Origin of the sequence: Pseudomonas sp. EA_35y_Pfl2_R111 (genome assembly GCF_963970955.1) — a bacterium.
In the GTDB taxonomy this organism is placed as follows: Bacteria; Pseudomonadota; Gammaproteobacteria; order Pseudomonadales; family Pseudomonadaceae; genus Aquipseudomonas.
In genome coordinates, this window is the sequence record NZ_CAXAOM010000002.1 from 572891 (window position 1) to 626738 (window position 53848).

A 53848-nucleotide genomic window follows, 5' to 3' on the forward strand; every position below is an offset into this window, starting at 1 on the left:
ATCGCTCTGGATGATCTCGGCGCCGGCTATTCGAGCCTGCGTTTGTGGTCAGAACTGCGCCCTGACTACGTAAAGATTGACCGCCATTTTATCGACGGCATTCATCAGGACGCGGTCAAACGCGAGTTCGTTGAATCAATTCTGAAAATGGCCAAAGCCTCCCGCGCCCAGGTGATCGCCGAAGGCATCGAGCTGCCCGAGGAACTCGCCGTGCTCGCCGAGATGGGCGTCGATCTGATTCAGGGCTATCTGCTCTGCCGCCCGCAGGAGCAACCGCCGCGGGACGCCGTCAACTTATTGCCCAGCACCGCAAGCAGCAGCCCCCTTAGCGAGGAGGCCAGCGACCTGCGCGGCCTACTCAACACACAACAAGCCGTAGCCCTGAGCATCCCAATCTGCGAAGTGCTGGAAATGTTTCGCGCCCAGGCCAATCTGAATTCGCTAGCGGTGCTCAACCAGGTGCAGCAACCCGTAGGCATCGTGCACCGTCACTCGTTGGCCGAAGCCTTGCTCAAGCCTTTCGCCAACGAGTTGTTCGCCCGCAAGCCGATCAGCCGCCTGATGAGCGATGACTACCTGGCGGTGGAATGCAGCCAGTCACTGCAGCAGGTCAGCCGCCTGCTCACCAGCCGCGCCCGCCAGCGCATCGAAGAAGATTTCATCATCATGGAGGACGGCTGCTACGTCGGGCTTGGTCGGGTAATCGACGTACTCAAACTGATTACCGAACTGAAAATCCAGCAGGCCCGCTACGCCAACCCGCTGACCCTGCTGCCGGGCAATGTGCCAATCCAGCAGTGCCTGACTCGCTTGCTGCAGCAAGCCCGCGAAGCCGTGGTGTGTTATGTGGATATCGACAACTTCAAGCCGTTCAACGACATCTACGGCTATGCCAAGGGCGATGAAGTGCTGCTCAGTCTGGCGCAGTGCCTGAATGAGCGGGTCGACCCGACGCGGGACTTTGTTGGCCATATTGGTGGCGATGACTTTCTGCTGGTGCTCGGCTCACAGGACTGGCGCGCGCGGCTCAATCGCTTGCTGGAGGATTTCCAGAGCCAGTGCCGACGCTTCTACCGTGAAGAAGACCTGCATGCGGGCTGCTTTGTCGCCCATGACCGCAACGGCAAACGCCAGGAATATGCGCTGCTGTCCTTGTCTCTAGGAGTGGTACATGTACACCCCGAGCAATGTGCGCAGCTGGATGCCGGCCAGCTGGCGGCGATGGCCTCAGAGGCCAAGCGTCACGCCAAGGCGGTGCCGGGTTACAGCCTGCATATCATCGACACTCAGGCAGATACAGCGGCCTGACAGCGGACGCCAGATTGTTAAATCAGAGGCCGCTGAGGCGGTTGGACAGCGCAGCAAAATGCTCAGCTAGCGCTGTATCAGCGGCAACATCCGCAGCGCCGCTGCGGTATAACTCAGCCAGGCGATAGGCAGCAGCCGGATGTCCGGCCTGCGCGGCCAGCGTCCACCACTCAATGGCCTTCGGCGCATCCGCCGCGTGCTGGGTATCACCGGATAAACTCAGAACGCCAAGCTGATAGGCCGCCTTGGCATCGCCGCCCTTGGCCGCTAAACCAAGCAAGCGTCGCCCTTCATTACGTGCTCCCAATCCCTGGCCGCGAAACAGCAAAATATGCCCGTAGAAGCTTTGCGCCGGGATATCACCCAAGTTGGCCATGCGCGCAAATTGCCCTTCCAGCCAACGCCAGGCTCGCGGCTGCTTGACCAGCCAATCCCAGTGGAACAGACGGCGCGCCAGCAAGTAGCCGATACGCGCACGCAGTGCGCTGAACATCAGGCCTCTTCCGAATAGCTGAACTCGAATACGCGAGCCACTTCGGCGGCATGCCAGGACGCAGCAGCGATACCATCAGAAGCGCCATTAAAACGCCCCAGCCGACTAACGCATTCAAAAAAGCCGGTACGCGGCAAGCGGCTGGCGCCCTGACTGATTACCAATGCGCTCCGCAACGGGCGCTCGGCACGCGCATCCAGGGCGGCCAGGTGTTCCAGCGCGGCTGCCAGGGTCTGCATGGCAGGGCTGGGCAAGGCCAGACGCTCGATTAAGGCGCGGTAGGTCAACAAATGACGCTTACGCTGGGCGTCCTCAAGCTCATCGAGCAACGCCTGCCAATGCTGTCGACTGATGCTTACGCTCAAGGCTGCACCTCCCACCCACCAACGCCCAGATGCCAGGCCAATGCACGCTGGATGGCCGCGTCCGGCTGGCGTTCGCCGCTCTCGATCATGCTCAGGTAATGGGGGCTTATGCCAACATTGCGCGCCAGTAGCTCGGCACTCATGCCTTTGGCTTCACGTACGGCCGTCAGCTGGCTCAGCGCCGGCTTGCTGGCAGCAACCGCCACGGCAGCAACCTCAGGTGTGCCTCCGGCGGCCTGTAGCAAGGCCTGATATTGCGCCCAGGGCAACACCGCATATTCCGGCTGGCCATCGCGCTCGATCACTTGCACATTCATCTGTAAATCTCCATGCAGAGCATTTCCATCACTCTCAGCAACTCCAGAACAGGCGGTTATCTTAACAGCCCGGCACGAGAAAGAGCGTGATCTATACTGCCCCCATGATTTCAGCAGCAGTTGAGGGCAGACTTTGCGCAGACTGATAACCATGCTGTTGATTGGATGCAGTGGCTGGGCCTGCGCTGACGAGTTGCGCTGGGGCTTCGCCAAGGCTGACGGCATGCCCTATGTCGATGTGCACGAGCAGCAGTTGCGCGGTGGCGTCATTTACAAACTGGGCCAATTAGCCAGCCAGCAGCTCGGCTTCAAAGCAGTATTTGTCGAAACCCCGAATAAGCGCATCGACGAATATATGCAGCGCGGGCGCATTCATGTGATCTGCAACAGCAACCCGCAATGGATTGATAAGCCCGAGCGCTATCACTGGTCCGCTCCCCTCTACAGTGAAGAAGATGTGCTGTTACTGCACCGTCAACATGCGCCAATCAACAGCTTGCATGAGCTTCGCGGCAAGACCCTCGGCACTCAACTGGGATATGTCTATAGCAGCGAGATAATGGCGGCATTCGCCAATAGGCAGATCATCCGCCAGGACCTGCGCGACCACAGCGCCGGGCTTAACCTGCTGCGCAAACAACGCCTGGACGCGATCATCGACATGCGCAGGCCACTGAACTTCCAGCTGGCCAAACGTGCGGATGCACCGCTGCAGATAAATCCCTGGGTGATCGAACGTTACGACATGCATTGCACTTACAGCCCGCAATTGCCAGTGAGCACTGAGCTATTGGACAAGACACTGCAGCAATTGCGCGACGAGGGTCTGATCGAGCAAATGCTCAGCGATACCTGAGTCGTCACCCCCGCTACTCTACGCGCCCCTGCAGCGGCGCTAGCGACTCATCCAACTCTGGCAACCGCTCAACGACCTGCAACATTTCTGGAGGCTGAGACGCGCGCCACTGCTTAAACGCCGCCAGCTCTTCCTGCCAAGTACGTAACACCCAGGCCAGCACAGCCAAATCATCAACCAGGCCAAGACCAAACAACCAGTCCGGTATCGCGTCCAGCGGTGTAACGAAGTACAGCAACGCCGCTACCACGGCCAGTAACGCTCGGGAATCGATGGTCCGATACTCACCGCGCCACCAGGCCAGGCAAAGGGCCTGTAACAGCTTTAGTTGACCGGCCAACTCGGCAAAGCCATTGCCAAGTTTTTCACGCTTTCGAGCGACAGATAAAAGCAACGCTGGTAACCGTCCGGCCTTGAGGAAACGCTTGGCCAAAAACTGGTAACGTGCAAAATTTTTCGGTGCTTTCATCGCTTTCTCCCGGCAACCCCGCGCACCCGCTGGGCTGGCTATGGTTATCCACTAAAGCTGTGGATAACCTTGTGAACAGTTTCTCGATAACCCTGGCAAACGCCCAGCCCATGCGGCCTCGCCACAGATCGGACATTTTTTGCCCACACAGCAAAAAACCATATAAATCAATAAGTTAAAAATGGCAAAGAGTTTCTGCAAGAGAGATACCCTAACCCGTCACGGCCAATCTGGGAAATGTGCATAACCGTAACACCCCACACCCTACACATACCGTTTAAGACCCTCCAGTCAAGAGAAAAGTGCAGATTGTGACCCGCAGAAACGACAACGCCCCGTCGAGACGGGGCGCTGCGGGAAACGCTAGAAGTTACTCTTGAGTGGCTGCGTCTTTGATCGCAATCAGCTCCAGATCAAACACCAGCACCGAGTTAGCTGGAATCGCCGGAGTCGGGCTCTGCTCGCCGTACGCCAGCTCACTTGGGATATAGAGTTTGTACTTCTCACCAACGTGCATCAGTTGCAGGCCTTCAACCCAACCAGGGATCACGCCGTTAACTGGCAGATCAATCGGGCTGCCACGCTCAACCGAGCTGTCGAACACGCTGCCATCGGTCAGCTTGCCTTCGTAATGAACAGTCACCACGTCGGTGGCTTTCGGCTGGGCGCCGTCAGACTTTTTCACGACTTCGTACTGCAGGCCAGATTCAGTGGTCACTACGCCATCACGCTTGGCGTTGTCTTCGAGGAATTTTTTGCCAGCCTTGGACGACTCTTCGTTCAGCGCAACCATGCGCTCTTCGGCACGCTTCTGCAGGAAAGCGAAGGCTTCGATTAGCTCGTCATCTTTAAGGCGCTGCTCTTTCTTGCCAATGGCGTCTTCGATGCCTTGGGCAACGGCGTTGGAATCCAAGTCATCCATGCCTTCCTGAGCCAGGCTTTTGCCCATGTTCAGGCCAATGCCGTAGGACGCTTTCTGTGCTGGGGTTTCCAGAGTGACTTTGTTGGTTTGCGAATCGCAACCTGCGAGAACCAAACCTACCAGGGCGACCGCCGCTGCTAAACGATGCTGTTTCATGCTTGTTCCTTGTCCGGTGCGCCCTAGGGCTAAAGGTATGAAAGCGCGAGCTTAGCAGGCTGTCGCGATCACTGGCTACCGTGTTAGGAGACAGAAAATGCGTATAAGTTCAGATGTTTAGCTGATTATTCAGAAAGGATTTTGCCAGGTGTTGCGATATGTCACAGAGGGGATGAAGCGAGTATAAAAATGGCGCAGCGGACGGGACTCGAACCCGCGACCCCCGGCGTGACAGGCCGGTATTCTAACCGACTGAACTACCGCTGCGCGTAACTTCAAAAAGCGAGTTGGTGGGTGATGACGGGATCGAACCGCCGACCCTCTGCTTGTAAGGCAGATGCTCTCCCAGCTGAGCTAATCACCCTTCACTCTCGAAGTGGGGCGCATTCTAGAGAGCGATCTTCACCTTGGCAAGCACTGTTTTGAAAATTTTTTATTGATGCAGCAAAGGCTTAGCGCAGACTTGGCCTCGGGCACCGCTCGGGGGAATAATGCGCCCCGAATGCAACGCACAGGTTGCTCAACGGGTCATACCGCTTCGGCCAACCTGAAACAGCACCCACATAGGGTACTGACGACTTGTGATACCTGCCGCTGCCGGCGGGTCCGTTAATGGAGATACACCCTCTTATGTGGTTCCGTAACCTGCTGGTTTATCGCCTCACCCAGGACATCCCGTTTGATGCCGAGGCACTCGAAACGGCCCTCTCAGCCAAACCGGCCCGCTCGTGCGCCAGCCAGGAACTCAGCACCTACGGTTTTATCGCGCCCTTCGGCAAAGGCGGCGATGCACCGCTGGTACACGTCAGCGGTGATTTCCTGCTGATCGCTGCACGCAAGGAGGAACGCATCCTGCCGGGCAGCGTGGTGCGCGATGCGCTGAAGGACAAAGTCGACGAGATCGAAGCCGAGCAGATGCGCAAGGTCTACAAGAAGGAGCGCGATCAGCTCAAGGACGACATCGTGCAGACCTTCCTACCACGCGCCTTTATCCGCAAATCCGCCACCTTCGCCGCCATCGCGCCGAAACAGGGCCTGATTCTCGTCGACTCGGCCAGCGCCAAGCGCGCCGAAGACCTGCTGTCGACCCTGCGCGAAGCCATCGGCTCGCTGCCGGTACGCCCATTGACCGTGAAGATCGCGCCAAGCGCCACCCTCACCGACTGGGTCAAGGTGCAGCAAGCCGCGCCAGATTTCCATGTTCTGGACGAATGCGAACTGCGCGACACCCATGAAGATGGCGGCGTGGTGCGCTGCAAACGCCAGGACCTGACCAGCGACGAAATCCAGCTGCACATGAACTCGGGCAAGCAGGTCACTCAACTGTCCCTGGCCTGGCAGGACAAGCTGTCCTTCATGCTCGACGACAAGCTGGTGGTCAAGCGCCTGCGCTTCGAAGACCTGCTGCAGGATCAGGCAGAGCAGGACGGCGGCGACGATGACCTCGGTCAGCAGGATGCCAGCTTCACCCTGATGATGCTGACCCTGGTGGACTTCCTCCCGGCGCTGTTCGAAGCCCTGGGCGGCGAAGAGATTCCGCAGGGGATCTAACAGGCCGTTGAGAACCGTTGGCGAGGCCGCCAGTGCAAGGCAAAAACAGGCGAAAAAGCGGAGTTTACGAGCTGTAAATGAGCATTTTGAGCCTGTTTTTAACGCCGCAATGGCAACGCAGGTAGTTTTTCAACAGCCTGATAAGCCACTGCACGGCCGCAGAGATAAAGACCACTGGTCCTCTGCGGCTTGCCCTACCCCTGCCAATGTGCAAAATATTGCACAGCTTGAGGACGACCTCACCACTCTGCGAGTGATCACCACGGGACGGCCCCTCTATCTGTTTTGGAGGTTTGTATGTCCTGGTTCATTCTGCTGCTGGCCGGCCTGTTCGAAGTAGGCTGGGCTGTTGGCCTGAAATACACCGACGGCTTTACCCGCCCTATTCCCACTTTACTGACTGTTGCGGCGATCATCGTCAGCCTGGCATTGCTAGGCCTGGCCATGAAGGAATTACCCCTGGGCACCGCCTATGCAATCTGGACCGGTGTTGGCGCGGTGGGTACGGTGATTGCCGGCATCATGCTGTTTGGCGAGGCCGTGACGCTGCTGCGTATAGCCAGCGTGGCGCTGATCGTCTGCGGCCTGATCGGGCTAAAACTCAGTCACTAAGCCGCTTAGGCCAAACAAAAAAGCCCGCCAATTGGCGGGCTTTTTCATCTCTGTGGTTTAACGCCGCTCACCTCGCAACTCAGCCACCTGAGCCTGCAGCAACTCGCGCTTGACCAGCTCCGGCGCAACCCGCGTACCGGCCACCAGGGTGATGCGCGACCACAGCCGCTTGAACAAGCCCTTGTGCGGATCACGGCTGAAAAAGCTGCCCCACAAGCCCTGCAGCGCCATGGGAATCACCGGCACCGGGTTAGCCTCGACAATACGCTCAATGCCATTCTTGAACTCATTCAGCTCGCCATCGGTGGTCAACTTGCCCTCAGGGAAGATGCACACCACTTCACCATTGCGCAGGTATTCGGCGATTTTCTTGAACGCGGCGTCGTAAATCAGCAGGTCTTCGCTGCGCCCGGCAATCGGCACAGTGCCGGCGGTGCGGAAAATAAAGTTGAGCACCGGCAGGTTGTAGATCTTGTAGTACATGACAAAACGCACCGGCCGGCGCACCGCACCACCGATCAGCAGCGCATCGACAAACGACACGTGGTTACACACCAGCACTGCAGCGCCCTCATCGGGAATCACATCCAGCCCCTTGTGCTCCACCCTGTACATCGAGTGGCTGAGCAGCCAGATCATAAAGCGCATGCTGAATTCGGGGACGATCTTGAAGATGTAGCTGTTAACCGCGATGTTCATCAGCGAAATGGTCAGGAACAGCTGCGGAATCGACAGCTCAGCAACGCTGAGAAACAAGATCGAGACAACCGCCGAGATCACCATAAACAACGCATTGAGGATGTTGTTGGCCGCGATCACCCGCGCCCGCTCATGCTCTGCGGTGCGCGACTGGATCAGCGCATACAACGGCACGATATAGAAGCCACCGAACAGGCCAATGCCAAGGATCGAACCAAGAATCCACCAGGCCTGCCCGTAGCTCAGTACTTCCAGCCAGGTGTGTGCGTCCGCAGCTTCGGGGAAGCCGCCGGAGAACCACCAGAGCAGAATGCCGAACAGGGTCAGGCCGATCGAGCCGAATGGCACCAGGCCGATCTCCACCTTGTGCCCGCTCATGCGTTCACAGAGCATCGAGCCCAGTGCGATGCCCACCGAGAACACGGTGAGGATCAGCGTGACCACGCTTTCATCGCCGTATAACCACTCTTTGGCGTAGGCCGGTATTTGCGTCAGGTACACCGCGCCGAGAAACCAGAACCAGGAGTTGCCCACCAGCGAGCGCGACACCGCCGGACGCTGGCCCAGGCCAAGCTTCATGATCAGCCAGGACTGACGCAGGATGTTCCAATCCAGCTTGAGCTGCGGCATCGCCGCTGATGCTGCAGGAATACCGCGACTGGCCAGATAACCGAGGACCGCCACCAGCACCACACAGGCCGCGACGATATGCGCGTAGCCGCTGCTGGCCATAATGATGCCCGCACCAATGGTCCCAGCGAGAATGGCCAGGAAAGTGCCCATTTCCACCAGCGCGTTGCCACCCACCAGCTCTTGTTCTTCGAGGTGCTGCGGCAAGATCGAATATTTCACCGGACCAAATAGCGCCGACTGGGTGCCCATGGCAAACAGCACCGCGAGCATTATTGGCAGGTTGCCGAGCAGCACACCGACGGCGCCGAGCAGCATGATCACAATCTCGGCGAGCTTGATCTTGCGGATCAGCGAGTCCTTGGCGAACTTCTCCCCGAACTGGCCGCCGAGGGCCGAGAACAGGAAGAACGGCAGGATAAACAGCAGTGCGCAGAGGTTGATCAGCAAGGCCTTGTCGGCCCCGGAGCTGATCTTGAACAGAATGGCGAGAATCAGTGATTGCTTGAAGATGTTGTCGTTGAAAGCACCCAACAGCTGGGTGATGAAAAACGGCAAAAAGCGCTTTTTACCCAGCAATGCGAATTGTGATTGTTCGGTCATCGTCCGTGTACCTGTCTGCAGTGGCCAAGCGGGTTGTCAGGCATTTGACTGCAAGAACACCTCACAAAGCCACAGCGAAACATACCTTTTGCTGCATTTTCTACAAATGCAGGGGGCAAATAACCCTGCTTACAGGGGCAACTGACCCAACAACCAACGCACTATAAAGAACACCAGCAGACCGCCGCCGATGGTAGCGAGCAGATGCCGAGTCAGCGCAGCGATGGCAATAGTCGCCAGCCCGGCCAACAGGTAGGCATTGTCCAGACTGAACGCCCACTGCTGACCATCGGGAATCAGCATGCCCGGCAGCACAATGGCGCTCAGCACGGCGGTCGGCACGTAATGCAGGCCCTGACGCACCAGCGGCGGGAAACGCAGATCGGGAAAGGCGAACAGACTGTAGCGAATCGCAAAGGTGATCAGCGCCATGCCGAAAATCAGTAGCCAGATATCCATTAGGCGCCCTCCCCGGCAGTGACCGGCGCTTTACCGCGCTCAAACCATACGCCAATCGAGATACCGCTGAGGGCAGCCGCCATCAGCCCCAGCTTGTAAGGCCAGGCGTGGCACAGCAACGCCACCGCACCGGCTACAAGGGCAGCAGCGATCTGCGGTTGGCTGCGCAGCGCCGGCACCACGATGCCGATAAAGGTCGCCAGCATGGCAAAGTCCAGGCCCCAGCCTGCGAGGTTTGGCACGCTCTGGCCAAACAAAGCGCCTACCAGCGAGCTGGACACCCAGGACAGGTACAGCGCCAACGCCACACCGGCGTGATACCACTGGCCATGCTCGGTCATACCGCGCGCCAGATAACGCCGCTGCACCACGGCAAAGGTTTCATCGGTCAAGCCAAACGCCAACGGCACCCGCCAACGCTGCGACAGCCTGCCGACATAAGGCTGCAGCGCAGCGCTATAGAGCACATGGCGCAGATTGACCACCAGCGTGGTAAGCAGAATCACCACCGCGCCGCTGCCCAAGGTCAGCAGGCTGATGGCAATAAACTGCGCCGAGCCTGCATATACCAGTAACGACATGCCTACCGCCTGTCCCAGGCTCAGCCCAGCCAGGCTAGCCAGCGCGCCATAGATCAGACCAAACGGCAGGATGCCGACAATCATCGGAATACTGTCGCGCACCCCATAGAGAAACTGCTGCAAACGGCTCATGCGCCCTCCTTTGCTGCATAGCCTGGCCCATCGCGGCCGCGCCGTCTTGAACAATCTTGCGCAGCGACGACACAGCAGACTGACCTGCCGCAATACAGCGCGGGGCTCACTGGCTAGACTGCCAGCATTGCCCGCTCAGGACGCGCCCATGCCGGAAGCCCTCGACACCCTGCTGAATTTCGCCAGCGCCCTGGCCGCCGGCCTGTTGATTGGCGCCGAACGCGGCTGGCAGGGACGCAATACCGAGGACACGCAGCTGGTCGCGGGGATTCGCACCTTTGCCCTGAGCAGCCTGCTCGGCGCCTTTGCCATGCTGCTCGGCGAGCACTTCGGCGTAGTCGCCTGGGCGGTGATCTTCAGCGGCTTTGCCTTGCTGGTGGTCGCCTCCTACTTCGGCGAACTGCAACGCCTGGGCGACTTGGGCCTGACCAGCGAAGTGGCGCTGTTGATCACCTTTCTGCTCGGCAGCCTGGCCATGGCCGGTTATGCCGGGCTGGCGGCGGCCGGCGCAGTGGCGGTGGCACTGCTGCTAAGCCTCAAACAATCCTTGCACGGCGCCCTGCAGCGGCTCAGCGAGGCGGAAGTGTCCGGCGCACTGAAGCTGCTGTTTATTTCCCTGGTGTTGCTACCAGCGCTGCCCAATCAGGGTTACGGCCCGTGGCAAGCCTTCAACCCCTACGCCATCTGGTGGATGGTGGTGCTGATCGCCAGCATCGGCTTTGCCGCCTATGTGGCGATTCGTCTAGTGGGCACGCGCCATGGCCTGCTGATCACCGCGCTGCTCGGCGGCGTGGTCTCGTCCACTGCGATGACCGTGACCCTGGCGCGCCTGGCTCAGGGGCGCAATCTGCAAGCAATCCTCGCCTGCGGCCTGCTCGCCACCTCGGCGCTGATGTTTCCACGCGTGCTGCTGGAAGTCGGCCTGGTCAACGCCAGCTTGCTGCCACAGCTCATCTGGCCTTTAGGTATTGCCACTCTGGTGTATGCCGGCGGCGCGCTGCTGTACTACCGCCGCGCCGGAACGGAGAGCGAAGAACAGGCTGAACCGCCGCTGAAAAACCCCTTCGAGCTGGGCCCAGCGCTGCGTTTTGCCGCGTTGCTGGCGTTGATTCTGTTGATGGTCGAAGGCGCGCAGCACTGGCTCGGCGATGTCGGCGTTTATCTGGTGGCGCTGCTCTCGGGGCTGGCCGATGTGGATGCCATCACCCTGTCGCTAGCCCGCAGCGCCAAGGGCGAATTGCATGCTCAGGTAGCGGTGCAGGGGATCTTTCTCGCCGCGCTAAGCAACAGCCTGGTCAAAGGCTTTCTGGTCGCCCTGATCGGTGGCCGCAAGCTGGCGCTGATGACCCTGCCGGTGATGGCCGGCGGTCTGCTGGCCGGCGCAGCGGCATTACTGCTGCTTGCATAGCCGCCCCTGAAAACGCCCCCAACCAAGGGCTGGACTTGCTTTGCCAAGCGGCTCATCTGCCCACGCATACCCGCGCATAGTCCTATTGCAGAGGGGTTCGAGCCTCCTCAGTAACACCGTAACAGGCCCTGCTGTTAGCCCAAAAGTTGGCTAGGCAGATACCTCCCGAGCGTCCAACACTGGCCGAGACATCAAATGATGTAACGGTCAGCCATGACAATCCGGAGACGCCGCATGCCCATCGACCTCGCCTTTATCACCCAGCGCTACTCACTAACTCTCGCTCTGCATCGGGCAATCGTATGAACGCGCCAGCAGTGCTGACATATAAAGAGCTGCAGGCCGAACAGCTGTGGGTTCAGGGCGATGAAGTGCAGCTGGCGGCCTATCGCTGGGGTAATCCGAACGGCCCGACTCTGCTGCTGGTGCACGGCTACCCGGACAACCACGAGGTTTGGCTACCACTGGTGCGCGAGCTGGCCGCCGACTACCAGATCATTGCCTATGATGTGCGCGGCTTTGGCGCATCGGATATTCCACGCAAGCGCCTGGACTATCAGCTGGCAAAGCTGGCCAATGATCTGGAAGCAGTAATCAAGGCCCTCAGCCCCGACCAGCCGGTGCATCTGGTGGCCCATGACTGGGGCTCGATTCAGGCCTGGGAAGCAGTCACCGAGCCGCGTATTCAGCCATTGCTAGCCTCCTACACCAGCATCTCCGGGCCTTGCCTGGACCATGTCGGCCATTGGATGCGCGACACGCTCAAGCAGAAGACTCCGCGCGCGCTGCTGCAGGTGCTCGGGCAATTGCTCAGTTCCTGGTATATCGCCCTGTTTCACACTCCGCTGCTGCCCGAGCTGACCTGGCGCCTGGGCCTGGACCGCGCCTGGCCCCAGCTGCTGCACAAGGTCGAAGGGCTGCGCAATGTGCCAATCAGCAGCAGCCAACGCTCCGACGGTGTGCACGGGGTCAAGCTGTACCGCGCCAACTTTATCCGCAGCCTGTTCACGCCGCGCCTGCGCCACACCCAGGTGCCGGTGCACCTAATCGTTCCGACCCGCGATCGTTTTGTGCGCCCGCAACTGTTCGACCAGCTGCAGCACTGGGCACCCACGCTGCAGCGGCGCGAGGCAAATGCCGGGCATTGGCAACTACTGACCGAGCCGCAGCAACTAGCAGCCTGGCTACGTGAGTTCACCGCTCAGGTACAAAGCAGCGCAGGCAGCAATACGCCCGCCAGCGTGAATCTGGCGAGTTGATAAGGAGAGTCGAGATGAGCGAACAGTACCGCCTGGAACAACGCAAAGTACGTTTCGACTTTGCCAATACGCCGCTGCACTGGGTGCCGAACGAGCCGGAAGCCTCGCATATCATGAACAGCCTGCATCTGATCCTGCCGGCCGGGGAGTTCTGGTTCTGCCGGGTCTACAACAAGGCCCTGCCGCTGGTCACCGATCCGCAGTTGCGCGAGGACGTACAAGGTTTCGTCAAACAGGAGGCGCAACACGCCCGCGCCCACGACAGCGCGCTAACACCCTACCTGCTGCGCCATGGCATCGACCCGACGCCGTTCACCGGACCGATCCACTGGCTATTCGAGCGTGTGCTGTGCGATTTCCCCCTGGGCAATAACGCCATCAGCCGCTTTCTGCAGCCCTGGTGGCTGCGTCAGCGAGTCGGGCTGATCGCCGCGGTGGAGCACTTTACCTGCGTACTGGGCGACTGGATCATCACCACCCGCAGCCTCGACCATGCCGACCCGGTAATGCTCGATCTGCTGCGCTGGCATGGCGCCGAGGAAGTCGAGCACCGCAGCGTGGCCCACGACCTGCACGTGCATATCGGCGGCAGCCTGCTGATGCGCTGGGTGTATATGCTGATTGCCACGCCAGCGCTGATCTTTCTGTTCAGCACCGGGATGAAAACCATGATGCGCCAGGACCCGGTCACCCGTTACCGCCCAGGCTTTCTGCGCCTGTGGTACCACCTGGGCAAGCGTGGCTTGCTGCCGCGCATGGGCAGTATCGGCAGCTCAGTATTGCGCTATTTCAACCCCAGCTATCACCCACGCACCGAAGGCGATATCCGCGTGGCGCTGGACTACCTGGCCAACTCACCGGCGGCGCAACGCGCGGCAGCAGAAAAAACCCAGGTCACGGCCTGATAGCTCGTCAACCACCAGTAGCGCGCCCTACTCGGCCGCCTCATCATCCAGCACCATCACCCCGGCCGCCTGTTCGAGCAACTCGGCAGGCAGGCTCTTGCTGGTGCGGGCGCCGAGTAGCTTGAGGTTTTCCACCCGGCTGATGATATTGCCGCGCCCGTCACAGAGCTTGTTGCGCGCGCCGGCGTAGGCCTTGTCCAGTTGCTGCAGGCGCGCGCCCATTTCATCCAGATCCTGAATAAAGGCGACGAACTTGTCGTACAGCGCGCCGGCGCGCTCGGCAATCTCGCGGGCGTTCTGGCTCTGCCGCTCCTGCCGCCACAGGCTGTCGATCACCCGCAGGGTGGCCAGCAAAGTGGTGGGGCTAACGATGACGATATGTTGATCGAAGGCCTCCTGAAACAGGCCTGGATCGGCCTGCAATGCTGCGGCGAAGGCTGCTTCGATCGGTACGAACAGCAGGACGAAATCCAGGCTGTGCAGGCCTTCCAGGCGCTGGTAGTCCTTGAGCGACAAGCCCTTCAAATGGCTGCGCAGCGACAGCACATGCTGCTTGAGCGACAGCTGCCGACTGGCGTCGTCTTCAGCGGCAATATATTGCTGGTAAGCGGTGAGGCTGACCTTGGCGTCCACCACCACCTGCTTGTCGCCGGGCAGCTGAATCAGCACATCCGGCTGGAAGCGTTCGCCATCGGCGCTCTTCAGGCTGACCTGGGTCTGGTATTCGCGGCCCTTCTCCAGGCCGGCATGTTCCAGCACCCGTTCCAGCACCAGCTCACCCCAGTTGCCCTGGGTTTTCTGGCCCTTGAGCGCGCGGGTCAGGTTGGTCGCTTCATCACCGAGACGTTGGTTAAGCTGCTGCAAACGCTCCAGTTCCTTGCCTAGGGAAAAGCGCTCGCGGGCTTCCTGCTGGTAGCTTTCTTCCACACGTTTTTCGAAGGACTGGATGCGTTCCTTGAGCGGATCGAGCAACTGGCCAAGCTGCTGCTGGCTAGTTTCAGCAAAGCGCTGCTCGCGCTCATCGAAGATCTTCCCGGCCAGCTCGGCAAATTGCGCGCGCAACTCATCGCGCGAGCCTTGCAGGTCGCTAAGGCGCTGCTGATGGCTGTCTTGTTGCTCTTTAAGTTCGGCGCTGAGAGCCGCGCGCTGGGCATCCAGGCGGCGGATTTCAGCTTCCTGCTGTTCACGCTGACTGGCCCAGGCCTGGGCGGCTTCTCGGGCGATCTGCCGTTCCTGTTGCAGCAAATCGGCCTCACGGCGCAGCGCCGCCAGTTCGGCTTGCTGATCGGCCTTGATCTCGCTGATCTCGGCGACTTCCTCGCGGCAATCATCCAGCTGCGCCGTCAGACCGGTCTGGGCCAGCTGCGCATTATTCAGACGCTCTTGTAGCAGGCTGAATTCCAGCTTCTGACTAGCCAGACGACGCTGCAGCGACCAGGCCATATAAAGAAGAGAGAGTGCTGCGGCGGCAAAGCCGAGCAACGCAGGTGCCAACGCGGTGGACAGATCGATGGGCATAAGCAGCTCCGCAGAAAAGTACTGGCAGTATAACCAGTACTCCAGGCTGCGTCAGAGCTGTTTAAGCAGTTGCTGCGCCTCTGGCGAACCCTGTCCCGCTGCCAGCTCCAGCCAATGGCGGGCCTGTTGCGGTTCATTGTTGCGCGGCTGGCTATACAGCTGGCCGAGTTCCAGCTGGGCGCCCATATCGCCGGCGCGGGCAGCCTGACGCAGCAGCTCAAAACCCATGCGCCGATCACGCGGGTTGCCGCAATCACGACAAAGCATCTGCCCCAGTCGACTCTGCGCCTGCACTACACCCTGCAAAGCAGGCTGCTTAAGTAGATGACCAGCAAAGCGTTTGACGCTAGGGGCATGACCGAGGCGAGGACTGTCCAGTAGCCAGAGCGCCACACGGGTGGGTAGGCGAGGAACCGAGGTTGAAGCGATAGGTAGTCGAGTGATTGCGCGAGGCATAAAAAGCAGTGGTAGCCGGGAAGGCGCGCAACTCTACTCCTTTTTTCGCCAAGGTAAAGCCTTGCAAAAAAGTGCCAACCAGCGGTCTAGAGCAAGCGCTCGGGTTAATCCACAGAAGCTGTGGATAACTTCGTGGATAACATGGGAGCAAGCGCTCTCAGCGCCTATGGCGTGGGGCCCAAGGTCAAACTGGTGATTTTTTCACCAGCGTAAAAAATCCATATATTTCATTGACTTATAAAATCAATAAAAAGAATCAAGGGTTTACGTCAAGCACTGCATCTTGCTTGACAAGGCGCATCGCAATTGTGCACAAGTTGCTGCGTCACGCCGTCGCACTGCCCTTTTTCAGGGCAAAACGCCCTGAAAAAGCCGCCCTGTCTAGGCCGGGCGCGGCAGGCGGCCATCCACCTGATAGGCATCCAGGCGAAAGACTCTGGGGGTATCCGGAACCTGGGCATTTTTGAAGGCGACATAGTCGTCAGTGGTTTCGCACAGCCAGCTCAGTAGGTTGCGCGGGCGCTTTTCTGCTAACGCGCCAGGGACGAATAGCGCAACATTGTTGCCCTTCAACGGGCAGCGCGCCGAACGGTATTCGAACGCCTCAACCCCTGCCCCGCGCATGGCTGCACCCACCGCCTGACAAGGTTGATAAGCGCTGGCGTGACAGAGCTCGGCCTGGAAATCCGCAAACGGCGGATGCTGCAACTGAATGCCACGCTCTACCTGATAGCGCGCCTCGAAGGTGCAATGCTCGGAAAGAATGCGCCCACTCGGCGGTGCGATGCTCATACCATCCCAGAGCAGAAAGCGGTAATACGCCGCCTCGGCCATCGCGGTGTCTATACGCAGCGCGCCGTAGAACAGGCTCGGCTCATGCACCGAGCCAAAGCGCGAGCCCCAGCGCAGCGGCGGATAACGAAAAGGGGTTTTCAACAGGTAATGCAGCGGCTCGGCACTCTGAGGCAGCGGCGGCTTGCTGGTTTCCAGCAACTCCTCGAGCAGCGCCTGTTCGGCAAGGGTATCGACCAGTTGCAGAGTGGCGACCTGGGCCTGGCTCTCGACCAGACGCACTAGGCGTCCACGCAGCGGTTTGATCTGGGCCGGGCCTTGGCAGTGTTGCCAGATATCCATGGTGGCGTTGTCCTTAACTTTTATTATTGTTGGGTACTGCGCTTGTAGCTTGATGTTTAGAAGCTGTTTAGGACCTCGCGAGCTAGAGTCATGCAAGGCGCTACGTCAGTAACAGTCTCCGGCTGTTCAAAGCGGCGAGGAAGCGAACTGGACTCGCATCCGAGCCTGTTTTTAACGCCGCAGGACCGACGCGCAGCAGGTCATAAACAGCTTCTAGCCTTTGCCACGAATCGCATCAAGGTATTCGACCACCCGCACCAACCCCTGCACCTGCATCATCAGGGATAAGGGCGGTGCATCGAGATGGCGGTTGTCGGTGCGCAGAAAATGCTGCATATCCGCCAGGTTGCCGCCGAACAGGGCGAACAGTGAGCGGTATACACGCACCAGCAGCAAGGCCAGCTCACCGGTCTTGCTGTGCACGCGCAGGCCACCCTCAGCCCAGCGCGAGATGGCCGTACGGTGTACGCCAATAATGTCCGCCAGTTCCTGCTGGGTCAGACCCAGCTGTTCACGGGTATTGAGCAGCGCCTTGGCCAGCACCGCGTCGGCGTCGGCAACCGGTCGAATCAATGCGCCCATCACGGCCCCTCCTTTCACACTGCCTGTTTTCAACAAAACTATCACTAAATGCTGTAATTACACAGAAGAGAATAACCTGTGATTGGCAGCCTGCCAGACATGGGTTAACGTCCTGCCACGCCACTCCCCCACTACGGATCAGTGCTTATGCCCAGCCGGCGCACCTGGCTGCGACTTATCAGTTGCCTGGTTTTACTGCTCATACTGCTTGGCGCTTACGGCTACCTGAGCCTGAGCCGCCTGCTCGAACGCGAGCAGATCGAAAACTTCGAGTGGCGCGGCCTGAGCCTATCCAGCCACGGTATCCAGCTTGACCAACTCAGCCTGCAGCACCCAAGCGGCGCAGTTCAGTTGCAACAGCTGCAATTGCGCTGGAGTGGATTCAGCTTGGCGCTGCCCTTCTGGCAGCAGGTACAGATCACCGGCCTGCAACTGAGTCTGCCCGCTCAATCAGAACCAGCAGCCGGTGACAGCACAGATTTTGAGGTGCCGCTTGAGCAGCTCGCCGCCGGTATCAGCCTATTGCCGCAACGCTTACAGATCGATGCGCTGCAGATCGAGCTGCCCTGCGCCGATACGCGCTGCCAGCTGCTGGGCGATCTGCTGCTACTTAAACAAGCCGAGCAGCTTGATGTGCAGCTCAATCTGCAGCACCAGCAGGATCAACTGAGTTGGCACGCGCAGTTGCAGGGCGATTCCACACGTGCAGCGCTGCAGCTAAGCCTGGCGATCAATCAACAACCACAACTGCAACTCAGCAGCAGCCTGCAACAGAGCACCGCCGGGCAACTCTGGCAAGGTGATTTCAATGGCGATCTGCAGCAAAGCGCGGTGCTGCAAAGCTGGCTAAGCCAATGGCTGCCCAACGCCACAGGCACATTGCCTGAGGCTCCGATGGCAGCGCAGCTGAAGGCAAGCTGGCAACTGCAGCTTGCCCCTGGACCACTTAACGTGGCGCAACTGCAGCAGGCCACCGGCCAGGTGCAAGCGAGCGCCAACCTGCCAGAGCCCTGGCCAATTCCCGCTATCGGTCAATTGCAGGGCAGCTTCGATTTGTCCGCCCAGGCGCTGGATGGGCAGTGGCTAGCCAATAGCCTGAGCGCCGACCTCAGCCTCAAGCAGATTGCCAATGACCTTATCAGTGGCGTACCGGTAGAGCTGTATCCCGCAACACTGCAGCTGACTATCCAGGCCACCGAAACGCCCGACAACCTTGCTCCACAACTGGTTGAGCGCGCCCTGCCCCTGCAACTGCTGCTGAGCGGCCAAGGGCGCAGCCAATTCAAACTGCAGGGCACGTTGGCCCTGGCCAATGGACTGCCCTGGGGCTTGCAACTGCTGGACAGCAGCCTTAGCGCATCCGCTCCTGCATTTCAGGCAAACGACTGGAGAATCGGCGCGCTGCAGACGCAGTTGCAACTCGACGCTTATCTGGATGCACAACAGCTGGATCTGGCCCTCGGCAAAGGCTCACAGCTCAGCTTGCAGCACCTGCGTAGTGCGGATGTGCAGGCGCAGCAAGTTAAGGCCAGCAGCAATGGGCTAAAGCTGCAGGCACAGCTGGTGGCGGGAGCACTGCAAGACTGGCAATTAGAAGGCCCCCTCGACCTCAGTGCACAGCTGCAACATGGGCAATTGCAGCCCCAGCGCTGGTACTGGCAAGGCCCCGTGAATGTCAGCCAAGTGCAAGCGGAGCTGGACGGCACACTGCGCAACGATGCAGGGCTGCAACTCAAGCTGCAGGCGCAACACAGCAGCGCCAAGGGCCTGAGCCTGCAAGCACAACTGGCGGAACTGTTTCTGCGCAGCGGCAACCCCATAAAAGGCAGCTTCACGGCATGGCCAGCCCTGCTGGACTTGAACAACGGTCGCCTGAATGCCAACGCCAGCCTGACCCTCGCCAGCGATCAACAGCTGCCCACGGTCAAACTCGAACTTACCGGCAAGGGCCTGGGCGGGATTTATGACCGCACCGCGCTGGAGGGCCTGGACAGCCACATCACTGTACGAGTCGACCCCAAACAGCTGCAGCTTGAGTTGAGCGAGCTGCGCCTGGCTCAGGCCAACCCCGGCATACCGCTGGGTCCGGTGCAGTCCAGCGGCAGCTACAGCGCCGCGCTGCAAACCCCGACCCAAGGTCAGCTAGAGCTGCGCCAGGTCGAAGCGGCACTGATGGGCGGCACGCTGCAACTGGCACCCGGGCAATGGAACCTGGCCGCCGAGCCGCTGCTGTTTCCCATACAGGTGCAGGGCCTGGAACTTGAGCAGCTGTTTATCCTCTATCCCACAGAGGGCCTGGCAGGCACCGGTACCCTCGATGGTCGCTTGCCGCTGCAGGTCAGCAGCCAGGGCATAACTATCGAACAAGGCCAGCTGGCAGCACGCGAACCCGGTGGGCGCCTGCAGTTTCACTCAGAACGCATCCGCGCCCTGGGCCGCAGCAACCCGGCGATGCAGCTGGTGACCCAATCGCTGGAGGATTTTCGCTTTACTACCCTGAGCAGCCAGGTCAACTACGATCAGCAAGGCAAGTTGGCGCTGGCCATGCGCCTGGAGGGTCAAAACCCAGCCATCGAACAGGGTCGGCCTATCCACTTCAATATCAACCTGGAAGAAGACATCCCGACCCTGCTGGCCAGCCTGCAACTGACCGACAAAGTCAGCGATATCATCAAGCAGCGTGTGCAACAGCGTATGCTGGAACGCAATGCCAAAACGGCCCCGACAGAGCCATGACCAAGGAGAAGCGCCATGCGCTTGCGTAGTTGTTTCGCCGTCCTGCTACTAGGGCTGCTCAGTACGGCCTGCACCCCGACCGTACAGCTGGCGATGCCCAATGAGCCGATCAACATCAACCTCAATGTGAAGATCGAGCACGAAATCTATATCAAGGTGGATAAAGCCCTGGACAGCATGTTCAGTGAATCCAGCGGATTGTTCTAAGGAGCCCGAGCATGAACCTCTATAAACGCCTTGCCAGCCTGTTACTGCTGCTCAGCCTGAGCCTGCCGGCCGTAGCCCTGAATCTCAACGAAGCCATGTCCGCCCTGGGCAACGCCAAAGCCAGCGGCCAACTGGGCGAAATGCCCAACGGCTATCTGGGCGTGGTGAGTAACAGCGGCCAAGCCGCCGAAATCGCCCAGTTGATCAACCAAGCACGCCGCGCCGAATACCAGAAGCTGGCGGCCCAGAACGGCATCCAGCTCAGCGATGTGGAAGCCATTGCCGGGCAGAAGGCCATCGACAAGACTCCGGCGGGACAATACATCCAGCTTGAAGGTAAATGGCAGCGCAAATAACACGATCTGCTGCGCGTCGCAGCCTCGGTGTTAAAAACAAAAAGGAGCGCATTGCGCTCCTTTTTTTATTTTACAGCCTGAACTCAGCGCTGCTGAATCACCGGCTGCCCCGCTTTCGGTTTGAAGTACAGCGTTTCACCGCGAGTGAGGTTGGCCAGGCTGAGGTGATCCTTGGCCACTTCAGCTTCAATCGGCTCAGCTTGACCTGCGACCTTGAGGGTCACGCGGGTGATCGCGCCAAGCGGGCGGATGTCACGCACTTCACCGGCCTGGTGACCTTCTTCGGCCTGGCGCGAGAGATGAATCTCGTGCGGGCGGAACAGCACGTGGGTGTCGTTGCCGACATACAGGCGGTTGGCATCGCCCAAGAAGTGATAGACGAAATCACTGGCCGGCTGCTCGTACACCTCACCCGGCGAGCCGATCTGCTCGATCACGCCCTTGTTCATCACCACGATGCGATCAGCCACTTCCATGGCTTCTTCCTGATCATGGGTGACGAATACCGAAGTCAGGTGCACTTCTTCGTGCAGACGCGCCAACCAGCGGCGCAGCTCTTTACGCACCTTGGCATCCAGCGCGCCGAAGGGCTCGTCGAGCAACAGCACTTTCGGCTCCACCGCCAGGGCACGGGCCAAGGCGATGCGCTGACGCTGACCACCGGAAAGCTGCTCGGGGTAGCGATCCGCCAGCCAGTCGAGCTGCACCAGATCGAGCAGATCGTGAACCTTCTTCTTGATCACGTTTTCGTTCGGCCGCTCGCCCTTAGGCTTCATGCGCAGGCCGAAGGCAACGTTATCGAACACGGTCATATGACGAAACAGCGCGTAGTGCTGAAACACAAAGCCGACGTTACGGTCGCGCACATCGTGGTTGGAGACATCTTCGCCGTGGAACTCGATGCTGCCGCTGTCTGGGGTTTCCAGACCGGCGATGATGCGCAGCAAGGTGGTCTTGCCGCAGCCAGACGGGCCGAGCAAAGCGACCAGTTCACCACTCTGGATATTCAGATTGATGTCGTTCAGCGCTTTGAACGCATTGAAATTCTTGCTGACGTTAGAGATTGCAATCGACATGACTTATTCCTCGCCAGCACTGGCTTTCAGGCGGTTGATACGCGACTCGCTCCACTGCTTGAGCAGCAGGATAATCACCGCCAGCAACAGCAGCAGGCTGGCGACGCTGAAGGCGGCGACGTGGTTGTATTCGTTGTAAAGAATCTCGACATGCAGCGGCAGCGTATTGGTGTAACCCCGGATATGCCCGGAGACCACCGACACCGCGCCAAACTCGCCCATGGCCCGCGCGGTGCACAGCACCACGCCGTAGATCAGGCCCCATTTGATATTCGGCAGGGTCACGTGCCAGAACATCTGCCAGCCATTGGCGCCAAGCAGGCGGGCGGCCTCCTCTTCCTGGGTGCCCTGCTCCTGCATCAGCGGGATCAGCTCGCGGGCAACAAAGGGTACGGTGACAAACACCGTGGCCAGGACGATGCCCGGCAAGGCGAAGATGATCTGGATATCGTGCTCGCGCAGCCACGGGCCGAAGAAGCCCTGGGCCCCGAACAGCAACACGTAGATCAGACCGGCGATCACCGGCGACACCGAGAAAGGCAGGTCGATCAGGGTGACCAGAATGCTCTTGCCGCGGAACTCGTACTTGCTCACGCACCAGGCTGCGGCCACGCCGAACACCAGGTTGAGCGGCACCGAAATACCCACAGCGAGCAAAGTCAGCTTCAGCGCACTGATCGCATCAGGTTCGAAAATCGCGCCAAAGAAGGTGCCAAAGCCGTGCTTTAACGCCTCACTCAGCACGATAAACAGCGGCAACACGAGGAACAGCACAAACACCAGCCAGGCGCTGATGATCAGCAGCCGGCGACCGAGCACATTGCCGCGTCGTGCGGCGTTGGCCGAGGCTGACGCGCTTAGGGTTACAGATGACATGGCGACCTCCTCAAGACTTGGCGATCTGGCGCTGCAGCAGGTTGATCAGCAGCAGCAGAATGAAGGAGACCACCAGCATCAACACGCCAATAGCCGTGGCACCGGTGTAGTCGTACTGGTCGAGCTTGACCATGATCAGCAGCGGCAGAATTTCGGTTTTCATCGGCATATTGCCGGCGATAAAAATCACCGAACCGTACTCACCAACGCCACGGGCAAAGGCCAGAGAGAAGCCTGTGAGCCAAGCTGGCAGCAACGCTGGCAGCAGCACATGGCGAAACACCTGCAGCGGCTTGGCGCCGAGGCAGGCAGCGGCTTCTTCCACTTCACGGGGAATATCGGCCAACACCGGCTGAATGGTGCGCACCACAAACGGTAGGGTGACAAAGGTCAGTGCCAGGGTGATACCGATGGGCGTGTAGGCAATCTTGAAGCCCAGGTCGGTGGCGAACTGGCCGATCAAGCCGCTGGGAGCATAGAGCGCCGTCAGCGCGATACCGGCAACGGCGGTGGGCAAGGCAAAAGGCAGGTCGATCATCGCCTCTATCACCTTGCGTCCCGGGAAGGTGTAACGCACCAACGACCAAGCCAGCAATGTGCCGATAATGCCGTTTATCACGGCGGCCGCGAAGGCAGTGGCAAAGCTCAACTTGAGCGCGGCCAGCACCCGCGGTGCGGAAATAATCGCCCAGAATTCAGCCCAAGTGAGCTGAGCGGCGTGAACAAACATGGCACCCAGAGGAATCAGCACCAACAGGCTGAGGTACACCAGGGTGTAGCCCAGCGTCAGCCCGAAGCCGGGTATGACGTGGGAAGTACGGCGAGACATGATTTGGCCTTGTGCTTGTTAAGCGACGATCTAACGACGCGTTGCGAGCGAAGGTCAGACAAGGCGAAAGCCGGCGAGGGACGCGGAGTTTACGGGCTGTAAATGAGCAGTCCCGAGCCGGCTTTCAACGCAGTATGACCGAGCGCAGTAGCGTCACTGCGCCTGATAGATCTGATCGAACACCCCACCATCGTTAAAGAACTTCGGCTGCGCGGTTTTCCAACCGTTGAAGTCTTTATCGACAGTTACCAGCTTCAGTGCCGGGAACTGTTTGGAAAACTCACCAGCAATGGCCTGATTACGCGGACGGTAAAAGTGTTTGGCCGCCAAACGTTGGCCTTCATCGCTGTAGAGGTAGTTGAGATAGGCCTCAGCCACTTTGCGGGTGCCTTTCTTGTCGACGTTTTCATCGACTACAGCCACCGGTGGCTCGGCGAGAATCGACAGCGACGGTGCAACGATCTCGAAGTTGTCGCCACCCTCTTCCTTCAGCGCCAGGAAGGCTTCGTTTTCCCAGGCCAGCAGCACGTCGCCGATCTGGTTGTTGACGAAGGTGATGGTCGAACCACGGGCACCGGTGTCGAGTACTGGTACGTTTTTGTAGAGCTGACCGACGAACTCTTGAGCTTTCGCTTCGCTGCCGTATTTCTGCTGGGCATAGGCCCAGGCCGCGAGGAAGTTCCAGCGCGCACCGCCAGAGGTTTTAGGGTTCGGAGTGATCACTTCTACGCCTGGCTTGACCAGGTCGTCCCAGTCCTTGATGCCTTGCGGATTGCCCTTGCGCACCAGGAACACGATGGTCGAGGTGTAGGGCGTGCTCGATTCCGGCAGACGCTCCTGCCAGTTTTCCGGGATCAGCTTGCCGAGCTTGTGTAGCTCGTCGACATCGCCGGCCAGGGCCAGGGTTACTACGTCGGCGCGCAGGCCATCGATTACCGCACGGGCCTGTTTGCCTGAGCCGCCATGGGATTGCTGAATGGTCACAGCTTCATGGCCCTGGGTTTGCCAGTGCTTGTTGAATGCGGCGTTGAATTCACTGTACAGCTCGCGGGTCGGGTCGTAAGACACGTTGAGCAGGGTTTCAGCGGCGGCCACCGGGCCTGCAAAAATGGCGCTGGCCAGGGCAGCGAGGACAAAACGGCGAATGGACATGGTGCAGCTCCTACTGGGACAAATACGGGGTTGGCGTTCAATGGGTCGATGCTCTAGCCACCTGCCGTGGCTATCCGGCGTGGTGCGCGTGGGCTCGACTCTTTTCATTGCACGCCCTCCGGTGGTCCGGTCGGGCTCTGTTGCGGGTGACTTACTGTTTGTGGGTAACGACTTCAGCTGCTCTTGTTGCTCTGGGCCTGCGGGCGAAACTTTTCCTTGCGCTCGATCTGCACGACCTGGCCGTTGTGCACGGTGATTTCCACCGAGCCGAACTTCAGGCCATTTAGCGCAGCCTGGATCTCGCGCAGGATGCTGGCCTCATCCTGACCTTCAAGATTTCGTAGGGTTGCGGTCATGGTAATGCTCCTTGAAATAGCCCTATAAGCGGCGAAAACTGGCCGTAGTCAGTGGGCGTGGAGCGGATAGTAGAGAGACACCAATATTCTTAAAAATATTATTTAAGAACATTTATATACCTTTTTCGCATATACCAATCCATGACCTTCTCCCGCAGAGAAATAAGATTTATGGCATAAGCAAAGAAGTTCTTATTCTTTTTGATATTCATCAGGCCTCCCTACACTGCAGCCATTCACATCTGCAGGAGGGCGCACGATGCGCAACCAAACTATCCGTTACCTGATAGTGCCGGGCTGGCAAGGATCGGCCGACGAGCATTGGCAGAGCCACTGGCAGCGCAGCCTGCCGAACAGTGCGCGGGTGGAACAAGCCGACTGGCTAAACCCCAAGCGTGAAGACTGGGTCGCCGAACTGCAGCGCAGCATCGCCAGCGATCCGCGCCCGACCATTCTGATAGCCCATAGCCTGGGCTGCATCACCGTGGCGCATTGGGCAGCTCAGGCCCCCGTGGAATCGCTGCGCCGGGTAAGGGCCGCGCTCCTGGTCGCCCCAGCCGATGTGGAACGGTCCAACTGCCCGCCAGCGCTGCAGAACTTTGCCCCGATTCCCCAACACTCACTGCCCTTCCCCAGCCAGTTGGTGGGCTCGGATAACGACACCGCCGCCAGTGCCGCACGGGCTATCGAGATGGCCCGTGATTGGGGCAGTGATGTGGCGATTCTCAGCGGCGCTGGGCATATCAATGTGAAATCGGGGCATCAGCGTTGGGAGCAAGGTTTTGCCTACCTCTACCGCCTGCAGAGCCGTATCGAACAAGCCAACCGCCGCCGCGCCTGAGATGCCAATCGCCTGAACGGCGGCAGGCCCTGTAAAGATCATGCAACCTGCCTGCTCGCAATCCGAGCCGGGCTGGAGACTCATTGATGAGCCAGAACAATTTCGGTAGCCAACCGCTGCTGACCTTTCCCGATGCGGAAAAAAGCCCGCTAAGCATCCGCGCTAAAGCGCTGGTGTTTATCGATCCCCGCTCCCGGCAGCTACGCGACCAGGTCGAGCTGCTTGCCACACAACCTTTACCGCTGCTGATTGAAGGCGAAACCGGCACCGGTAAAGAGTTGTTGGCGCGGCATATCCACCGCGCCAGCGAACGGCCGGGGCTGTTTGTCGCGCTCAGCTGCAGCGGCCTCAGCAGCAAGCATGCCCAGGCAGAACTGTTCGGCTATGCCGCCGGCGCCTATCAAGGCAGCGCCAGCAGCCGGGCCGGCTGGTTTGGCTCGGCCAACAACGGCACGCTGTATCTGGACGAAATCGGCGACCTGCCGCTGCCGCTGCAAGCTGAACTGCTTAGCGCCCTGGAAACCGGTGAAGTGCTGCGAGTCGGCGCCAGCCAGCCGAGCCCGGCGGATGTCAGGCTGCTGGCTGCAACCAGCATCGACCTGGCTCAGGCCGTGGCAGCTGGCAAATTCAATGAGCGGCTATACGGTTATCTCAGCGACGGCCGCCTTGACCTGCCGCCACTGCGTGAACGCACCGGCGACATCCTACCCATGGCGGAATACTTCCTCGGCATCTACGCCCAGCGCCTGAGTCTGCCGCTGCCAGTCATCAGCGTTGCCGCACAGCAACGCCTGGAAGCGCACAGCTGGCCAGGCAATACCCGCGAACTGGAAAACGTCATCCACTTCGCACTGCTGGTCAGCAGCGGTGATGAGATTCTCCGCCAGCACCTCAACCTGACGGGCAGCGTTGCGCCCTTGACGGCTATTCAGCAGGGCCTTGAACAGTTACTTGGCGATGCCGACCCGCAGCAGCTGGCTAGCCTGCGTCAGTTGCTGCAGCAAACCGAACAGCACCTGAACCGGCTCTGCGGTTAAACGCCTGGCCCCTTGGCCAGTTCGGCTTGCAGCCAATCGACAAATACCTGAGTCAAACGCTGGCGACGTTTGCGCTCGGGCAGTACCAGGTAGTAACCCATATCCGAATGCGCGACTTCATCGCCTAAACGGCACAGCAGGTTCTGCGTCAGCAGCTCATCGACCAGGTGCCGCCAGCCGATGGCCACGCCCTGCCCGGCAATCGCCGCCTGAATCAGCAGCGTGTAGTTATCGAAACGCAGGCTGCCAGGGCTCGGCGTCTGCTGCAGGCCAAAGGCGCGAAACAGCCCCGCCCAATCGAACCAGCGCGAGCGGTTCTCCGGGCGCAGATGCAGCAGCGGTAAGCTGGCCAGCGCAGCGGGGGGCAACGGCAACGTCTGCCCTTTGAGCAGTTGCGGACTACACACCGGGAACACTTCTTCGCAAAACATCAGTTGCGCCTCGGCATGCTTGAAGCGCCCATCGCCGAAGTTGATCGCCACATCGATCTCTGCCGGCAACGTGCCCTGATCACGCTCGCTGGTGATCAGGCTGACATCCACCTCCGGGTGCAGCTGGTGGAAGCGTTGCAAACGCGGCATCAACCAGTAAGCGGCAAAGGCAAAATCAGTGGCGACCTGCAACACCTCATGTTGCTGTTGCGCGGTGACCGCCAACAGCCCGGCATCCAGGCTCTGCAGGCCGTCCTGTACATAACTCAGTAGCAGCTCGCCGGCATCGGTCAGGGCAATTCCCCGGTAAACCCGATCAAACAGGCGCGTGGCCAATTGCTGTTCCAGGCGTTTGATCTGCTGGCTGATTGCCGGCTGACTGGTGCCCAGTTCACTGGCAGCGGCAGTAAAACTCAGCTGGCGGGCGGCGGACTCGAACACCCGCAGCACATCCAGTGACACTCCATCGATGCGCTCAAACATAAGCTCAGGTTATCCAATGCATCTACTGACAGCAGGTTTACCCAGCTTTTGCTTAGCCGGATGATCAAGCCAGCACTGTCGCATAAATCTTTTATATGGAATACCGGCCACCATGAAACGCCCGAACATCCTCTTTATCATGGCCGATCAGATGGCCGCGCCGATTCTGCCGCTGCACGATGCCGCCTCACCGATCCAGATGCCCAACCTGATGCGCCTGGCTAAAGATGCCGTGGTGTTCGATGCCGCCTACTGCAACAGCCCGCTCTGCGCGCCGTCGCGCTTTACCCTGGTCAGCGGCCAGCTGCCCTCGAAGATCGGCGCCTACGACAACGCCGCCGACTTCCCCGCTGATGTACCAACTTACGCCCACTACCTGCGCAGCCTCGGGTACCGCACCGCGCTCTCGGGCAAAATGCATTTCTGCGGCCCGGACCAGCTGCATGGCTACGAAGAGCGCCTGACCAGCGACATCTACCCCGCCGACTACGGCTGGGCGGTGAACTGGGACGAACCGGACGTGCGCGCCAGCTGGTACCACAACATGTCCTCGGTGCTGCAGGCAGGACCCTGCGTGCGCACCAACCAGTTGGATTTCGATGAAGAGGTGGTGTTCAAGGCCCAGCAGTACCTCTATGACCATGTGCGCAGCGACGGCGAGCAACCGTTCTGCCTCACCGTGTCGATGACCCACCCGCATGACCCCTACACCATCCCGGCCGAGTTCTGGGACCTATACCGCGACGAGGACATCCCGCTGCCGCGCCACACCATCGCGCAGGCCGAACAGGACCCACACTCGCAGCGCCTGATGAAAGTCATCGACCTGTGGGACAAGCCGCTGCCCGAGCAGAAGATCAAAGATGCGCGGCGCGCCTACTTCGGCGCCTGCAGCTATATCGACAGCAACATCGGCAAGCTGCTGAAAACCCTCAAGGACTGCAACCTGAGCGACAACACCATCATCGTGTTCTCCGGCGACCACGGCGACATGCTTGGTGAGCGCGGCCTCTGGTACAAGATGCACTGGTTTGAAATGGCCGCCCGCGTACCGCTATTGGTGCATGCACCGAAGCACTTCGCCGCACACCGGGTCAGTCAGAGCGTATCCACCATGGACTTATTACCAACCCTCGTGGAATTGGCCGGAGGATCACTTGAGGCCGACTTGCCGCTAGACGGGCGCTCGCTGCTGCCTCACCTGCAGGGTAACGGTGGCCATGATGAGGTATTGGGTGAATACATGGCCGAAGGCAGTAACAGCCCGCTGATGATGATCCGCCAGGGCGAGTGGAAATTTATCTACTCCGAACGGGATCCATTGCTGCTGTTCAACCTGCGCCACGACCCGCAGGAACGCGAAAACCTCGCAGGGTCCGCCGAGCATCAAAGCCTGCTGGCCGACTTTATCAACCAAGCACAGGCGCGCTGGGACATGCCGGCGATTCATCAGGCCGCTCTGGCCAGCCAGCGCCGTCGTCGCTTCGTTGCCAGCGCCCTGACCCACGGCCGCCTGACAAGTTGGGACCATCAACCGATGGTCGATGCCAGCCAGCAGTACATGCGCAACCACATTGATCTCGACGACCTCGAACGTCGCGCCCGTTTTCCGCAACCCTGATTGCACACCACTGCCGCGTTGATCCGAAACTAATAACTAAGAGGACATATGCCATGCATAAATTCAGCACAGCACTTATCGGCGGCCTGTTACTGACCGCCAGTAGCTATACCCTCGCCGAAGACGCCAGTTGCGCCACGGTGAAACTCGGCGATCCGGGTTGGAGTGATATTGCCGTGACCAATGGCATCGCCAGCTTCCTGCTCGATGGTCTGGGCTACAAGGCGCAGCCGCAGACCCTGGCCGTACCGATCATCTTCGCCGGGCTGCAGAAAGGTCAGGTGGATGTATTTCTCGGCAACTGGATGCCGGCGCAGCAGAGCAATTACGACAAGTTCGTGACCACCGGTGAAGTCGACCAGGTGGTGGAAAACCTCAGCGGCACCGAGTACACCCTGGCCGTGCCCACCTATGCCTACGAGGCAGGGGTGAAAACCTTTGCCGATCTCGACCAGCATGCCGACAAATTCAAGCACAAGATCTACGGTATTGGTTCCGGCGCACCGGCCAACGAGTCGATCCAGAAGATGATTGCGGCCGACGAGTTCGGCCTCAAGGACTGGAGCCTGATCGAGTCCAGCGAACAGGCCATGTTGGTGCAGGTTGGCCGCGCGGTGAAGCGTGAGCAGTTTGTGGTGTTCCTCGGCTGGACGCCGCACCCGATGAACGTGCAGTACGACATGCGCTACCTCAAGGGCGGCGAGAAGTACTTCGGCGCCAGCGGCAGCGTCAACACCCTGGCTCGCAAAGGCTACGCCGCGCAGTGCCCGAATGTCGGCAAACTACTGAGCAACCTGAAATTCACCCAGGAGATGGAGAACGCCATCATGGATAAAGTGCTGAGCAAGCAGGCCAGCAACGATGAGGCGATCAAGGCCTGGCTCAAGGCCAATCCGGCGGTGGTTGCCGGCTGGCTCGAAGGTGTAACCAGCCGCAGCGGCGATAATGGCCTGGCAGCAGTCAACGCCAAACTTTGAACCGGCCGGCTTGATTCCCTAAAGTAGACGGGCCGCTGCTGTGCAGCGGCTTTGTCCATCGTCCGCACAAGAAGCCCACGCATGCCATTGTTCCTCCTTCAGTCTCTGCTGCCCTTTCTGCGCTGGCTGCCGCATTGCAGCAAACGCAGCCTCGGTAAAGACCTGCTGGCGGGGCTCAACGGCGCCATCCTGGCGCTGCCGCAATCCATCGCCTACGCCCTGATCGCCGGGCTGCCGCCGCAATATGGCCTGTACGCGGCTATCATGCCGGTGCTGATTGCCTGCCTGTGGGGCTCATCCAGTTTTCTGATCTGCGGACCCACCGCCGCGATTTCCATTGTGCTGTTCAGCAGCGTCAGCCCGATGGCGACACCGGGCAGCGACAACTTTATCGCCCTAATTCTGCTGCTGACCCTGCTGGCTGGCGTATGCCAATGGCTGCTCGGCCTGCTGCGCTTCGGTGCGCTGGTGAATTTCGTTTCGCATTCGGTGGTGCTCGGCTTCACCCTGGGCGCGGCACTGGTGATCGGCATCGGTCAGTTGCCCAACCTGCTCGGTCTCACCGTCACCAGCCAGGCCACGGCGCTGATGAGCCTGCTCAGCCTGGGCGAGCACCTGGCCGAGAGTGATTGGCGCACCCTGGCCGTAGCACTTTTCACCTTAAGCATCAGCCTGTTGAGCAGGCGTCTGTGGCCACGTGCGCCGGCCTTGCTTATTGGTATTGTTGCCGCCAGCCTGCTGGTCGTGGCCTGGCCTGAACAGCTTGAGCACGTCGCGCTGGTCAGCCGTTTTGCAGGCAGCCTGCCGCCCTTCGCCCTGCTGGATTTCAACCTTACACACATCCTGCAACTGCTGCCCGCAGCCGTGGCCTGCGGTTTGCTCGGCCTGGTCACCAGCCTGTCGATTGCCCGCGCCCTGGCGGATAAGTCCCAACAGCTGCTCGATGCCAATCAGGAAGTCCGCGCCCAGGGCCTGTCGAATATTATTGGGCCCTGGTTCAGCGGCTCGCTGTCGGCCGGCTCCTTCACCCGCTCGGCGCTCAACCAGCAAGCTGGTGCATGCTCGCCGATGGCCGGGGTGTTCGCCGCCTTGCTGGTGGCGCTGTTTGCCCTATACGGCAGCCGACTGTTCGCCTATGTGCCGATCCCTGCCATGGCAGCAAGCATTCTGCTGATCTGCTGGGGGCTGTTCGACCTTAACGCCTTCAAGGCCTTGAAGCGCGTAAGCCGTAGCGAGTTTCTGGTGATGCTGCTGACCGTGCTGGCAACCCTGGTGCTGGAGCTGCAAAGCGCCATCTATGCCGGCGTGCTGGCTTCACTGATCGTCTACCTCAAGCGCACTTCGCAGCCGCGCATACGCCAGTGGCAGGACGGCGAGCAGGAATGGCTGTGTATCGAAGGTTCGATCTTCTTCGGCGCCTGCCACTACCTGCAGCAACGCCTGCAACGCAGTTGCGCGCCTTGGGTGATGATCGATGCGCGGCATATCAACTTTATCGACTACGCCGGCATCACCATGCTGCATCAGGAAGCGCGCCGCCTGCATAGCCAGCAACGCCATCTGGTGCTGCACCACGCACGGTCGCAGGTGATCGATGAAATTCGCAAACTGGAAGGCGCGGAGCGCTGCCCCGTGCAGTTCGCCAACTAGCAGGCGCCAGGGCCAGCAGGATATCGGCGTACTAAGTGCAACTGGGCCCCAGGGCCTCGTCCAGTTCGAGGGCGCGGTTACCAAGGACAAACAGCGTCGGTCTGCGACCGCCCGTACTTGCTTTATTTCAAGCGGTAGCGCGCCAGCTCCGCTGGCGTCAGCACACGCATGCGCCGTGGCTCGGTGCTGTTGATCGCCTCAAGCAACTCCGGCGGAATCTGCATTTCTTTAAAGTAAGCAGCCTGAGTACCCCGGCTCGGCCCATAGGCGGACGCCGAATGCACCGAGTCACTGCCCGCATAATACGGCCGGTGAATGCCCACATAGCCGCGCACAGTCTTCGCGTGGCCCGCCGCCAGCAGGTACACGCAGCTGCCCTGGCACACCCCAGTGGACGGCACCAAGGCATCGAAGCCGGTTTCCCGCAGCAAGCGCCCCATACGAATAGCCTCGGATAAGCTGCCGCCGATGCTGTCGAGCATGACGAACTTCTTCGCATACTGGCCGGGGTTGGCTTTGATGCCCTTGAGCAGCGCCTCGTAATCGCCCGGCGCAATATCCTCGGAGACCTTGGCAACGAGTATCCGCCCAAGACTCTTGTGCTGCCCGGCCTGCACCTCGACCTTGGCCCACGCGACGCCCGAACACAGCGCTACCGCACAGATAATCACAGCCTGAAACACAGTACGACTCATAAACCCGGTAAATCCTTAAGCGATGCAGTCAACGGATGGGCGAAGATACCTGTTGCCGGGCAATCGCGCATAATTTGCAGCGTTTGGCGTATACCTCGGCAAACCCGGCCTGCCCAATCCAAGCCGTAAGCAACGCCGCTACCAACCGCTCAAGTGGGAATTACCGTGGCCCCGATGTTTGAAATCCAGCAGCGCACTCCTGAAATCTACCGCCAGCAAACCCGCCGTAGCACCCTGACTATCGCGGCGATTTTCGTCGCCCTGGCCATGCTGCTGTCGAGCAGCGCCGTGCTGCTGTTCGGCACCCCAGGCGGCGACAACTTCCGCTGGAACCTCGGCGGGGTTATCGCCGCCTTAGTGCTGACCGTAGCCCTGGTGCGCGTGCTGCTCTGGCCACAGCCTTTTATGGCTGCAGCCGTATACGGTTGGAGCCTGAAACGCAGCCTGATGCGCATCACCAATCTGATGCACCACGTCAAGGCCGGCGTCGCCGCCCGTGACCCCGCCGCCATGCAGCTACTGCGCTTCTATCACCTCGGCCTGACCCAAATGCACCAGCTTGAGGGCAACACCAGCTCCCTCAGCGAAGTGGTGGCGGAAATTAATAAGCACAAGGAGCGCATGGAGGAACTGGGCATGGAGACCGACCAGCCACGACTCAACCCCGACTGGCTTGAAGCCGTGAAAAAGATCCAGCCTCTACCGCACTAGGGTTGATACCGGTCGGCATGCGCTGCACAGAAGCACTTTTTTTTGGGACGCATCATGAAGCCACTCATAACCCCGCTGCATGACTACCTCGCCCCCTCCTGGCAACGCGCATGGCGCAACCTGAACCTACCCGCCCCAGCCGGTTTGTTCGAACAACTGCTGGCCGCGTATAACGAGCCGCATCGCCACTACCACACGCAGCAACATCTCGTGGAATGCCTCGAACATTTCGACGCGGCGCTCGCTTTTGCGGCCGAACCTGGCGAAGTGGAAATCGCGCTGTGGTTTCACGATGCGATCTATGCGCTGCGCGGATCAGACAATGAACTGCGCAGCGCCGACTGGGCCGTGCAGGAATTGGCGGCAAGCGGAGCTACAACGCAGGTTCAGGCTCGAGTTCACGGCCTGATCATGGCGACCCGCCATAACGCCACACCTAGCGATGCCGATCAGCAACTACTCGTCGATATCGACCTGGCCATACTGGGCGCCGCGTCTGCGCGCTTTAACGAATACGACCGCCAGGTGCGCGCCGAATACAGTTGGGTGCCAGGCCTGCTGTATCGCATCAAACGCAAGGCAGTACTCAAACATTTCCTCACACGCGACCACCTCTACAGCACAAGCCACTTCCGGGATCGATACGAGCAGCAGGCCAGGATCAATCTGCAGGCGGCGATTGAGTAAGCGCAGCCAACGAGCGTCTTACATTCGCACTGAACGCCACACAACAAGACGATGAACTTCGGATGACGGGAAACAGCGTAAACGGACGAAAATGGAGCATTTTTTCAGCGCTGCTTTGGCCCTAAAATCTCGTTCACAAAAAAAGCCCCTGAAATCTATAAATTTCAGGGGCTTTGCGTACTGCGATATGGCGGGAAGATAGGGATTTGAACCCGTCTGTGAGCGTTCCAGTTCGTGCCAAACCCGCTCGATACGGGCTTTCCGCTCCCTTTACCCGCTCATTTCGGCTCAATTCAGCACAGTGTTTTCGACACTTTTTCGACACCGTCGCTTTCTTGCCCGTGCCGTATCTGCTCAGAGCTAGTATTATTCTCAGCCCCCTGGCTTTCCTCGCTAGTCAGTGTTGGCCAACCCCTCCTATCTGATTTACCAACTACCTGCTCAAGGAAGATCGCAGCATGCGTTACCTCATCGCAGCACTAACCCTTTTCATCGCATCCCAAACCTTCGCCGATGGCAAAACTCAAAAAATCGCAGAACTTTTGAAAGCACAGGGCCTTGTTGATACCTGGGCACAGCAAATCGAAAGCGGCAAGGAATACAACAAGAAAATCAGCCAGCAGATAATGGGGCAGATCATGACAAGCCTTGCACCCAATGCAGATTTCAAGAGCCGGTTTGATCTAGCAAGTGAAAAATTCATTGAAAGCACCATTGCACCCTGGACGCCACAAGACATGATCACTGTCTGGGCAGATTTTTATGGCCCAGGCTTTACAGAAGAGGAGTTAGATCAACTGATTTCCTTCTACTCTTCTCCTCTTGCCCAAAAAGAAATTAAAGTTGGTCGCCTCGCACTGACTAATTTCACCAAACACTTCCAAGAGCTAAATCAGCCGATTGTAGAAAAAGCTACAAACCAATACATTGCAGACCTTCAAGTAATTGCTGCCGAATGCAACTGCGCCAAATAAAATTACTCGCCTTTAGAGCAAGAAAGCCGAATGAAATCCATACTTAACAAGATATTTAATGGAATGCTGTACGGTATCGGCTTTGGCTTGATTACTGGAGGCATATACTACTACGTCGTTATAAAGACCACCGAGGATGCTATGAGTCGTTATTCATTTGAGGATGGCGCCGTAGAAATCATCGAGCATCGCAAGATCGAGCGCAATGATCGCCTTGTTATCTTAGGAAAAGTTACCAACGTATCTGACAAGCCTGCGAACAATGTAACCGTCAACGTAGACCTATTTTTAAATGGGGATTTCGTAAAGCAGTGCGACGAGCTAATAAAAGGTGAAATCTCCGCCGGTGCAAGCAGAAATTTTGAACTTGTATGCGGGTGCTGCAATAACGCGCCTATTGTCGAGCATGACTCGTACGAGGTTTATTTAACAGGCTTCTAAAAGCTGTTATTAACCTAATCATAACCTGCCAATCATATCAACATATTGATAACCACATTCCTTAGAGAGTTATTAAAAGCAGGTCATGATAATACAGCCACATTGCGGAATTGGCTTATTTAATTTATGCCCCTCAGGTACTGCATGAAAACCACGGCCATATGTATCTTGCTAATAACGTTATACGGATGCGTTGGAATACACACAGACACTCAGAAATCTAAAACCTCAAAAGCACCAGACTTATACTATTTAAATGGCACGAAGCACCACTGGAGCAAAAGTGATCATCCCGAAAATGGTGATGTGACTTTAGAATCAGATCGCAAATGGTGCGGTGCTACTGTATGGGCAATAGTTCCAATCCCTTTAAAACTACCCGTTTGCAAAAACTATAAAAAAGTAAGCTTCCAAAATAACGAACCAACGACCCTCACTGAAGGCTGGGTAAACATCGGTAATTTTTATGGTTGCGGACCCGGCGTATGGCTTGGCTCGGCAATTTCAAATGGGAAAACAGCATCATTCTGTGTGGCAGAGTAAATCCTTTAAGGCTACGGAGCCACCAAATTGATCAATGGAAAACTGCTAAAACAATACGATATGCCAGTCGCACTTGGCATAACACACCTGACAACAATAGCCTTCCTGCTTAACAGCAGTGAGGACATGCCTTCATGGGTTGCCGCATATGCCTATTTTTTTGCATTAACCTGCATTTTGCTTAGCAATATTTTCCAGCCCACCAAAGGTTTTCTCTCAGGTATTGCAGTTGCGACTTCTATTGCGACTGTAATTAGGTCAATCCGTATTTCATCACTTAACCTGCACGGCCCTGGCGTCGACTTTCCGCTAGGTTTAATGGGTGCAGGCGCTGGCGTAATTGCTGCTTTGATTTATTCCAAGAGCAACACGGGCTGGGCCATTGAAGGCGGGTTCACTATTGGATGCGTAGGCACCTTAGGCTGCTATCTTCTTACTATGGTCTTTGCGTGCAACACAGTGCTGTATTGCGGCCCTACTTTTTCATGGGGCTTTTAGTTACCTCATCGGGCTAAAACTGCTCGATGCTGAGCAATAGCGTTGTTTCATACGATCACTATGATCCTGGCGATCATTGTCGTAGCGCGCTCGCCATGATTTGCATTCTTCGTGGTAGTGCTGTTTGGCAGCTTTGCGGCATTCGCGGTAGTCGATTGAGCCTTTGCGGTGGTTGGCGCATACGCTGCTGCTGTCGATGTAGTTATTGACGGCCACCCACTCGGCTAGGTAGTTCGTGCCGCCATTCCAGCTCTTAATCCACTGTGAGGTGCGCTCACGCCTTACGGTGTTTGTCTTTCTTTCCGTACTGGTGCTGGCGGCCGCAACCTGCTTGTAGGTTGGCGGTGTGTAGGTGCTGGCCGGCTGTTTAGGGGTGTAGTTGTTGTCGTTGAATGAGTTCTGGCTTCGCTGTACCGCTAGCGCGGCTTGCTGCTCTGACCATTCAATATCCGCTTGGCTAAGTTGTGGCTGGGCAACCTGTGGGGCGGGCTCGAAAGGCGCTGGGGCCTCTTGGATGGGTTGCAGAGGCTCGCTGTAGGTTTGCGCTGGCGGTTCGCTGAATACCGGCTGGCCGCCAACACGGATGGCCTGCTTAAGCTGGTTAACGTCGATGACGATTGGCTTGGCAAATAGCGCGATCAGTCCCCATGTGATCGCCGAACCAACGCTCAAGATGACGACGGTACGCCATGGGGATGGCTTCTTGTTGTTGCGTATATAGTCGGGCGCGTCGTCCCAATCGCTTTTCATAGTACCTCCCTGCTATGACCTAAAATAAATCTTTCCCCTTTTTACTCTGGAAGGTACATCATCCCAATTTATACGTCTAACCTCCCTTGGCTAAAAATAACCGTTATTTCAAACCGCTCCACTAACAACTATAAAATGTGTTTTTCTGCGCAGGCGTTTTAAACCTCAAATCCAGTTTAGATCTTAATGTCTGCGCAATTTGCGTCCAACTTGGCGCATATATTGAAAATAGAATATCACTAACATACTCATCGACTTCAAAAGCCAGCATCGGCAGCTCTTCCAAAGTTTCGCTTGTACCAACAACATCCTTTAACTCTGCCACCAGTGGCAAAGTATATAGGCTTTGCGAATGAACATGTGCGGAAAGCAGACGATAGGGATCAACCTCTAATCTTTTCTTTACTTCTTTCAAAATACCGTTCCTAGCTCCGTATCCTGCGACATGCTTAGATAAATAATCCAATATTTCTTTTTTTAGCTTAAACCCATCACCACTGACATTTAAATACTCCCACTCTACCCGATGATCCTTGAAGTAAATCCAACCCAACACTAAATCAATTTCCGTCCTAAGTGCTAACAATGCAGGGCGTACCAATCCCAACCCTGCGCAGGCTGCAGCCTCCCTTAAAGACGAAACAGCACCGTCAAGCAGTTCGTCCGCCACACCTGTTTTTTGGCTATTCAGGTAAGGGATCCATTCTAGGAACAGCGAGGATTTCTCATCAACACTCGCTACTACTTTCGCTCCATGAGAGGTTGAAAACGAGTAAACAGCCTCTAACAAGAGGCCTAGCTGATTTTCAGCGTCACTACTCATTCCCTAAGCACCCAATCACTACTTTCGTTTAAACCATGGACAATTTGATTTCTCAAACGACTTGCCACATGCAGAAGTTCGGAATCAGTAAAGCTCTTACCTAGAGACCTTATCCAGGCAGCAAAGCCACTTTTAGGATTTGGCGAGCTAAATTTCCTTTCGGGATAAATCTCCTGCAATATCCCTTCAAACATCACAAACGCCTGTCCTGCCGACATATTACATTCATGCACCAGTAAGTCATAAACTTTTCTATCAACTCCATACTCACTAGGCTGGGTATGACTACGGCTAAGTGACTGTGGCTCACGGGATGAAAAACCACTTCTAGAGAATTTATCGAAATCGGAAACCACCTTCTTAACACCCATATCTCGGAGGTCATAGAGCAGATCCTCTACCTCTTCTCGGTGAAAATCGGCTGCAGCGAGAAGCATATAAAGCCGTCTTAGGTTATTATTCATGGCACCCACCCTAGCGAGCCCTTCATTTCATTAACAATACTAGCCATATTTCTTTTCAATGCATTCACATGCGCCACTTTTTTATCAGTAGCACACCCTACCTTTCCTTCCTTCGCGCCAAGCAACGTAGAGGACTTCAAAATTGTAGGTAAGGTCAGCGGGCCAAACTTCGAGTTTGCACGTAGTGCTCGCTCAAACTCGTTCTCTGTGTTTTTCCCTGGCCCGCCATTGATCAAGACCATTTGCTTAGGTTTTTTTGTAATCACTGGAAGTCCATTAACAAACTCATCCAACAGTTCCAGACCTAAAACCGAATAACGATCAGATCTAACGGGCGTAAGCAAATGCGTAGAGGCATTAATTGCACAAATAGTCATAAAAGAACTACTTGGATTGCAATCAATCACAACTAAGTCATATTGCTCCCTGGCACTTTCAATAAAATCACTGAAGCGCTTTTGCACAGGCTGCAGCATTTTTGAATCATCGACCAGGGTATATTTTATCATCCGAAAATCCCCTGGTATTAAACCTAGGGCAGTTTTACCCGTAGCAGTCCAATAAAACAGCTGCTCTTTTACATCATCAACATGAGGAGGTGGTCCTAAATTTTTCGCAACTTTGAACATTGATGGTGTTGAGGGAGGTTCCATAACCGAAAAAATGGTTTTATTCTTCTCCCTGAATGCCTTGTATTTGGATTGAGTCATTAATGTTTGAGTTAAGTTAAATTGCGGATCAAAATCAATAAGAAGAATTGACTTACCCGTAATACTCATCATATGCCTGAAAAGATGGGCACTTATAGTTGTCTTCCCTACACCGCCTTTCATATTCAGAACAGATATGACGGGCGCTGGCGTTACCTTGACTTGACTCATTTATCCCTTCCTAGTAAAAACTATTCCTTACGGCCAACTCAACAACATCTGGCGAACAATGTAGTTTTATACTCAAGTCTATAGCATCCCGGATAACCAAACTTTAGCTATTTTCATTGTAATGGTTATCCCGCGCTTTGATTGGGTAAGTTTAAATTGGCTTCTTCGTATCCTGGCGACACCTGACCTTTGTCAGGATCTACATCCCCTTTCCAAAGCCATAGCTCGTATTGGAGGAAGGCCCTCAACAGCGCTTCCAAATCCTCGATACCAGTCTTCACCTTCCGATTGGTTGCCACGGTCTGCCACCGCTGGCGTTCCTTGATCGTTGTAGTTTCAGCGAGCCTTGTAGCGCCTATGTGCCTTACAAGGGTTATAAGCCTTCCCTCGAACAGCCAAAAGCGTTTAAACATGACGAACGAATCCCGTAAATCCACACGAATAGTGACGGAACGAGCATAGAACTGGAAGAGCTGAAACCTTCGAAGCTGATAGGCCCGCAACAGGACGTTGAAACCGTCGAATCCTGGGCGGATCACAACCGCCTTACCTAACGCACAGCCCGCATCTGAGCCACGAAAAGCGCCTCCGCTCGATGGATAAGCGCAGGACCTCTAAGCTGATTTTTTAGCCCACCACCTTCCAGACTTCACCCCAGCTCACCGCCTTTGATCGCAAGCATCTGAAAGTATGTGAAAAATTTCAAACCAGGGGTTCGCCAAACGCACTTCAACTGTTATCATGCGCGCCGCCACGGGAAGATGCCGGAGTGGCCGAACGGGACGGATTCGAAATCCGTTGTGTTAGCGATAGCACCTAGGGTTCAAATCCCTATCTTCCCGCCATATAGCAGTACCGAAGCCCCTGACTTTTTAGCGAAGTCAGGGGCTTTTGCGTTTCAGGTCGGTCAATAAATGCCTAAAGCGCGGTGCAGGTTGAAAGCCACAAAAAAAGGGCGCCGTAGCGCCCCTCTGTGTCGCGGTTACGCGCGTGTTGCAGCGTTTTAGACGGTCAGGCGTGTCAGGGCTTCGCGGTATTTGTCGGCGGTTTTCTGCGCGACGTCGGCGGGCACTGCCGGGGCTGGTGGCTCTTTGTTCCAGCCGGTGGATTCCAGCCAGTCACGTACAAACTGTTTGTCGAAGCTTGGCGGGTTCTTGCCTTCGGCATAACTGTCCGCCGGCCAGAAGCGGCTGGAGTCTGGCGTCAGGGCTTCGTCCATCAGGGTCAGGGTGCCGTCTTCGTCCAGGCCGAACTCGAACTTGGTGTCGGCGATGATGATGCCGCGCGTGGCTGCATACTCGACCGCTGCGCTGTACAGGGCAATGGAGGTGTCACGCACTTTGGCGGCCAGCTCAGCGCCGATGATCGCTTCGCACTGCTCGAAACTGATGTTCTCATCGTGGTCGCCCACGGCGGCTTTGGTCGAGGGGGTGAAGATCGGCTGCGGCAGTTTGGCCGCTTCCTTAAGCCCCGCTGGCAGTTGAATGCCGCAGACGGTGCCGCTCTTCTGGTATTCCTTCCAGCCGGAGCCAACGATATAGCCACGTACGATGGCTTCTACAGCGACCGGCTTAAGGCGCTTGGCAACCACTGCACGGCCTTCCACCAGCGGCAGTTCGGCGGCCGGGACGATGTCTTCAACCTTGTCGCCGGTGAAGTGGTTGGGCACCAGGTCCTTGAGCTTGTCGAACCAGAAATTTGAGATGGCGGTGAGAATCTTGCCCTTTTCCGGGATCGGCTCGCTGAGGATCACGTCGAATGCCGAAAGGCGGTCGGTGGCGACCATCAGCATGCGTTTATCGTCGATCTCGTAAAGATCACGGACTTTGCCCGAATAGATTTTCTTCAGGCTCAGGGTGGTGGCTGTGCTCATGTCGGAATTTCCGCCTTTGGTAAACAAAACAGGCGAAACCCGCCGGGTTTCGCCTATTGGTAATGCCGGTGCAGCAGTGGCCTGCTGTCAGCCAAGGTTTTCCTGGATCAGGTCCAGCACCTTGCGCGCCACGTCGGCGGGGGCAATGGTGTTGAGGTCTTTTTCCACGGTGACCTGCACGCTGTCGCCAACGGCGGTCAGGCGTACCTGATAGCGCTCGGCACGGGCGTCGATCTCTTCCTTGCTTGGCGCGCTGCCAAATACGCTGCCGAAGAAGCCAGGCTTGTCGTCCGGCTTCTGCGCGCGTTCGGCGAGGTTGATGTAGTACACGCCGAGGCTGCGGTTGATGTCGTCGATGCGCACATCAGCCATTTCCAGGGAGCGGCCCACACCGGACCAGGCGCGGTCGAAATCAGCACCCAGGCTCAGTACCGGGTTGCCGTTACCGTCTTCGGACAGGCTGACGCGGTTTGGTGCGTCGTAATCACGAGCGGCCAGCAGGGAGACGGAACCGCCCTGCTCGGCGCTGCGCGCCAGGGTCACGAGCATTTCATCGAGCAGCGCAGCATCCAGGCTTGGGTTGCTGCTGCGGTTGGTGAAGGCGACATCGGCAGTACTGCCGGCTGGACGCTCGGCGCTGACCACGAAGATCTCGCTGGTATTGCGCTGCACGCCTGGCTCGATGCGTACCCGCACACGGGTTTCGGCATCTGGATTTACGCCAGATACACGGCTGCTCAGACGACGCGCCATGGATTCGGACAGGGCATCAAAACGCTGCCAGGTGGTGCTGAATTCGCCCGTTTGCGGACGCTCGTCTGCGATCTGAAAACCGTTGTCGGCAAAGAACTGACGCGCCACAGGCCAGACTTCAGCCGGTACGCGCTGCGCCACGACCCAACGCGATTCGCCGCTCTTTTGCAGGCTGAACTCGCTGGCATCACCGGCCACAGCCAGGGCTTGCGGGCGCGGCACGATAAATTCGCCAGTATCGGTGGTAGTGGCGACCTGCTGAGGCACGGGCAGCAGTGGGTCGATACGTTTGGCGTCGACGTTTGCCGGGATTTGCATCGTGGCCGTCTGACGGGCTTCGAGGTAGTCGCTGCCACGGTCACGGAAATAGCCGTTTTCGCCATAGATCCAGCCGCAACCGCTGGTACCAGCGATGATCAGGGCCAGGGCGGAGAGTCCGGTGAGTCGCTTCATGCGTAGTAATTCCTCAATTAAACCAATACGCCGGACTGGCGCAGGGCCTGACGCAGCGGTTCATGACAACGTGGGCTGAGCCAGGTCAGTGGCAGACGGATACCGTCTGGCATCAAACCCATTTCATGCAGAGCCCATTTCACCGGAATCGGGTTGGATTCGATAAACAGCGCCTTGTGCAACGGCATCAAACGATCATTGATCGCCCGGGCAATCGCTGCTTCACCACGCATGGCCGCCGCGCACAGATCGCTCATGGCGCGTGGGGCAACGTTGGCGGTTACCGAGATATTGCCCTTGCCGCCCATCAGCATCAGCTCGACGGCGGTGGCGTCATCACCGGAATAGACCAGGAAGTCCTTGCTTACGCGATCCAGTACTTCCTGGCCACGCTGCAGGTCGCCGGTGGCTTCCTTGATGCCGATGATGTTGTCGATCTTGGCCAGGCGCTCAACCGTCTCCGGCAGCATGTCGCAGACCGTACGGCCTGGCACGTTGTAGAGGATCTGCGGGATGGCGACCGATTCGGCGATGTGGCGGAAGTGCAGGTACAGGCCTTCCTGAGTCGGCTTGTTGTAATACGGGGTGACTAGCAGGCAGGCATCGGCACCGACATCTTTGGCGGCGCGGGTCAGCTCGACCGATTCACGGGTGGAGTTGCCACCGGTGCCGGCGATGACCGGAATGCGCCCGGCGACCTGATCGACAATGCGCTTGATCACTTCGATGTGCTCAGGCACCTCAAGGGTCGCCGACTCGCCGGTAGTGCCGACTGCGACGATGGCATTGGTGCCCTCCTGCAGGTGGAAATCCACCAGTTTGCTCAGGCTGTCCCAATCAAGACCACCTTGTGCATCCATGGGCGTAACCAGTGCCACCATACTGCCCGCAATCATGCAACCGCTCCTGCCGGAAAAAGAGAGCCGTAATGGTACTGGGGCCACCTGCCTTGCACAAGCGAAGTACCGAGGCTGTGATGCAACGCGTATACAATCTTTCTCGGCCAAACGCGGCACATTCCTCACCGCCCAGCCCTGCCGGCATTCCCCTTAGCAGTGCTTTTCGCTACCCTTCCTGCTTTGATCGGTGCTGTGTATGCAGGCCGACCGCTTATCGTTTAGGAAGGCTGCATGTCCACCCCCCTAGTTCGCGAACAATTCCTGCTTATCAGCGCCCTTGGCCCCAACGCCATGGAGCTGACCAACGTGCTCTGCCGCACCAGCCACGAGAACCGTTGCGCCGTAGTGAGCACCCGCCTGAGCCGGCATGGCGAGTACAGCGCACTGGTCTTGCAAATATCCGGCAGCTGGGATGCTCTGGCGCGCCTGGAGTCGAGCCTGCCAGCGCTGGCGAAGAAGCACAGCTTCACGGTCAATGTGATCCGCAGCGCCGCCTCTGAAAGCCGCCCGCAGGCGCTGCCTTATGTGGCGTATGTCAGTTCGGCCTACCGCCCGGACATTCTCAATGAGCTGTGCCAGTTCTTTATCGACCATCACGTCGAGCTGGAAAACCTCACCTGCGACACCTATCAGGCCCCGCAGACCGGCGGCACCATGCTCAACGCCACGCTGACCGTGACTCTGCCTGCCGGCACGCAGATCAGCTGGTTGCGCGATCAGTTCCTCGACTTTGCCGATGCGTTGAACCTCGACGCGCTGATTGAACCCTGGCGTCCACAGAACCCATAAGGAGCAGCACGTTATGGCCGTAGCACTCGACACCCCGGTTGCGGATTTTCAGGCAGAAGCAACGAGCGGCCAGACCATCCAGCTGTCCGCACTCAAGGGCCAGCAATTGGTGGTCTACTTCTACCCGAAGGACAGCACCCCAGGCTGCACCACCGAGGGTCAGGGTTTTCGTGATCAATACCCGGCGTTTCAGGCGGCCAACACGCTGATCTTCGGCGTATCGCGTGACAGCCTGAAATCCCACGAGAACTTCAAGTGCAAGCAGGAATTCCCCTTCGAGCTGATCTCAGACAAGGATGAAGCCGTCTGCCAGCTGTTCGATGTGATCAAACTGAAGAAGCTTTACGGCAAGGAATACCTGGGCGTCGACCGCAGCACCTTCCTGATCGATAGAAACGGCGTACTGCGCCAGGAATGGCGCGGCGTGAAAGTACCAGGGCATGTCGATGCGGTATTGGCCGCCGCCCAGGCGCTGAATAAAGCCTGAACCGCGCGCAATAAAAAGCCGGTCAATCGACCGGCTTTTTATTGTTTGCAGATTAATCAGCCGCCACCTGCTCACTGCGTGGCCAGGCGTCGATCACCGCTTTGAATAGCGTGGCCAGCGGGATGGCGAAGAACACCCCCCAGAAGCCCCACATTCCGCCAAACAGCAGCACCGCGCAGATAATCGCCACCGGATGCAGGTTGACTGCCTCGGAGAACAGCAGCGGCACCAGCACGTTGCCGTCCAATGCCTGAATGATCCCGTAGACCACCATCAAGTAGATGAACTGATCTCCAAAGCCCCACTGGAACAATCCGATCAGCGCTACGGGAACTGTCACCACCACCGCGCCGATATAGGGCACCACCACCGACAAGCCCACCAGTAAGGCCAGCAGAGCTGCATAGTTGAGCCCCAGGTAGGCAAACGCAATATAGGTGACCACGCCGCAGATGATGATTTCGATCACTTTGCCGCGAATGTAGTTAGCAATCTGCTTATTCATTTCCTCGGCCACTTGAGTGATCAGCGCCCGTTCGCGCGGCAGATAGCCACGAAACCATGCACTGATCAACTCCCGGTCCTTGAGGAAGAAGAACACCAGAATCGGCACCAGTACCAGATAGATCATGATGCTGACCAGCATCGGCAGGCTGGACAGCGAGAACGACAACGCCCATTGGCCAAACTTGCCAGCCTCGCCACGCACGCCCTCAATCAGCTGCAGCACCTGAGCATCAGTGATCAGGGTCGGATAGCGCTGCGGCAACAGCAGAAAAAGCGACTGCCATTCCCCCAACATACGTGGCAATTCATTGAACAACGTACTCAGCTGCTGCCAGAGCAGCGGCATCAGCACCAGCAAAATCAAGCCCAGCATGCTCATAAACAGAGCGAACACCAGCCACACCGCCAGCATCTGCGGCAAATGCAAACGCTCAAAGGCGTTTACCAGCCCCTGCATCAGAAACGCCAGCACCAACCCCGTCAAAACCGGAGCCAGCATGCCGCCCAGGTTCAGAATCGCGGCAAAGCCCAGCACCAACAACACCGCGAGCACCACCGCCTGCTCATCGGAAAAATAGCGATGCAGCCAATTCTGAAAAACCTTGAACATCGTGACCTCTTAACTCGGGCAGCACAGAATTTATGCTGCCTCACCATCAGCGCGTAGCAATGCCGGCCTCAGGCCTTGCGCAACCAATAACGGTAAACGCCATTATCGACCTCTTCACGCAACAGACTATGCCCGGCCAAGTTGGCGAAGGCACGGAAATCCCGCTGCGAGCCAGCATCGGTAGCCTCTACCTTGAGCACTGCACCACTGGCCAGCCGATTGAGTTCCAGCTTGGCCTTAAGCAACGGTAGCGGGCAATTGAGCCCGCAGGCGTCCAGTTGCGCGTCGAAATCCTCGGCACGCCATTGCATATCAGTCATTGAGCTACTCCAAGAAGGCCGCAAGGATACCCAAGGCCGCACAACCCTGGCCAGCACAGCAGCCAGCCAGCTACAGTAGCGCCTTTGTTCGACACGAGCTTTGTGCATGAGCCTTCTGCGCCCTACCCTGTTGACGCTGGCTTGCCTGCTGGCAGCCCCCGCCATGGCCAGTGACCTGCCCTCCCTTGGCGACGCCAGTTCAGCCATCGTTTCCCCGCAGCAAGAACATCAACTGGGCCGCGCTTGGCTGAGCCTGGTACGCGGCCAGGTCAGTCAACTCGACGACCCGCAGCTCAAGGACTTCGTCGAGACCAGCGTCTACCGCCTGAGCGAAACCAGCCAGCTGCAGGATCGCCGCCTGGAATTCGTTCTGCTTAACAGCCCGCAGATCAACGCCTTCGCCGCCCCTGGCGGGATTGTCGGGGTCAACGGCGGCCTGTTTTTGTACGCCCAGACCGAAGCTGAGTACGCCTCGGTCATGGCCCACGAATTGGCGCATTTGTCGCAGCGCCATTTTGCTCGCGGCCTGGAAGCTCAGCAGCGCATGCAGATTCCGGTGATGGCTGGCATGTTGGCCGGCATTATTGCCGCCGCGGCAGGTGCTGGCGACCTTGGTATTGCCGCAATCGCTTCGACACAGGCTGCCGCGATGCAGGAGCAACGGCGCTTCTCCCGGCAGAACGAGCAGGAAGCCGACCGCATCGGCTTGGTCAATCTGGAAAAAGCCGGCTTCGATCCACGCGCCATGCCCAGCATGTTCGAACGCCTGATGCGCCAGTACCGCTACGACCGCAAGCCGCCGGAATTCCTTCTGACTCACCCGGTATCGGAATCGCGCATCGCCGACACCCGCAACCGCGCGGAGCAATACAACGCTACGGGCATCACCGACAGCGTGCGCTACCAACTGATGCGCGCCCGCGTGCAGCTGACCTATGAAGAAACCCCAGGGATCGCCGCTAAGCGTTTTCGCAATATGCTCGACGAAAACCCGCAGATGGAAGCCGCCCGCTACGGCTTGGCAATTGCTCAGATCAAAAGTGGCCAATACAAACAAGCGCGCGAAACCCTGCAACCTTTGCTGGCGAATTCACCGAACGATGCAACCTATAACCTGGCCCAGATTGAACTGGATATGGCCGCCAATCGCCTGGGCGACGCGCAAAGCCGCACGTCACGGCTGCTGACTCTCTATCCGAATAACTATCCGGTCAATCAGGCACATATCGACCTGCTGATGAAGCAAGGACGCATTCAGGAAGCCGAACGCGCACTTGATGACATGCTGAAAAGCCGCAGCAAAGACCCGGATGTCTGGTACCAGGTGGCCGAAGTCCGCGGCCTGAGCGGCAACACCATCGGCTTGCATCAAGCCCGTGGCGAATTCTTCGCTCTGGTTGGCGACTATAACCAAGCCCTGGAGCAGCTTGATTTCGCCAAGCGCCGGGCCAGCAACAATTTCCAGCTGGCCTCACGCATCGACGCCAGGCAACGCGAGCTGATCGAAGAGCAGCGCATCATTGAGCAGATGCTGCGCTAGCGCAGTGTCGCGCTAGAATAGAAAAGCCAGGCAAATGCCTGGCTTTTCTATTCATGAATAACAACAGAAACAAAAACGCCGCTCAATTGAGCGGCGTTTTTTTATTGGAGCGGGAAACGAGACTCGAACTCGCGACCCCGACCTTGGCAAGGTCGTGCTCTACCAACTGAGCTATTCCCGCAATACAGCTTGGTACTAAAAATGGCGTCCCCTAGGGGACTCGAACCCCTGTTACCGCCGTGAAAGGGCGGTGTCCTAGGCCACTAGACGAAGGGGACCTTGGAACTTGTCGGTTACCTGCCTGAGCAGATCACCTAAATTTGGAGCGGGAAACGAGACTCGAACTCGCGACCCCGACCTTGGCAAGGTCGTGCTCTACCAACTGAGCTATTCCCGCATACAACTTGGTTTTAGCAGCACACTTCATAAAAGAAGTGGCGTCCCCTAGGGGACTCGAACCCCTGTTACCGCCGTGAAAGGGCGGTGTCCTAGGCCACTAGACGAAGGGGACGCAGCCCGGAAACTACAACTTCTATCCGGCTTCTACACGTTTTGCCGTGAGGCATTGCGCTACGAAGTGGCGCGCATTCTATGGAGCCTTACAAGGCCCGTCAACCTCTGCGTAAAAAATTTTATAAATCAAAGACTTCAGCCACGAATGTAAGGCAGCTCTATCAGCCTCTCAGCTAAGGCACTACACTCGGGAGAAAAACCGGTGATCGAGAGGCTCCACCCATGTCCCCACTCGTGATTACCATATTGATTGTTTCTGGCATCGTCGTCTTGATCGCCATTGCCTATATCAATCATATGGTCGAGAACAACAAGCTGGAGAAGGCACGCATCAAGGCCGACCTCAATGATCGCCTACGCCGCTGCACGGACCTTGCCGAAGCCCTCCCCGGCCAACTGATGAGCCCGGCACTGAAGCTGATGCTCAGTCGCCTGCAATTGCACTTCAGTGAACGCATGCTGCCTTTGGACAAGGGCAACAATGCCCTCAAGGCGCGCATCGAAGAACTGCGCAAACTCATCGCCCAGGGCGAATCGATCGCGGTCAACAACCCGCCGCAACCCATACTCAATGAAGCCAAGGCCAAGGAAGTACGCTTCCAGCTTGAAAACCTTCACGGCCAACTGACGCGCTGCGCCAAAGACGGGATTATCCCGACCAGCGAGGCCAAGCACTGGCTCAAAGAAGTGCGCCATATGCTGACCCAAGTGCACATCGAATTCTTCGGCAACCTCGGTCAACATGCGCTGCAGCAAAAGCAGCCAGGTCAGGCGCGCCTGGCCTTCGAGCGTGGCGTGCAATACCTACGTAAGCAACCTGACCCTGCGCCTTATCAGAACACCTTGAAGAAATTCGAAGAACAACTGGCACGCGCCAATGCCATGGTTTTGGAAAGCAGCAAGCCCGTCAGCGACCAGCCCAGCGAACTCGATGCCGGCCTGGAGTCTCTCGGCGGCGATGACGAGTGGAAGAAGAAGAACATCTACGACTAACCCTGCCAGCGCGCGACTTGCGCGCTGTAGCCCGCCGATGAGAACCACGCATGAGCCTGACCGTTTACGGCGCCCCGCTGTCGCCCTTCGTCCGTAAAGTTCGCCTGTTTCTGGCCGAAAAGAGCCTGGAGTATCAGCTGGAAATCGTCCTACCGTTTGGCCAACCGGCCTGGTACCGCGAGCTGAACCCGCTGGGGCGCATTCCGGCCTTCAAAGATGGCGATTTCACCCTTGCCGACTCCAGCGTGATCTGCCAGTACCTTGATGATAAGTATCCAGAGCGCCCCAGCCTGCTCGGACAAAACGCCGAACAACGAGCCCAGGTGCGCTGGCTGGAAAAATATGCCGACTATGAGCTGGCACCGCTGTGCACCTTCAGCGTGTTCCGCAACCGCACACTGAAACCCAGCATGGGCCAGACCTGCGACGAAGCCGCCGTGCAGAAAACTCTGCACGAAAAACTGCCTGCGCACTTCGACTACCTGGAACAGACCCTCGGCTCAGCCGACTACCTGGTCGGCCACAGCCTAACCCTGGCCGACCTGGCCCTGGCCTGCCAGCTGATCAATATGCAGCACGGCGGTGAACAGTTGGATGCGCAGCGCTGGCCCAACCTCTGTGCCCACTATGCGCGAATCACCGCACGCGACTCGGTGCAGAGCGTGTTACCAGGTGAGCTGAAGGTGCTCGCCAAGATGACTGCTAGGGTCTGAGTTGGTAGCACCAGAAAGCAAAGAGCCCGGTTGACCCGGGCTCTTGCGTATCTGCGACCTCAACAGTCAGTGAGCTCGACAAACACCTCGACCAATCGCTCAACACCTGCCTGATCAGCCGCACTAAAGCGTGCCAACGACGGACTGTCGAGATCCAGCACGCCAAGTAAGCGGCCGCCCTTGAACAGCGGCACCACCAGCTCGCTATTGGAAGCGCTGTCGCAGGCGATATGCCCGGCAAACTCATGTACATCTGCAACGCGCTGAGTCTGTCCAGTGGCCGCTGCGGCGCCGCACACACCGCGACCGAAGGGAATTCGCACGCACGCCACCTTGCCCTGGAACGGCCCGAGTACCAGTTCCTCGCCACGGGCCAGGTAGAAACCTGCCCAGTTCAGGTCGCTCAGTTCCTGGAACAAAAATGCCGAAAACTGCGCCGCATTGGCAATAAAGTCTCGCTCACCAGCCAACAGAGCCTGCAGCTGCGCGATCAACAATGGGTAGCCATCGAGCCCCTGCCCGCTTTGTTGTAGATCAATCATCAGTTTTACTCAGTAATTGCAGGCCCACCCAGTCGCGGGCAAATTGATAGGCGCAACGTCCGTTGCGGTTACCGCGACCCAAGGCCCAGCGTATCGCAGCCTTTTCCAGCTCGTCGTGCCATTGCCAGGCCAAGCCGGCTTGCGCGGCGTGTACATGAACCCAATGGCGGACCACGTTGAGAAAATGCTCCTGGGTGAAGGGATAGAACGACAGCCACAGGCCGAAACGGTCAGATAGCGCGATCTTGTCTTCCACCGCCTCGTTGGGGTGCAGCTCACCATCGACTCGTTGCCAATTTTCATTGTCGCTCTGCTTTTCCGGCAGCAGATGGCGGCGGTTGGAGGTGGCATACAGCAACACATTGTCCGGCGCGCGCTCCAAGGAGCCATCAAGCACGGTTTTCAGCATGCGGTAATCGCCCTCACCGGCCTCGAATGACAGGTCATCGCAGAACAGCACAAAGCGCTGCGGCAGATCGCTCAACTGCTCGACGATGCGCGGCAGGTCGGCCAGATGATCACGTTCGATCTCGATAAGACGCAGCCCCGCCGCCGCATGTTCGGCCAGCAACGCCCGCACCAGCGATGATTTACCCGTACCGCGTGCGCCCCAGAGCAAGGCATGGTTGGCCGGCAGCCCGTGAATAAACTGCTGGGTATTACGTGCCAACTGCGCACGCTGTCGATCCACGCCGATCAGGTCCTGCAGACTCACATCCAGCCTGACCTGCAGCGGCGCCAGAAAACCGCTGCGACCATCACGCTGCCAGCGTGCCGCCAGGCTCTGCTGCCAGTCGATAACCGGGCGCTGCGCCGGCAGCAAGGGCTCCAGGCGCGCCAACACCACCTCGGCGCGCAACAAAAAATCACTTAAACGCGAATCCACGACACACTCCCGGGTTTTCGAGCCATTCTGCCACTGCCGTCCGGCAAAACAGATGGGCTATGCTTGGCAGGCGACTCAACATGAGAACAACCGGCCCATATGGATATAGCGCTAACCCAACGCCTGTCATTCAAACAGGCCGGCCTGACCGTATTGGTAGCCTTTATCCTCGGCACGGCGCTGAGCTTGATGCAAGTGGGCATCGATTATGCCAGCGAAGATGCTTCCATCGACCGCGAGATTAACGCGCTCATGGAGATCAGCCACAACCCAGCTGCACGCATCGCCTACAACATCGACGCCGAGCTGGCACAAGAGCTGGTACTGGGACTGCTGCGCTCACCAGCGGTAATCAGCGCACAGATCACCGATAACAATCAGCTGACCTTGGCCAGCGTCAGCCGCCCTGCCATGGAAAGCCGCTACCGAGTCCTCAGCGACTTTATATTCGGCCAACGCCGATACTTCGAAACCGCTCTGTTCGTCAGCCACTCGCCCAGCGAAGCCCTCGGAAAACTAAGCCTGGAAGTCGACACCTACGCCTTTGGTAGCCATTTCCTGCGCCGCTCGCTACTGACCCTGCTCACCGGCTTCGCGCGCAGCCTGCTGCTGTCGCTGATTCTGCTGGTGATGTTCTATTTCATGCTGACCAAGCCGCTGACCGGATTTATCCGCGCCCTCAGCGAACGCAACCTGAGTAGCCCCAACAACACCAAGCTGCCCTACCCACCCAACCATGAGCGTGACGAGATCGGCGTGCTAGTCGATGTGACCAATCGCCAGTTGAGCAGCATCGCCAGCGAGATCGAGCAACGCCAGCAAGCCGAAGCCCGATTGACCCGCTACCTGGCCGAGCTGGAAGACATGGTCTCGGCGCGCACCGAACAACTGGAAGCCGCCAATAGCCGTTTGCTCGACTCCAACCGCGAGCTGGAACAGGCTAAACGCACGGCCCTGGACATGGCCCAGGCGCGCTCGGCCTTTCTGGCCAATATGAGTCACGAGATTCGTACCCCACTCAATGGCCTATTGGGCATGCTTGCGCTGTCGCTGGATGGGCCGCTGAATAACGAGCAGCGCCAACAGCTGTCGATTGCTCACGACTCCGGCAAGGTGCTGGTCGAGCTGCTCAACGACATTCTCGATCTGTCGAAATTCGAGGCAGGGCAACTGGAGCTGGAACAGATTCCCTTCGACCTCGGCAGCATGGTCGAAGACACCGCCAACCTGCTCTCGCAAAATGCCGCTCCCGGTGTTGAACTGACCTGCCTGATCGATCCACAACTGCCCAACCAGTTGCTCGGTGACCCGACGCGGGTCAGGCAGATTGTCAGCAACCTGCTGTCTAATGCCTTGAAATTTACCCGTTTTGGCCGCGTCGACATCAGCATCAGCGCCCAGGCTAGCGGCGTCAGGATTATTGTCCGCGACACCGGTATCGGCATTGCCGAAGATGCCCAGGCGCGGATTTTCCATCCATTTGCCCAGGCCGGTGTTGGCATCACTCGGCAATTTGGCGGCACAGGCCTGGGCCTGGCCCTGACGCGCCGCCTCTGCGAAGTCATGCACGGCCAACTGAGTCTGGAGACACGGGAAGGTTTTGGCAGCACCTTTTGCGTCGATCTACCGCTACCTGGCCAGACCAACGCCAAGCAGCTTCCCTTGTTGCACGGACGCATTATCGGGCTCAGCCCAGCCAGCTCCGGATTGAGTGAACAGCTGGCAAGCCTGCTGCCGAGCTGGGGCCTGCAGTATCAACATCTGGACGCTGATGCCGCACTGGGTACGCTTGATGCCGACCTGCTGATAAGCGATTGCCCGCAGCGCTTGAATGAGCTGCGCACGCTCTCCAACCTGCCGATTCTGTTGGTCAGCGCCTATGGCAACTTTCTCAGCAGCGAGCAGGTGGAAAAACTTTCGCCTATCGAACAACTGGCCCGACCGCTGTCACGCCAAGCGCTGCTGCAGGCCTTGCGCCGCACTCTTGGTCAGGACGAAGCGCATGCCGCCGAGCAACACAGCGAGCCGAAACGCAACCGCCAGGCGCGCGTACTGCTGGTAGAAGACAACCCGGTCAACCAGCTGGTGGCCAAGGGCATGCTGGGCAAGCTCGGCTGCGAGGTGCTGCTGGCCAACCACGGCGGCGAAGCCCTGACCCTGCTGGAAACCCAGGCAGTCGATCTGATCCTGATGGACTGCAATATGCCGGTCATGGATGGCTATGAAACCACCCGACGGATTCGCCAGAAAGGCGAATTCGCCGAGCTACCGATCATCGCTTTGACGGCTAACGCACTGTCCGATGAACGCGAGCGCTGCCGCGCTGCGGGAATGGACGACTACCTGGCCAAGCCCTTCCGCAAGGATGAGCTAGCGGCCCTGCTCGATCAGTGGTTAAGCAGCATAAACTGATCGAGCAGCACACCGACCTGGCTGCGCAACGCGGCAACCTGATCGAGA

The 53848-nt window shown here is 58.1% G+C and carries 58 protein-coding genes, 7 tRNA genes and 1 pseudogene (2 of these 66 cut by a window edge); 29 read left to right on the top strand and 37 right to left on the bottom strand.

Annotated elements, in window-relative coordinates:
• A protein-coding gene (locus tag AACY25_RS11195; protein WP_339524565.1) for a bifunctional diguanylate cyclase/phosphodiesterase crosses the window boundary here: on the top strand, nucleotides 1–1308 show its 3' portion. 453 nt of this gene lie to the left of the window's left edge; the window shows 1308 of its 1761 coding nt (coding positions 454–1761); the start codon falls outside the window, past its left edge; it ends in the stop codon at nucleotides 1306–1308.
• Nucleotides 1309–1330: 22 nt separating this feature from the next.
• On the opposite strand, the gene AACY25_RS11200 is transcribed toward AACY25_RS11195, so the two are convergent.
• From AACY25_RS11200 to AACY25_RS11210, 3 genes are read right to left on the bottom strand one after another with little or no spacing between them, the layout of a single operon-like run.
• Nucleotides 1331–1801 (bottom strand): sel1 repeat family protein, encoded by a 471-nt coding sequence (locus tag AACY25_RS11200; RefSeq protein WP_339524566.1) that lies wholly within the window; start codon nucleotides 1799–1801, stop codon nucleotides 1331–1333.
• The gene (locus AACY25_RS11205) at nucleotides 1801–2166 is read right to left on the bottom strand and encodes a hypothetical protein (protein WP_339524568.1); all 366 of its coding nucleotides are present in this window, start codon (nucleotides 2164–2166) and stop codon (nucleotides 1801–1803) included. Before AACY25_RS11205 ends, AACY25_RS11200 begins: the two co-directional genes overlap by 1 nt.
• Nucleotides 2163–2483, bottom strand: coding sequence for a helix-turn-helix domain-containing protein (locus AACY25_RS11210; protein ID WP_339524569.1), 321 nt, complete (start codon nucleotides 2481–2483; stop codon nucleotides 2163–2165). The genes AACY25_RS11205 and AACY25_RS11210 overlap by 4 nt, the downstream gene beginning before the upstream one ends.
• Nucleotides 2484–2634: 151 nt before the next feature.
• Here AACY25_RS11210 and AACY25_RS11215 point away from each other — a divergent pair, with 151 nt between their 5' ends.
• Nucleotides 2635–3339 (top strand): substrate-binding periplasmic protein, encoded by a 705-nt coding sequence (locus AACY25_RS11215; protein ID WP_339524570.1) that lies wholly within the window; start codon nucleotides 2635–2637, stop codon nucleotides 3337–3339.
• Nucleotides 3340–3352: 13 nt separating this feature from the next.
• Here the strand turns inward: AACY25_RS11215 and AACY25_RS11220 are convergent, their stop codons facing one another.
• The 4 genes from AACY25_RS11220 to AACY25_RS11235 form a co-directional block, all read right to left on the bottom strand.
• Nucleotides 3353–3808 carry a YkvA family protein gene (locus tag AACY25_RS11220; RefSeq protein WP_339524571.1) on the bottom strand — a complete coding sequence of 152 codons (456 nt, stop codon included), beginning with the start codon at nucleotides 3806–3808 and terminating at the stop codon, nucleotides 3353–3355.
• 370 nt (nucleotides 3809–4178) lie between these two features.
• Entirely contained in the window at nucleotides 4179–4886 is a 708-nt protein-coding gene (locus AACY25_RS11225; RefSeq protein ID WP_339524572.1) for an FKBP-type peptidyl-prolyl cis-trans isomerase, read from the bottom strand.
• Between the two features lie 190 nt (nucleotides 4887–5076).
• Nucleotides 5077–5153: transfer RNA gene (locus AACY25_RS11230), tRNA-Asp, on the bottom strand.
• A gap of 21 nt (nucleotides 5154–5174) precedes the next feature.
• Nucleotides 5175–5250, bottom strand: a tRNA-Val gene (locus AACY25_RS11235).
• A 266-nt stretch (nucleotides 5251–5516) separates the two neighbouring features.
• Here AACY25_RS11235 and rdgC point away from each other — a divergent pair.
• Complete coding sequence (gene rdgC / locus AACY25_RS11240) at nucleotides 5517–6437, top strand: recombination-associated protein RdgC (protein ID WP_339524573.1); 921 nt, start codon at nucleotides 5517–5519, stop codon at nucleotides 6435–6437.
• Nucleotides 6438–6734: 297 nt separating this feature from the next.
• Nucleotides 6735–7049, top strand: a complete 315-nt coding sequence (gene sugE, locus AACY25_RS11245; protein ID WP_090252958.1) for a quaternary ammonium compound efflux SMR transporter SugE — start codon at nucleotides 6735–6737, stop codon at nucleotides 7047–7049.
• A 57-nt stretch (nucleotides 7050–7106) separates the two neighbouring features.
• Here sugE and AACY25_RS11250 read toward each other — a convergent pair whose 3' ends face one another.
• The 3 genes from AACY25_RS11250 to AACY25_RS11260 all read right to left on the bottom strand — a co-directional run bounded on the left by AACY25_RS11250 (nucleotide 7107) and on the right by AACY25_RS11260 (nucleotide 10153).
• Nucleotides 7107–8981 carry an MFS transporter gene (locus AACY25_RS11250; protein WP_339524578.1) on the bottom strand — a complete coding sequence of 625 codons (1875 nt, stop codon included), beginning with the start codon at nucleotides 8979–8981 and terminating at the stop codon, nucleotides 7107–7109.
• 129 nt (nucleotides 8982–9110) lie between these two features.
• Nucleotides 9111–9440, bottom strand: coding sequence for an AzlD domain-containing protein (locus AACY25_RS11255; RefSeq protein WP_339524579.1), 330 nt, complete (start codon nucleotides 9438–9440; stop codon nucleotides 9111–9113).
• Nucleotides 9440–10153 carry an AzlC family ABC transporter permease gene (locus AACY25_RS11260; protein WP_339410623.1) on the bottom strand — a complete coding sequence of 238 codons (714 nt, stop codon included), beginning with the start codon at nucleotides 10151–10153 and terminating at the stop codon, nucleotides 9440–9442. Before AACY25_RS11260 ends, AACY25_RS11255 begins: the two co-directional genes overlap by 1 nt.
• Nucleotides 10154–10301: 148 nt before the next feature.
• Here AACY25_RS11260 and AACY25_RS11265 point away from each other — a divergent pair, with 148 nt between their 5' ends.
• The 3 genes from AACY25_RS11265 (at nucleotide 10302) to AACY25_RS11275 (ending at nucleotide 13725) form a co-directional block, all read left to right on the top strand.
• Nucleotides 10302–11561 (top strand): MgtC/SapB family protein, encoded by a 1260-nt coding sequence (locus AACY25_RS11265; RefSeq protein WP_339524581.1) that lies wholly within the window; start codon nucleotides 10302–10304, stop codon nucleotides 11559–11561.
• 302 nt (nucleotides 11562–11863) lie between these two features.
• The gene (locus AACY25_RS11270; protein ID WP_339524583.1) at nucleotides 11864–12820 is read left to right on the top strand and encodes an alpha/beta fold hydrolase; all 957 of its coding nucleotides are present in this window, start codon (nucleotides 11864–11866) and stop codon (nucleotides 12818–12820) included.
• A gap of 14 nt (nucleotides 12821–12834) precedes the next feature.
• The gene (locus AACY25_RS11275) at nucleotides 12835–13725 is read left to right on the top strand and encodes a metal-dependent hydrolase (protein WP_339524584.1); all 891 of its coding nucleotides are present in this window, start codon (nucleotides 12835–12837) and stop codon (nucleotides 13723–13725) included.
• A 27-nt stretch (nucleotides 13726–13752) separates the two neighbouring features.
• Here the strand turns inward: AACY25_RS11275 and rmuC are convergent, their stop codons facing one another.
• The 4 genes from rmuC to AACY25_RS11295 all read right to left on the bottom strand — a co-directional run bounded on the left by rmuC (nucleotide 13753) and on the right by AACY25_RS11295 (nucleotide 17415).
• Nucleotides 13753–15117, bottom strand: coding sequence for a DNA recombination protein RmuC (gene rmuC, locus AACY25_RS11280; protein WP_339525000.1), 1365 nt, complete (start codon nucleotides 15115–15117; stop codon nucleotides 13753–13755).
• A gap of 177 nt (nucleotides 15118–15294) precedes the next feature.
• The gene (locus AACY25_RS11285; protein ID WP_160087476.1) at nucleotides 15295–15699 is read right to left on the bottom strand and encodes a tetratricopeptide repeat protein; all 405 of its coding nucleotides are present in this window, start codon (nucleotides 15697–15699) and stop codon (nucleotides 15295–15297) included.
• Nucleotides 15700–16080: 381 nt separating this feature from the next.
• The gene (locus AACY25_RS11290) at nucleotides 16081–16833 is read right to left on the bottom strand and encodes an RES family NAD+ phosphorylase (RefSeq protein ID WP_339524586.1); all 753 of its coding nucleotides are present in this window, start codon (nucleotides 16831–16833) and stop codon (nucleotides 16081–16083) included.
• A 213-nt stretch (nucleotides 16834–17046) separates the two neighbouring features.
• Nucleotides 17047–17415: an antitoxin Xre/MbcA/ParS toxin-binding domain-containing protein gene (locus tag AACY25_RS11295; RefSeq protein ID WP_339524588.1), complete on the bottom strand. Its 369-nt coding sequence runs from the start codon at nucleotides 17413–17415 to the stop codon at nucleotides 17047–17049.
• Between the two features lie 147 nt (nucleotides 17416–17562).
• Here AACY25_RS11295 and AACY25_RS11300 point away from each other — a divergent pair, with 147 nt between their 5' ends.
• The 3 genes from AACY25_RS11300 to AACY25_RS11310 are packed head-to-tail and all read left to right on the top strand — an operon-like array spanning nucleotide 17563 to nucleotide 20714.
• A complete protein-coding gene (locus AACY25_RS11300) occupies nucleotides 17563–20151 on the top strand; it encodes a YdbH domain-containing protein (RefSeq protein WP_339524589.1) in 2589 nt (862 codons plus the stop codon).
• 15 nt (nucleotides 20152–20166) lie between these two features.
• Nucleotides 20167–20358 carry a YnbE family lipoprotein gene (locus AACY25_RS11305; protein WP_090252927.1) on the top strand — a complete coding sequence of 64 codons (192 nt, stop codon included), beginning with the start codon at nucleotides 20167–20169 and terminating at the stop codon, nucleotides 20356–20358.
• An 11-nt stretch (nucleotides 20359–20369) separates the two neighbouring features.
• Nucleotides 20370–20714: a YdbL family protein gene (locus AACY25_RS11310; RefSeq protein WP_339524591.1), complete on the top strand. Its 345-nt coding sequence runs from the start codon at nucleotides 20370–20372 to the stop codon at nucleotides 20712–20714.
• An 83-nt stretch (nucleotides 20715–20797) separates the two neighbouring features.
• Here AACY25_RS11310 and AACY25_RS11315 read toward each other — a convergent pair whose 3' ends face one another.
• The 5 genes from AACY25_RS11315 to oscA all read right to left on the bottom strand — a co-directional run bounded on the left by AACY25_RS11315 (nucleotide 20798) and on the right by oscA (nucleotide 25003).
• Nucleotides 20798–21790 (bottom strand): sulfate/molybdate ABC transporter ATP-binding protein, encoded by a 993-nt coding sequence (locus tag AACY25_RS11315; RefSeq protein WP_339524592.1) that lies wholly within the window; start codon nucleotides 21788–21790, stop codon nucleotides 20798–20800.
• Between the two features lie 3 nt (nucleotides 21791–21793).
• Nucleotides 21794–22666 (bottom strand): sulfate ABC transporter permease subunit CysW, encoded by an 873-nt coding sequence (cysW, locus tag AACY25_RS11320; protein ID WP_339524593.1) that lies wholly within the window; start codon nucleotides 22664–22666, stop codon nucleotides 21794–21796.
• Between the two features lie 10 nt (nucleotides 22667–22676).
• A complete protein-coding gene (gene cysT, locus AACY25_RS11325; RefSeq protein WP_339524594.1) occupies nucleotides 22677–23495 on the bottom strand; it encodes a sulfate ABC transporter permease subunit CysT in 819 nt (272 codons plus the stop codon).
• Between the two features lie 153 nt (nucleotides 23496–23648).
• Nucleotides 23649–24647: a sulfate ABC transporter substrate-binding protein gene (locus AACY25_RS11330; protein WP_339524595.1), complete on the bottom strand. Its 999-nt coding sequence runs from the start codon at nucleotides 24645–24647 to the stop codon at nucleotides 23649–23651.
• Between the two features lie 173 nt (nucleotides 24648–24820).
• Nucleotides 24821–25003 (bottom strand): sulfur starvation response protein OscA, encoded by a 183-nt coding sequence (gene oscA, locus AACY25_RS11335; protein WP_339524596.1) that lies wholly within the window; start codon nucleotides 25001–25003, stop codon nucleotides 24821–24823.
• 259 nt (nucleotides 25004–25262) lie between these two features.
• Here oscA and AACY25_RS11340 point away from each other — a divergent pair, with 259 nt between their 5' ends.
• Together AACY25_RS11340 and AACY25_RS11345 are read left to right on the top strand one after the other, a co-directional pair.
• Nucleotides 25263–25844 carry an alpha/beta hydrolase gene (locus AACY25_RS11340; protein WP_339524598.1) on the top strand — a complete coding sequence of 194 codons (582 nt, stop codon included), beginning with the start codon at nucleotides 25263–25265 and terminating at the stop codon, nucleotides 25842–25844.
• Between the two features lie 86 nt (nucleotides 25845–25930).
• Nucleotides 25931–26881, top strand: coding sequence for a sigma-54-dependent transcriptional regulator (locus AACY25_RS11345; RefSeq protein WP_339524599.1), 951 nt, complete (start codon nucleotides 25931–25933; stop codon nucleotides 26879–26881).
• Here AACY25_RS11345 and AACY25_RS11350 read toward each other — a convergent pair.
• Entirely contained in the window at nucleotides 26878–27795 is a 918-nt protein-coding gene (locus AACY25_RS11350; protein ID WP_339524600.1) for a choline sulfate utilization transcriptional regulator, read from the bottom strand. The two genes, AACY25_RS11345 and AACY25_RS11350, sit on opposite strands and share 4 nt — an antisense overlap.
• A 112-nt stretch (nucleotides 27796–27907) precedes the next feature.
• Here AACY25_RS11350 and betC point away from each other — a divergent pair, with 112 nt between their 5' ends.
• From betC to AACY25_RS11365, 3 genes are all read left to right on the top strand, one after another.
• Complete coding sequence (betC, locus tag AACY25_RS11355) at nucleotides 27908–29416, top strand: choline-sulfatase (RefSeq protein ID WP_339524601.1); 1509 nt, start codon at nucleotides 27908–27910, stop codon at nucleotides 29414–29416.
• Between the two features lie 53 nt (nucleotides 29417–29469).
• Complete coding sequence (gene choX, locus AACY25_RS11360; RefSeq protein WP_339524602.1) at nucleotides 29470–30393, top strand: choline ABC transporter substrate-binding protein; 924 nt, start codon at nucleotides 29470–29472, stop codon at nucleotides 30391–30393.
• Between the two features lie 81 nt (nucleotides 30394–30474).
• Complete coding sequence (locus AACY25_RS11365) at nucleotides 30475–32043, top strand: SulP family inorganic anion transporter (RefSeq protein ID WP_339524603.1); 1569 nt, start codon at nucleotides 30475–30477, stop codon at nucleotides 32041–32043.
• 122 nt (nucleotides 32044–32165) lie between these two features.
• Here the strand turns inward: AACY25_RS11365 and AACY25_RS11370 are convergent, their stop codons facing one another.
• Nucleotides 32166–32738, bottom strand: coding sequence for a hypothetical protein (locus AACY25_RS11370; protein WP_339524604.1), 573 nt, complete (start codon nucleotides 32736–32738; stop codon nucleotides 32166–32168).
• 174 nt (nucleotides 32739–32912) lie between these two features.
• Here AACY25_RS11370 and AACY25_RS11375 point away from each other — a divergent pair, with 174 nt between their 5' ends.
• From AACY25_RS11375 to AACY25_RS11400, 6 genes are all read left to right on the top strand, one after another.
• Entirely contained in the window at nucleotides 32913–33449 is a 537-nt protein-coding gene (locus tag AACY25_RS11375) for a DUF3087 domain-containing protein (protein WP_339525002.1), read from the top strand.
• Between the two features lie 42 nt (nucleotides 33450–33491).
• Nucleotides 33492–34136 (top strand): HD domain-containing protein, encoded by a 645-nt coding sequence (locus AACY25_RS11380; RefSeq protein WP_339524605.1) that lies wholly within the window; start codon nucleotides 33492–33494, stop codon nucleotides 34134–34136.
• 458 nt (nucleotides 34137–34594) lie between these two features.
• Nucleotides 34595–35110 (top strand): DUF2059 domain-containing protein, encoded by a 516-nt coding sequence (locus tag AACY25_RS11385; protein ID WP_339524606.1) that lies wholly within the window; start codon nucleotides 34595–34597, stop codon nucleotides 35108–35110.
• A 30-nt stretch (nucleotides 35111–35140) separates the two neighbouring features.
• Nucleotides 35141–35551, top strand: a complete 411-nt coding sequence (locus AACY25_RS11390) for an FxLYD domain-containing protein (RefSeq protein WP_339524607.1) — start codon at nucleotides 35141–35143, stop codon at nucleotides 35549–35551.
• A gap of 144 nt (nucleotides 35552–35695) precedes the next feature.
• The gene (locus tag AACY25_RS11395; RefSeq protein WP_339524609.1) at nucleotides 35696–36094 is read left to right on the top strand and encodes a hypothetical protein; all 399 of its coding nucleotides are present in this window, start codon (nucleotides 35696–35698) and stop codon (nucleotides 36092–36094) included.
• Between the two features lie 27 nt (nucleotides 36095–36121).
• Nucleotides 36122–36592, top strand: coding sequence for a hypothetical protein (locus AACY25_RS11400; protein WP_339524610.1), 471 nt, complete (start codon nucleotides 36122–36124; stop codon nucleotides 36590–36592).
• Here the strand turns inward: AACY25_RS11400 and AACY25_RS11405 are convergent, their stop codons facing one another.
• From AACY25_RS11405 to AACY25_RS11420, 4 genes are all read right to left on the bottom strand, one after another.
• On the bottom strand, nucleotides 36593–37342 hold the full coding sequence (locus AACY25_RS11405) for a hypothetical protein (RefSeq protein ID WP_339524612.1): 750 nt from the start codon (nucleotides 37340–37342) through the stop codon (nucleotides 36593–36595). It abuts the gene before it with no gap.
• 121 nt (nucleotides 37343–37463) lie between these two features.
• Nucleotides 37464–38165: a hypothetical protein gene (locus tag AACY25_RS11410; protein ID WP_339524613.1), complete on the bottom strand. Its 702-nt coding sequence runs from the start codon at nucleotides 38163–38165 to the stop codon at nucleotides 37464–37466.
• Complete coding sequence (locus AACY25_RS11415; protein WP_339524615.1) at nucleotides 38162–38629, bottom strand: hypothetical protein; 468 nt, start codon at nucleotides 38627–38629, stop codon at nucleotides 38162–38164. Before AACY25_RS11415 ends, AACY25_RS11410 begins: the two co-directional genes overlap by 4 nt.
• Complete coding sequence (locus AACY25_RS11420) at nucleotides 38626–39510, bottom strand: ParA family protein (protein WP_339524616.1); 885 nt, start codon at nucleotides 39508–39510, stop codon at nucleotides 38626–38628. The genes AACY25_RS11415 and AACY25_RS11420 overlap by 4 nt, the downstream gene beginning before the upstream one ends.
• Before the next feature lie 458 nt (nucleotides 39511–39968).
• Here AACY25_RS11420 and AACY25_RS11425 point away from each other — a divergent pair.
• Together AACY25_RS11425 and AACY25_RS11430 are read left to right on the top strand one after the other, a co-directional pair.
• Nucleotides 39969–40061, top strand: a pseudogene (locus AACY25_RS11425) (DNA-binding protein); the annotation flags it as partial.
• Nucleotides 40062–40265: 204 nt separating this feature from the next.
• A tRNA-Ser gene (locus AACY25_RS11430) sits at nucleotides 40266–40355 on the top strand.
• A gap of 158 nt (nucleotides 40356–40513) precedes the next feature.
• Here the strand turns inward: AACY25_RS11430 and AACY25_RS11435 are convergent.
• The 3 genes from AACY25_RS11435 to dapA all read right to left on the bottom strand — a co-directional run bounded on the left by AACY25_RS11435 (nucleotide 40514) and on the right by dapA (nucleotide 43485).
• Nucleotides 40514–41383 (bottom strand): phosphoribosylaminoimidazolesuccinocarboxamide synthase, encoded by an 870-nt coding sequence (locus AACY25_RS11435; RefSeq protein ID WP_108486498.1) that lies wholly within the window; start codon nucleotides 41381–41383, stop codon nucleotides 40514–40516.
• A gap of 87 nt (nucleotides 41384–41470) precedes the next feature.
• Nucleotides 41471–42589: an outer membrane protein assembly factor BamC gene (gene bamC, locus AACY25_RS11440; RefSeq protein ID WP_339524621.1), complete on the bottom strand. Its 1119-nt coding sequence runs from the start codon at nucleotides 42587–42589 to the stop codon at nucleotides 41471–41473.
• A gap of 17 nt (nucleotides 42590–42606) precedes the next feature.
• Entirely contained in the window at nucleotides 42607–43485 is an 879-nt protein-coding gene (gene dapA / locus AACY25_RS11445) for a 4-hydroxy-tetrahydrodipicolinate synthase (protein ID WP_275963535.1), read from the bottom strand.
• A gap of 234 nt (nucleotides 43486–43719) precedes the next feature.
• Between dapA and AACY25_RS11450 the strand changes: the two genes are divergently transcribed.
• Both AACY25_RS11450 and AACY25_RS11455 read left to right on the top strand, forming a co-directional pair.
• Complete coding sequence (locus AACY25_RS11450) at nucleotides 43720–44277, top strand: glycine cleavage system protein R (protein WP_339524623.1); 558 nt, start codon at nucleotides 43720–43722, stop codon at nucleotides 44275–44277.
• Between the two features lie 13 nt (nucleotides 44278–44290).
• The gene (locus tag AACY25_RS11455; RefSeq protein WP_339524625.1) at nucleotides 44291–44764 is read left to right on the top strand and encodes a peroxiredoxin; all 474 of its coding nucleotides are present in this window, start codon (nucleotides 44291–44293) and stop codon (nucleotides 44762–44764) included.
• Between the two features lie 52 nt (nucleotides 44765–44816).
• Here AACY25_RS11455 and AACY25_RS11460 read toward each other — a convergent pair whose 3' ends face one another.
• Nucleotides 44817–45881: an AI-2E family transporter gene (locus AACY25_RS11460; protein ID WP_339414275.1), complete on the bottom strand. Its 1065-nt coding sequence runs from the start codon at nucleotides 45879–45881 to the stop codon at nucleotides 44817–44819.
• Nucleotides 45882–45949: 68 nt separating this feature from the next.
• Nucleotides 45950–46201: a sulfurtransferase TusA family protein gene (locus AACY25_RS11465; RefSeq protein WP_339414274.1), complete on the bottom strand. Its 252-nt coding sequence runs from the start codon at nucleotides 46199–46201 to the stop codon at nucleotides 45950–45952.
• A 106-nt stretch (nucleotides 46202–46307) separates the two neighbouring features.
• Between AACY25_RS11465 and AACY25_RS11470 the strand changes: the two genes are divergently transcribed.
• Entirely contained in the window at nucleotides 46308–47741 is a 1434-nt protein-coding gene (locus AACY25_RS11470) for a M48 family metalloprotease (RefSeq protein WP_339524627.1), read from the top strand.
• 105 nt (nucleotides 47742–47846) lie between these two features.
• Here AACY25_RS11470 and AACY25_RS11475 read toward each other — a convergent pair.
• The 4 genes from AACY25_RS11475 to AACY25_RS11490 form a co-directional block, all read right to left on the bottom strand.
• A tRNA-Gly gene (locus AACY25_RS11475) sits at nucleotides 47847–47922 on the bottom strand.
• A gap of 21 nt (nucleotides 47923–47943) precedes the next feature.
• Nucleotides 47944–48019, bottom strand: a tRNA-Glu gene (locus tag AACY25_RS11480).
• Nucleotides 48020–48062: 43 nt separating this feature from the next.
• Nucleotides 48063–48138 (bottom strand) — tRNA-Gly (locus tag AACY25_RS11485).
• Between the two features lie 38 nt (nucleotides 48139–48176).
• A tRNA-Glu gene (locus AACY25_RS11490) sits at nucleotides 48177–48252 on the bottom strand.
• Nucleotides 48253–48476: 224 nt separating this feature from the next.
• Between AACY25_RS11490 and AACY25_RS11495 the strand changes: the two genes are divergently transcribed.
• Nucleotides 48477–49247 (top strand): hypothetical protein, encoded by a 771-nt coding sequence (locus AACY25_RS11495; RefSeq protein WP_339524629.1) that lies wholly within the window; start codon nucleotides 48477–48479, stop codon nucleotides 49245–49247.
• A 50-nt stretch (nucleotides 49248–49297) separates the two neighbouring features.
• Nucleotides 49298–49960, top strand: coding sequence for a glutathione S-transferase family protein (locus tag AACY25_RS11500; RefSeq protein WP_339524630.1), 663 nt, complete (start codon nucleotides 49298–49300; stop codon nucleotides 49958–49960).
• A 59-nt stretch (nucleotides 49961–50019) separates the two neighbouring features.
• On the opposite strand, the gene AACY25_RS11505 is transcribed toward AACY25_RS11500, so the two are convergent.
• Together AACY25_RS11505 and AACY25_RS11510 are read right to left on the bottom strand one after the other, a co-directional pair.
• Nucleotides 50020–50502, bottom strand: a complete 483-nt coding sequence (locus AACY25_RS11505; protein WP_339524631.1) for a GAF domain-containing protein — start codon at nucleotides 50500–50502, stop codon at nucleotides 50020–50022.
• Entirely contained in the window at nucleotides 50495–51388 is an 894-nt protein-coding gene (locus tag AACY25_RS11510; RefSeq protein ID WP_339524633.1) for an ATP-binding protein, read from the bottom strand. The genes AACY25_RS11505 and AACY25_RS11510 overlap by 8 nt, the downstream gene beginning before the upstream one ends.
• 99 nt (nucleotides 51389–51487) lie before the next feature.
• On the opposite strand from AACY25_RS11510, the gene AACY25_RS11515 reads away from it, so the two are divergent.
• A complete protein-coding gene (locus tag AACY25_RS11515; protein WP_339524634.1) occupies nucleotides 51488–53800 on the top strand; it encodes a response regulator in 2313 nt (770 codons plus the stop codon).
• Here the strand turns inward: AACY25_RS11515 and AACY25_RS11520 are convergent.
• On the bottom strand, nucleotides 53776–53848 hold the 3' end of the coding sequence (locus tag AACY25_RS11520; protein ID WP_339524635.1) for a MarR family winged helix-turn-helix transcriptional regulator. 401 nt of this gene lie beyond the right edge of the window; 73 of the gene's 474 nt are visible here — the last part of the coding sequence; the start codon falls outside the window, past its right edge — the gene reads right to left on this strand; its stop codon occupies nucleotides 53776–53778. The genes AACY25_RS11515 and AACY25_RS11520 overlap by 25 nt on opposite strands.

What these genes read in the sequence shown, in the direction of transcription:
- AACY25_RS11200 (WP_339524566.1), bottom strand. Translation starts at nt 1,801, where the DNA reads ATGTTCAGCGCACTGCGTGCGCGTATCGGCTACTTGCTGGCGCGCCGT.
- AACY25_RS11210 (WP_339524569.1), bottom strand. Translation starts at nt 2,483, where the DNA reads ATGAATGTGCAAGTGATCGAGCGCGATGGCCAGCCGGAATATGCGGTG.
- AACY25_RS11215 (WP_339524570.1), top strand. Translation starts at nt 2,635, where the DNA reads ATGCTGTTGATTGGATGCAGTGGCTGGGCCTGCGCTGACGAGTTGCGC.
- AACY25_RS11220 (WP_339524571.1), bottom strand. Translation starts at nt 3,808, where the DNA reads ATGAAAGCACCGAAAAATTTTGCACGTTACCAGTTTTTGGCCAAGCGT.
- AACY25_RS11225 (WP_339524572.1), bottom strand. Translation starts at nt 4,886, where the DNA reads ATGAAACAGCATCGTTTAGCAGCGGCGGTCGCCCTGGTAGGTTTGGTT.
- rdgC (WP_339524573.1), top strand. Translation starts at nt 5,517, where the DNA reads ATGTGGTTCCGTAACCTGCTGGTTTATCGCCTCACCCAGGACATCCCG.
- sugE (WP_090252958.1), top strand. Translation starts at nt 6,735, where the DNA reads ATGTCCTGGTTCATTCTGCTGCTGGCCGGCCTGTTCGAAGTAGGCTGG.
- AACY25_RS11250 (WP_339524578.1), bottom strand. Translation starts at nt 8,981, where the DNA reads ATGACCGAACAATCACAATTCGCATTGCTGGGTAAAAAGCGCTTTTTG.
- AACY25_RS11255 (WP_339524579.1), bottom strand. Translation starts at nt 9,440, where the DNA reads ATGGATATCTGGCTACTGATTTTCGGCATGGCGCTGATCACCTTTGCG.
- AACY25_RS11260 (WP_339410623.1), bottom strand. Translation starts at nt 10,153, where the DNA reads ATGAGCCGTTTGCAGCAGTTTCTCTATGGGGTGCGCGACAGTATTCCG.
- AACY25_RS11265 (WP_339524581.1), top strand. Translation starts at nt 10,302, where the DNA reads ATGCCGGAAGCCCTCGACACCCTGCTGAATTTCGCCAGCGCCCTGGCC.
- AACY25_RS11270 (WP_339524583.1), top strand. Translation starts at nt 11,864, where the DNA reads ATGAACGCGCCAGCAGTGCTGACATATAAAGAGCTGCAGGCCGAACAG.
- AACY25_RS11275 (WP_339524584.1), top strand. Translation starts at nt 12,835, where the DNA reads ATGAGCGAACAGTACCGCCTGGAACAACGCAAAGTACGTTTCGACTTT.
- AACY25_RS11285 (WP_160087476.1), bottom strand. Translation starts at nt 15,699, where the DNA reads ATGCCTCGCGCAATCACTCGACTACCTATCGCTTCAACCTCGGTTCCT.
- AACY25_RS11290 (WP_339524586.1), bottom strand. Translation starts at nt 16,833, where the DNA reads ATGGATATCTGGCAACACTGCCAAGGCCCGGCCCAGATCAAACCGCTG.
- AACY25_RS11295 (WP_339524588.1), bottom strand. Translation starts at nt 17,415, where the DNA reads ATGGGCGCATTGATTCGACCGGTTGCCGACGCCGACGCGGTGCTGGCC.
- AACY25_RS11300 (WP_339524589.1), top strand. Translation starts at nt 17,563, where the DNA reads ATGCCCAGCCGGCGCACCTGGCTGCGACTTATCAGTTGCCTGGTTTTA.
- AACY25_RS11305 (WP_090252927.1), top strand. Translation starts at nt 20,167, where the DNA reads ATGCGCTTGCGTAGTTGTTTCGCCGTCCTGCTACTAGGGCTGCTCAGT.
- AACY25_RS11310 (WP_339524591.1), top strand. Translation starts at nt 20,370, where the DNA reads ATGAACCTCTATAAACGCCTTGCCAGCCTGTTACTGCTGCTCAGCCTG.
- AACY25_RS11315 (WP_339524592.1), bottom strand. Translation starts at nt 21,790, where the DNA reads ATGTCGATTGCAATCTCTAACGTCAGCAAGAATTTCAATGCGTTCAAA.
- cysW (WP_339524593.1), bottom strand. Translation starts at nt 22,666, where the DNA reads ATGTCATCTGTAACCCTAAGCGCGTCAGCCTCGGCCAACGCCGCACGA.
- cysT (WP_339524594.1), bottom strand. Translation starts at nt 23,495, where the DNA reads ATGTCTCGCCGTACTTCCCACGTCATACCCGGCTTCGGGCTGACGCTG.
- AACY25_RS11330 (WP_339524595.1), bottom strand. Translation starts at nt 24,647, where the DNA reads ATGTCCATTCGCCGTTTTGTCCTCGCTGCCCTGGCCAGCGCCATTTTT.
- oscA (WP_339524596.1), bottom strand. Translation starts at nt 25,003, where the DNA reads ATGACCGCAACCCTACGAAATCTTGAAGGTCAGGATGAGGCCAGCATC.
- AACY25_RS11340 (WP_339524598.1), top strand. Translation starts at nt 25,263, where the DNA reads ATGCGCAACCAAACTATCCGTTACCTGATAGTGCCGGGCTGGCAAGGA.
- AACY25_RS11345 (WP_339524599.1), top strand. Translation starts at nt 25,931, where the DNA reads ATGAGCCAGAACAATTTCGGTAGCCAACCGCTGCTGACCTTTCCCGAT.
- AACY25_RS11350 (WP_339524600.1), bottom strand. Translation starts at nt 27,795, where the DNA reads ATGTTTGAGCGCATCGATGGAGTGTCACTGGATGTGCTGCGGGTGTTC.
- betC (WP_339524601.1), top strand. Translation starts at nt 27,908, where the DNA reads ATGAAACGCCCGAACATCCTCTTTATCATGGCCGATCAGATGGCCGCG.
- choX (WP_339524602.1), top strand. Translation starts at nt 29,470, where the DNA reads ATGCATAAATTCAGCACAGCACTTATCGGCGGCCTGTTACTGACCGCC.
- AACY25_RS11365 (WP_339524603.1), top strand. Translation starts at nt 30,475, where the DNA reads ATGCCATTGTTCCTCCTTCAGTCTCTGCTGCCCTTTCTGCGCTGGCTG.
- AACY25_RS11370 (WP_339524604.1), bottom strand. Translation starts at nt 32,738, where the DNA reads ATGAGTCGTACTGTGTTTCAGGCTGTGATTATCTGTGCGGTAGCGCTG.
- AACY25_RS11375 (WP_339525002.1), top strand. Translation starts at nt 32,913, where the DNA reads ATGTTTGAAATCCAGCAGCGCACTCCTGAAATCTACCGCCAGCAAACC.
- AACY25_RS11385 (WP_339524606.1), top strand. Translation starts at nt 34,595, where the DNA reads ATGCGTTACCTCATCGCAGCACTAACCCTTTTCATCGCATCCCAAACC.
- AACY25_RS11390 (WP_339524607.1), top strand. Translation starts at nt 35,141, where the DNA reads ATGAAATCCATACTTAACAAGATATTTAATGGAATGCTGTACGGTATC.
- AACY25_RS11395 (WP_339524609.1), top strand. Translation starts at nt 35,696, where the DNA reads ATGAAAACCACGGCCATATGTATCTTGCTAATAACGTTATACGGATGC.
- AACY25_RS11405 (WP_339524612.1), bottom strand. Translation starts at nt 37,342, where the DNA reads ATGAAAAGCGATTGGGACGACGCGCCCGACTATATACGCAACAACAAG.
- AACY25_RS11410 (WP_339524613.1), bottom strand. Translation starts at nt 38,165, where the DNA reads ATGAGTAGTGACGCTGAAAATCAGCTAGGCCTCTTGTTAGAGGCTGTT.
- AACY25_RS11415 (WP_339524615.1), bottom strand. Translation starts at nt 38,629, where the DNA reads ATGAATAATAACCTAAGACGGCTTTATATGCTTCTCGCTGCAGCCGAT.
- AACY25_RS11420 (WP_339524616.1), bottom strand. Translation starts at nt 39,510, where the DNA reads ATGAGTCAAGTCAAGGTAACGCCAGCGCCCGTCATATCTGTTCTGAAT.
- AACY25_RS11435 (WP_108486498.1), bottom strand. Translation starts at nt 41,383, where the DNA reads ATGAGCACAGCCACCACCCTGAGCCTGAAGAAAATCTATTCGGGCAAA.
- bamC (WP_339524621.1), bottom strand. Translation starts at nt 42,589, where the DNA reads ATGAAGCGACTCACCGGACTCTCCGCCCTGGCCCTGATCATCGCTGGT.
- dapA (WP_275963535.1), bottom strand. Translation starts at nt 43,485, where the DNA reads ATGATTGCGGGCAGTATGGTGGCACTGGTTACGCCCATGGATGCACAA.
- AACY25_RS11450 (WP_339524623.1), top strand. Translation starts at nt 43,720, where the DNA reads ATGTCCACCCCCCTAGTTCGCGAACAATTCCTGCTTATCAGCGCCCTT.
- AACY25_RS11455 (WP_339524625.1), top strand. Translation starts at nt 44,291, where the DNA reads ATGGCCGTAGCACTCGACACCCCGGTTGCGGATTTTCAGGCAGAAGCA.
- AACY25_RS11460 (WP_339414275.1), bottom strand. Translation starts at nt 45,881, where the DNA reads ATGTTCAAGGTTTTTCAGAATTGGCTGCATCGCTATTTTTCCGATGAG.
- AACY25_RS11465 (WP_339414274.1), bottom strand. Translation starts at nt 46,201, where the DNA reads ATGACTGATATGCAATGGCGTGCCGAGGATTTCGACGCGCAACTGGAC.
- AACY25_RS11470 (WP_339524627.1), top strand. Translation starts at nt 46,308, where the DNA reads ATGAGCCTTCTGCGCCCTACCCTGTTGACGCTGGCTTGCCTGCTGGCA.
- AACY25_RS11495 (WP_339524629.1), top strand. Translation starts at nt 48,477, where the DNA reads ATGTCCCCACTCGTGATTACCATATTGATTGTTTCTGGCATCGTCGTC.
- AACY25_RS11500 (WP_339524630.1), top strand. Translation starts at nt 49,298, where the DNA reads ATGAGCCTGACCGTTTACGGCGCCCCGCTGTCGCCCTTCGTCCGTAAA.
- AACY25_RS11505 (WP_339524631.1), bottom strand. Translation starts at nt 50,502, where the DNA reads ATGATTGATCTACAACAAAGCGGGCAGGGGCTCGATGGCTACCCATTG.
- AACY25_RS11515 (WP_339524634.1), top strand. Translation starts at nt 51,488, where the DNA reads ATGGATATAGCGCTAACCCAACGCCTGTCATTCAAACAGGCCGGCCTG.